The organism is Nocardia brasiliensis NBRC 14402, assembly GCF_000308475.2.
In the GTDB taxonomy this organism is placed as follows: Bacteria; Actinomycetota; Actinomycetes; order Mycobacteriales; family Mycobacteriaceae; genus Nocardia; species Nocardia brasiliensis.
The window spans coordinates 1-45,610 of the sequence record NZ_BAFT02000074.1 but is presented as its reverse complement, the minus strand read 5'-3'; the positions used below and the strand labels follow the sequence as shown (position 1 = coordinate 45,610).

The 45,610-nt window shown below is 67.3% G+C and carries 48 protein-coding genes and 1 pseudogene; 27 read left to right on the top strand and 22 right to left on the bottom strand.

Features of this window, described 5'->3' with window-relative positions; genetic code table 11:
* Positions 1-812: 812 nt before the first annotated feature.
* The 7 genes from TY25_RS42895 (at position 813) to TY25_RS42885 (ending at position 5,143) form a co-directional block, all read left to right on the top strand.
* Positions 813-1,067: a hypothetical protein gene (locus TY25_RS42895; protein ID WP_146153948.1), complete on the top strand. Its 255-nt coding sequence runs from the start codon at positions 813-815 to the stop codon at positions 1,065-1,067.
* The gene (locus tag TY25_RS42890; RefSeq protein ID WP_146153949.1) at positions 1,064-2,092 is read left to right on the top strand and encodes a hypothetical protein; all 1,029 of its coding nucleotides are present in this window, start codon (positions 1,064-1,066) and stop codon (positions 2,090-2,092) included. The genes TY25_RS42895 and TY25_RS42890 overlap by 4 nt, the downstream gene beginning before the upstream one ends.
* A 66-nt stretch (positions 2,093-2,158) precedes the next feature.
* A complete protein-coding gene (locus tag TY25_RS41965) occupies positions 2,159-2,647 on the top strand; it encodes a colicin D domain-containing protein (protein ID WP_052383226.1) in 489 nt (162 codons plus the stop codon).
* On the top strand, positions 2,648-2,977 hold the full coding sequence (locus TY25_RS27110; RefSeq protein ID WP_042260657.1) for a colicin immunity domain-containing protein: 330 nt from the start codon (positions 2,648-2,650) through the stop codon (positions 2,975-2,977).
* A gap of 697 nt (positions 2,978-3,674) precedes the next feature.
* Positions 3,675-3,833, top strand: a complete 159-nt coding sequence (locus TY25_RS41960; protein ID WP_174484642.1) for a hypothetical protein — start codon at positions 3,675-3,677, stop codon at positions 3,831-3,833.
* A 228-nt stretch (positions 3,834-4,061) separates the two neighbouring features.
* Positions 4,062-4,637 carry an NUDIX domain-containing protein gene (locus tag TY25_RS41275; protein ID WP_042260653.1) on the top strand — a complete coding sequence of 192 codons (576 nt, stop codon included), beginning with the start codon at positions 4,062-4,064 and terminating at the stop codon, positions 4,635-4,637.
* The gene (locus TY25_RS42885) at positions 4,631-5,143 is read left to right on the top strand and encodes an AAA family ATPase (protein ID WP_042260651.1); all 513 of its coding nucleotides are present in this window, start codon (positions 4,631-4,633) and stop codon (positions 5,141-5,143) included. The genes TY25_RS41275 and TY25_RS42885 overlap by 7 nt, the downstream gene beginning before the upstream one ends.
* A 298-nt stretch (positions 5,144-5,441) precedes the next feature.
* On the opposite strand, the gene TY25_RS27090 is transcribed toward TY25_RS42885, so the two are convergent.
* The 3 genes from TY25_RS27090 to TY25_RS43695 form a co-directional block, all read right to left on the bottom strand.
* Positions 5,442-6,605 (bottom strand): IS30 family transposase, encoded by a 1,164-nt coding sequence (locus TY25_RS27090; protein WP_042260649.1) that lies wholly within the window; start codon positions 6,603-6,605, stop codon positions 5,442-5,444.
* A 1,729-nt stretch (positions 6,606-8,334) separates the two neighbouring features.
* Positions 8,335-9,579, bottom strand: a complete 1,245-nt coding sequence (locus TY25_RS27080; RefSeq protein ID WP_042260645.1) for a cytochrome P450 family protein — start codon at positions 9,577-9,579, stop codon at positions 8,335-8,337.
* A gap of 22 nt (positions 9,580-9,601) precedes the next feature.
* Entirely contained in the window at positions 9,602-10,453 is an 852-nt protein-coding gene (locus TY25_RS43695; protein ID WP_042260643.1) for a hypothetical protein, read from the bottom strand.
* Between TY25_RS43695 and TY25_RS44705 the strand changes: the two genes are divergently transcribed.
* Entirely contained in the window at positions 10,346-10,753 is a 408-nt protein-coding gene (locus TY25_RS44705) for a zinc-binding dehydrogenase (RefSeq protein ID WP_226887480.1), read from the top strand. The genes TY25_RS43695 and TY25_RS44705 overlap by 108 nt on opposite strands.
* A 127-nt stretch (positions 10,754-10,880) precedes the next feature.
* Here TY25_RS44705 and TY25_RS27065 read toward each other — a convergent pair whose 3' ends face one another.
* Positions 10,881-11,468, bottom strand: a complete 588-nt coding sequence (locus TY25_RS27065; protein ID WP_042260637.1) for a TetR/AcrR family transcriptional regulator — start codon at positions 11,466-11,468, stop codon at positions 10,881-10,883.
* Between the two features lie 169 nt (positions 11,469-11,637).
* On the opposite strand from TY25_RS27065, the gene TY25_RS27060 reads away from it, so the two are divergent.
* Both TY25_RS27060 and TY25_RS44700 read left to right on the top strand, forming a co-directional pair.
* Positions 11,638-12,804 (top strand): EstA family serine hydrolase, encoded by a 1,167-nt coding sequence (locus tag TY25_RS27060; protein WP_042260636.1) that lies wholly within the window; start codon positions 11,638-11,640, stop codon positions 12,802-12,804.
* A gap of 14 nt (positions 12,805-12,818) precedes the next feature.
* Positions 12,819-13,022: pseudogene (locus tag TY25_RS44700) on the top strand (DUF4158 domain-containing protein); the annotation flags it as partial.
* A gap of 32 nt (positions 13,023-13,054) precedes the next feature.
* Here TY25_RS44700 and TY25_RS27055 read toward each other — a convergent pair.
* Positions 13,055-14,305: an FAD-dependent monooxygenase gene (locus tag TY25_RS27055; protein ID WP_042260634.1), complete on the bottom strand. Its 1,251-nt coding sequence runs from the start codon at positions 14,303-14,305 to the stop codon at positions 13,055-13,057.
* Between the two features lie 51 nt (positions 14,306-14,356).
* Here TY25_RS27055 and TY25_RS27050 point away from each other — a divergent pair, with 51 nt between their 5' ends.
* Entirely contained in the window at positions 14,357-14,959 is a 603-nt protein-coding gene (locus TY25_RS27050) for a TetR/AcrR family transcriptional regulator C-terminal domain-containing protein (protein WP_042260632.1), read from the top strand.
* A gap of 396 nt (positions 14,960-15,355) precedes the next feature.
* On the opposite strand, the gene TY25_RS27045 is transcribed toward TY25_RS27050, so the two are convergent.
* The 6 genes from TY25_RS27045 to TY25_RS27025 form a co-directional block, all read right to left on the bottom strand.
* Positions 15,356-15,880: a metallophosphoesterase family protein gene (locus TY25_RS27045; protein WP_042260631.1), complete on the bottom strand. Its 525-nt coding sequence runs from the start codon at positions 15,878-15,880 to the stop codon at positions 15,356-15,358.
* Between the two features lie 158 nt (positions 15,881-16,038).
* Complete coding sequence (locus tag TY25_RS27040) at positions 16,039-16,488, bottom strand: aldo-keto reductase family protein (protein ID WP_042260629.1); 450 nt, start codon at positions 16,486-16,488, stop codon at positions 16,039-16,041.
* An 86-nt stretch (positions 16,489-16,574) separates the two neighbouring features.
* The gene (locus tag TY25_RS27035) at positions 16,575-17,783 is read right to left on the bottom strand and encodes an FAD-dependent monooxygenase (protein ID WP_042260626.1); all 1,209 of its coding nucleotides are present in this window, start codon (positions 17,781-17,783) and stop codon (positions 16,575-16,577) included.
* 76 nt (positions 17,784-17,859) lie between these two features.
* Positions 17,860-18,078: a hypothetical protein gene (locus tag TY25_RS27030; protein ID WP_088606785.1), complete on the bottom strand. Its 219-nt coding sequence runs from the start codon at positions 18,076-18,078 to the stop codon at positions 17,860-17,862.
* A gap of 145 nt (positions 18,079-18,223) precedes the next feature.
* Positions 18,224-18,370 carry a hypothetical protein gene (locus TY25_RS41935; RefSeq protein WP_174484641.1) on the bottom strand — a complete coding sequence of 49 codons (147 nt, stop codon included), beginning with the start codon at positions 18,368-18,370 and terminating at the stop codon, positions 18,224-18,226.
* A gap of 7 nt (positions 18,371-18,377) precedes the next feature.
* The gene (locus TY25_RS27025; protein ID WP_042260622.1) at positions 18,378-18,968 is read right to left on the bottom strand and encodes a TetR/AcrR family transcriptional regulator; all 591 of its coding nucleotides are present in this window, start codon (positions 18,966-18,968) and stop codon (positions 18,378-18,380) included.
* A 309-nt stretch (positions 18,969-19,277) separates the two neighbouring features.
* On the opposite strand from TY25_RS27025, the gene TY25_RS27020 reads away from it, so the two are divergent.
* The 3 genes from TY25_RS27020 to TY25_RS43690 all read left to right on the top strand — a co-directional run bounded on the left by TY25_RS27020 (position 19,278) and on the right by TY25_RS43690 (position 22,125).
* Positions 19,278-20,162 (top strand): Sco1979 family transcriptional regulator, encoded by an 885-nt coding sequence (locus TY25_RS27020; RefSeq protein ID WP_042260619.1) that lies wholly within the window; start codon positions 19,278-19,280, stop codon positions 20,160-20,162.
* 123 nt (positions 20,163-20,285) lie between these two features.
* Positions 20,286-21,569 (top strand): epoxide hydrolase family protein, encoded by a 1,284-nt coding sequence (locus TY25_RS27015; RefSeq protein ID WP_042260617.1) that lies wholly within the window; start codon positions 20,286-20,288, stop codon positions 21,567-21,569.
* Positions 21,570-21,963: 394 nt separating this feature from the next.
* Positions 21,964-22,125, top strand: a complete 162-nt coding sequence (locus tag TY25_RS43690) for a hypothetical protein (RefSeq protein WP_201773712.1) — start codon at positions 21,964-21,966, stop codon at positions 22,123-22,125.
* A gap of 96 nt (positions 22,126-22,221) precedes the next feature.
* Here TY25_RS43690 and TY25_RS27010 read toward each other — a convergent pair whose 3' ends face one another.
* From TY25_RS27010 to TY25_RS27000, 3 genes are all read right to left on the bottom strand, one after another.
* A complete protein-coding gene (locus TY25_RS27010; RefSeq protein WP_081869137.1) occupies positions 22,222-22,710 on the bottom strand; it encodes a TspO/MBR family protein in 489 nt (162 codons plus the stop codon).
* Positions 22,694-23,569, bottom strand: coding sequence for a class I SAM-dependent methyltransferase (locus TY25_RS27005; RefSeq protein ID WP_042260615.1), 876 nt, complete (start codon positions 23,567-23,569; stop codon positions 22,694-22,696). The genes TY25_RS27010 and TY25_RS27005 overlap by 17 nt, the downstream gene beginning before the upstream one ends.
* 101 nt (positions 23,570-23,670) lie before the next feature.
* Complete coding sequence (locus tag TY25_RS27000) at positions 23,671-24,171, bottom strand: DUF6764 family protein (RefSeq protein WP_042260613.1); 501 nt, start codon at positions 24,169-24,171, stop codon at positions 23,671-23,673.
* 220 nt (positions 24,172-24,391) lie between these two features.
* Here TY25_RS27000 and TY25_RS26995 point away from each other — a divergent pair, with 220 nt between their 5' ends.
* The 11 genes from TY25_RS26995 (at position 24,392) to TY25_RS26945 (ending at position 36,051) form a co-directional block, all read left to right on the top strand.
* Positions 24,392-25,264: a MerR family transcriptional regulator gene (locus TY25_RS26995; protein WP_042260611.1), complete on the top strand. Its 873-nt coding sequence runs from the start codon at positions 24,392-24,394 to the stop codon at positions 25,262-25,264.
* 463 nt (positions 25,265-25,727) lie between these two features.
* Positions 25,728-27,050, top strand: coding sequence for a glycosyltransferase (locus tag TY25_RS26990; protein ID WP_042260609.1), 1,323 nt, complete (start codon positions 25,728-25,730; stop codon positions 27,048-27,050).
* Entirely contained in the window at positions 27,047-28,159 is a 1,113-nt protein-coding gene (locus TY25_RS26985) for a polyprenyl synthetase family protein (protein ID WP_042260607.1), read from the top strand. The genes TY25_RS26990 and TY25_RS26985 overlap by 4 nt, the downstream gene beginning before the upstream one ends.
* Before the next feature lie 13 nt (positions 28,160-28,172).
* The gene (gene crtI / locus TY25_RS26980) at positions 28,173-29,690 is read left to right on the top strand and encodes a phytoene desaturase family protein (protein WP_042260667.1); all 1,518 of its coding nucleotides are present in this window, start codon (positions 28,173-28,175) and stop codon (positions 29,688-29,690) included.
* A complete protein-coding gene (locus TY25_RS26975; protein ID WP_042260605.1) occupies positions 29,687-30,673 on the top strand; it encodes a phytoene/squalene synthase family protein in 987 nt (328 codons plus the stop codon). The genes crtI and TY25_RS26975 overlap by 4 nt, the downstream gene beginning before the upstream one ends.
* Positions 30,674-30,682: 9 nt before the next feature.
* Positions 30,683-31,021 carry a lycopene cyclase domain-containing protein gene (locus TY25_RS26970; RefSeq protein ID WP_042260603.1) on the top strand — a complete coding sequence of 113 codons (339 nt, stop codon included), beginning with the start codon at positions 30,683-30,685 and terminating at the stop codon, positions 31,019-31,021.
* Positions 31,018-31,350: a lycopene cyclase domain-containing protein gene (locus TY25_RS26965; RefSeq protein WP_042260600.1), complete on the top strand. Its 333-nt coding sequence runs from the start codon at positions 31,018-31,020 to the stop codon at positions 31,348-31,350. The genes TY25_RS26970 and TY25_RS26965 overlap by 4 nt, the downstream gene beginning before the upstream one ends.
* Complete coding sequence (locus TY25_RS26960) at positions 31,347-32,933, top strand: FAD-dependent oxidoreductase (protein WP_042260597.1); 1,587 nt, start codon at positions 31,347-31,349, stop codon at positions 32,931-32,933. Before TY25_RS26965 ends, TY25_RS26960 begins: the two co-directional genes overlap by 4 nt.
* Positions 32,930-33,910 (top strand): DUF5914 domain-containing protein, encoded by a 981-nt coding sequence (locus TY25_RS26955; protein WP_042260596.1) that lies wholly within the window; start codon positions 32,930-32,932, stop codon positions 33,908-33,910. The genes TY25_RS26960 and TY25_RS26955 overlap by 4 nt, the downstream gene beginning before the upstream one ends.
* 65 nt (positions 33,911-33,975) lie before the next feature.
* Positions 33,976-34,485 carry a MarR family winged helix-turn-helix transcriptional regulator gene (locus TY25_RS26950; RefSeq protein ID WP_042260593.1) on the top strand — a complete coding sequence of 170 codons (510 nt, stop codon included), beginning with the start codon at positions 33,976-33,978 and terminating at the stop codon, positions 34,483-34,485.
* 138 nt (positions 34,486-34,623) lie between these two features.
* Positions 34,624-36,051, top strand: coding sequence for an MFS transporter (locus TY25_RS26945; protein WP_042260591.1), 1,428 nt, complete (start codon positions 34,624-34,626; stop codon positions 36,049-36,051).
* Between the two features lie 78 nt (positions 36,052-36,129).
* On the opposite strand, the gene TY25_RS26940 is transcribed toward TY25_RS26945, so the two are convergent.
* Positions 36,130-36,396 carry a carboxymuconolactone decarboxylase family protein gene (locus TY25_RS26940; protein ID WP_081869136.1) on the bottom strand — a complete coding sequence of 89 codons (267 nt, stop codon included), beginning with the start codon at positions 36,394-36,396 and terminating at the stop codon, positions 36,130-36,132.
* A gap of 202 nt (positions 36,397-36,598) precedes the next feature.
* Complete coding sequence (locus tag TY25_RS26935) at positions 36,599-37,333, bottom strand: AraC family transcriptional regulator (protein WP_042260589.1); 735 nt, start codon at positions 37,331-37,333, stop codon at positions 36,599-36,601.
* Positions 37,334-37,467: 134 nt separating this feature from the next.
* On the opposite strand from TY25_RS26935, the gene TY25_RS26930 reads away from it, so the two are divergent.
* Positions 37,468-38,685: an MFS transporter gene (locus tag TY25_RS26930; RefSeq protein ID WP_042260588.1), complete on the top strand. Its 1,218-nt coding sequence runs from the start codon at positions 37,468-37,470 to the stop codon at positions 38,683-38,685.
* 496 nt (positions 38,686-39,181) lie between these two features.
* On the opposite strand, the gene TY25_RS26920 is transcribed toward TY25_RS26930, so the two are convergent.
* Both TY25_RS26920 and TY25_RS26915 read right to left on the bottom strand, forming a co-directional pair.
* On the bottom strand, positions 39,182-39,943 hold the full coding sequence (locus TY25_RS26920) for an SDR family NAD(P)-dependent oxidoreductase (RefSeq protein ID WP_172595795.1): 762 nt from the start codon (positions 39,941-39,943) through the stop codon (positions 39,182-39,184).
* Positions 39,940-40,413 carry a VOC family protein gene (locus tag TY25_RS26915; RefSeq protein WP_042260584.1) on the bottom strand — a complete coding sequence of 158 codons (474 nt, stop codon included), beginning with the start codon at positions 40,411-40,413 and terminating at the stop codon, positions 39,940-39,942. Before TY25_RS26915 ends, TY25_RS26920 begins: the two co-directional genes overlap by 4 nt.
* A gap of 22 nt (positions 40,414-40,435) precedes the next feature.
* Here TY25_RS26915 and TY25_RS26910 point away from each other — a divergent pair, with 22 nt between their 5' ends.
* Positions 40,436-41,107 carry a GntR family transcriptional regulator gene (locus TY25_RS26910; RefSeq protein ID WP_042260582.1) on the top strand — a complete coding sequence of 224 codons (672 nt, stop codon included), beginning with the start codon at positions 40,436-40,438 and terminating at the stop codon, positions 41,105-41,107.
* 617 nt (positions 41,108-41,724) lie between these two features.
* Here TY25_RS26910 and TY25_RS26905 read toward each other — a convergent pair.
* The 4 genes from TY25_RS26905 to TY25_RS26895 form a co-directional block, all read right to left on the bottom strand.
* Entirely contained in the window at positions 41,725-42,519 is a 795-nt protein-coding gene (locus TY25_RS26905) for an IclR family transcriptional regulator (protein WP_052383220.1), read from the bottom strand.
* Between the two features lie 264 nt (positions 42,520-42,783).
* Positions 42,784-42,981, bottom strand: coding sequence for a hypothetical protein (locus tag TY25_RS42880; RefSeq protein WP_146153950.1), 198 nt, complete (start codon positions 42,979-42,981; stop codon positions 42,784-42,786).
* 369 nt (positions 42,982-43,350) lie between these two features.
* Positions 43,351-44,352 carry a mevalonate kinase gene (gene mvk / locus TY25_RS26900; RefSeq protein ID WP_042260580.1) on the bottom strand — a complete coding sequence of 334 codons (1,002 nt, stop codon included), beginning with the start codon at positions 44,350-44,352 and terminating at the stop codon, positions 43,351-43,353.
* 401 nt (positions 44,353-44,753) lie between these two features.
* Entirely contained in the window at positions 44,754-45,467 is a 714-nt protein-coding gene (locus TY25_RS26895) for a DUF899 family protein (protein ID WP_042260578.1), read from the bottom strand.
* Positions 45,468-45,610 lie beyond the last annotated feature (143 nt).

Below are 45,610 nucleotides of genomic sequence, written 5' to 3'. Positions count from 1 at the left end.
TCCGCCCGAGCCTTCAACTCGTCGGGATACTTCTTCGGTGCTGCCACTGATGAACTTCTAGTGATGGGAGGCCGTCACATGCGGTCATCCTCAGGATCTGTCACGCCGGAGTCGCGTTGCGGCGGATGGTCACGACGGGAGCGTGACGCAGTTCACACATTGCCCACGATCGAGCGGTGTCGTGCTGGCTGTCAGGCCGAGTCGGATGAACGCCGGGTGAATCACTGATCACAGACAGCGTGAACACCCACGGAAAGATTGCTAGAAATTCGCCATTCGGGTGTGATGCATGCGAGAACATGTCACATGACGGGCTGGATCGCGGCTGTGTGGCAGCGGCACTAGGGGGAATGTGTGACTAGGAAGGTCGTAGGGCTGTCTCGTTGCGTGGCGGATAGTGGTTTGCTAGCGGGCAACGTCGTGCGGGCGGTGACGGTGTCTGCGGCGAGTCCGGTCGCTGACGAAGCTGGGGAGGTCGACGCGGCGGGCTGGGATTGGGTCGGGTCCACCGTGATCGCGAGGATGTCACGATCCTCAGCCGGGGCACCTTTATCGCTCACACGATTGTCAGCGTCCTCGGGTGCCGAGGGCAGCCAACCTGATCGCCGCCGCCGGGCTCGGCACCAAACCTTGCGCTGGAGAACGAGTTTCGATCGTGTGGAAAGTTGGCATCAGCGTGGGCGCGGTTTCGCCGCGCTCGTCCGTGAGCACGCCCGCATCGGGATCCGCTAGCCGAGGACTCGGTTACCGATCCGCGGAAACACATCCGCCTCTGACCATCCACCCTGCCAAAAAGGCTAAGGAGAGCTTGCATGTCATTCGACACCGACAGCCCCGCACACCGTCGTGAGCGCGCAAAATCGGCGCAATGGGCACCGGTCGCGCTCCTCGGCGGGTTGGGCATGCTCGTCGCCGCGTTCGCCACGCTCGACCGTGTCCCTGGCTGGGGCGAGGACTACGGCGCTGTGCTGATCTATCTCGCCTTCTTCCTGTGGATGTCGATCGCCGGACGCCTCACCTGGTGGGCCATCGACACCCTGGCCGACCGGATCAGGAAGCGCCGATGACCCCACGTACGGGCTGCGGCCTGGTGATGGCGGCTGCGGCCGCATTCGGAATTGCCGCCGCACTGTTCGGTGCCGCGACAGCGTCTGCGCAACCGGATATCCCGTGCGATCAGTGGCAGCAGATGCACCCAGGGTGGCCTTGTATCCCGGTGCCCAAGCCGCCGCCAGGACCCCCGCCCGCGGCGCCGAGCACGCCCCCGGCGCTGACCACGCCGGCGTTGCCGGGACAACCACCAGGCCCCAGCGCGGGGACCGGCGGGAAAGCGGGCGCGCTCACCCCGCCGCCGATCCCGCCGGGCAACGGCACCCCGATCGTCCCGGTCCCAGGTGAGGCTCCCGCACCCCAACCACAGCACACACCGAACCCGCAACCCCTGTCCCCGGCCACCGCCGAGGCGCACGCGGCGGACCCGGCCGAGTTGGCGCCACCGCCCGTGCAGGGTGCGGAAAATGACCTCCTGTCTCAACTCGAGCGCGCGGCCCGGCTCCACGAGCAAGGAGTTCTGTCCGATCAGCAGTTCGCCGAGCTCAAACAACAACTGCTCGGTGCCACCAGCACCCCGCCGTCGCCTCCATCACCGCCACCGGCGCGGACCGAATCCGCCCCACCGGCGACCTCGAGCACCGGCGGAAGCGACCCGCGAATCCCGGCGCTGCTTGTCCTCGGCCTGGCCGGGTTCGTCTCCGGCGGTCTGCGACGGCGGCAGGTGCGCGATGGCCCTGCCCCGGCCCAAGCCCCCGGCACAGGCGACGGTTCGGGCACGAGCTATGAACTCAACGACGGCACCATCGTCGAGTTCGACCCCAGCGGCCGCTTCCTCACCCCGAGCTGGGTAGAAGGCGGCACGGACACCGCCACCTCAGTCCACATCTTCCCGAAACCCGAAGTTACAGCAGACAATCCATCGCTGCGCGAGCGCGGACTCCCCGCCACGATCGAGGGCGGGATCACCCTGCCCAGCAGCCCCAACGACACGATGTATCTCTCCCGCGTGCCGGGTCCGGAAGGAGACGACCACAACTGATATATCGCCTACACCTTCCTCGACCCACGCCTGGACGACCCCGCCTCGAGCACCAAACCCGGCTGGGTGCCCTACGCGCTCATCGTCGAAGACCAGTACGGCTACCACCAAGTCACCGACCCACCCGCCAAAGGAAGCGGCGCCGCCGCAGCCATGGCCGCCGGCCTGGCCATGTGGGGATTCCAACGCCAACCACCAGGGCAAGGATCACGCGGCCCCGGCGGAACCATCAAATACACCGACCCGGTACCGTTCAAGGCCGAACCCAGACAGCTGCAGAAAAAGTACAAACACGCAGGCGATTTCGGCGTGAACACGCCGTGGGGCAAAGCAGGCGAGGCAGAGTACAAAGACGCGCTGCAGAAACATATCGACAACCCCGACACCAAACATATCCAAGGCACATATCGAGGAGACCCCGCGATCCTGAACTACAATCCGAACACCGGCCTCGTGGTGGTGCAATCACCGACCGGCGGATTCGTCACCGGATGGAAAGTCAACTCAGAACAAGCAGAAAACATTCTTCAACGCGGCTCACTCGGAGGCGGTTAGATGACCCACCAGAACCATGCCGAGCTACAGGGCTTAGCCCTCTACGAGGACATCCTCCGCCGTTTCATTTCCGGTGAAATCGACGCACCGACGTTCGAATCGGAATACCTCACCGCATTCAAGTCCGAAAAGACACGATTCGGGCCACCCGTATTCGACCTGCTGGACGCGCTGTTCGCTGACGTCGATGACTACGTCGCCGACGCACAGCTACGCGCCGAAGCCGGCGGTCTCGACGATGAACAACTACGCCAGCGCGCGAGTGCCACCTACCGCCGACTGTTCACGGACCCAAACTGCGGAGCAGTGATACCCGATCGGCGGCCGTAAGAACCTGCAAGGACCAACCTGAAAGATGCTGCGCGACAGCAACGTAGCCGCAGACACTGAGACTGCCGCGCGGCAGTCGGCCCTTGCCGCCACAGGTGCCCTTACTGATGGGACCGGATCGCCGTCGCAGGCGGGGCTCGTGCGGTTAGGGCATGATCTACAGCACAGCGGGGAACCGGAGTGTGGTGGTCTGCGTCCAACTCGCTGACGGAGATCCCATGGCGACGGTAGGGGCATCGGTAGATACCGGCGATCGGGTGGGCTTGCCGAGATGGCGCCGGACCGGCGGTGGCTCGGCGAGGTGAGAGGCGATCGACGTGGTCTCGACACGGTCGACTTCAGGGTTCCTCTCGCGTCTACTGCAGGTGGCCTGAGGGAAAGCAATGCCGCGTCGGCTGCGTCCCCGGTGCCCAAGGTTGAGAGCGATCCGATGTGAAAGCTCGCGTGAGTTCGCCGAATTCCCGGTGTGGTCGGGAGGCGCGGTGGCTGCAGAACTGCAGGTCCGGATCGACCGGCTCCACGAGGCCGCGCGTTTTGCCCGCTGACCCGGCCGCAGCGCTCCGGGCCGAGGGGAGCTCGATGACACGATCGGCAAGGAACTGCTCGCCGATGGGTGGCAAGACCGTGCGGTGAGGGTCGACCTCGCCCAACCAGTCCTCGACCATGCGACCGAACGCGGCCATCGCCTGATCTGCATTTGAGTTGGTCGAGCACGGCGGCCACTGCGCAGCAGCTCGCGCACGAGAAGTGGATGGCCGGGGTGGGCGAGAATCTCGACGAGCTGCGCGAGGTCGCACGCAAGGCACACACCAACTACACGACCGCGATCGAGACCAACACCCGGACGTGGCCGTGAGATGGCCCGCCGACCGTGGTGGTGGATCCGGACGGATTCACCCACGCCGCCAGCGAATACAAGCGGGTCCACAACACTCTCGTCTTTCATATTACCGCGCTGAGCAACCACCTGGCCAAGAGTGGGGGGCGGCGCGGACTTCGATCGGTTTCGGGCCGAGGATGATGAGGACCGCTATTGATGCTGGTGGGCTGGAATTGTCGGACCCGAGGTCTATGGTGTGCGGCCATGGAGCCAGCTACAGCGGCCGTCGCCCAGATCGTCACGGGTATTTCCCCGTGCGACAGCCTTGAACGGCAACATCAGCGCGAGACGCTGGCATGGCTCACGGCGACCGATGACATCGTCCGACGCCGCAATCCCGCGACCCCACCACGACATCTTGTGGTTTACGCGGTTCCTGTCGACCCCGTTGCCCGGGTGGTTCTGCTTGGCAGACATCGTCTTTCGCAATTGTGGCTACCGCCGGGCGGTTACGTGGAACCCGGAGAACAGCCGCTGGCGGCGGCGCGACGTGAAGCGCGGGAGGAAATGGGCGTCGATGCCGAGTTCAGCGTTGCCGGTACCGATCCGCTGCTGCTGAGCCTCACCCCGATCGGCGACGTCGAGGACGGGCACGAACATGTCACCTTGTGGTATTTGATCAGTGGCGTCCGGTCTCAGGACCCGTGGCTGGATCCGCGTGAGTTCGACGGCGGGCGGTGGTGGGATATCGACCGTTTCGCCATACCGGAATCCGATCCGAGTTTCGCGCGGTTCGTGCCCAAACCCGAAGCGGCACTGGCATTGCGAGTCCCATGGTGAGCGTCCTGGTCACCATCCGAGGCAACTCGGCCTCGGGCAAGTCAACCGTCGCCGCTGGTGTTCAGCGTCGCTTCGGCCGTGGCGAGTGCGTGCTCGTTGCACAAGATGTGGTGCGCCGAGGGATGCTGCGGGAATCCGACGAGCCCGGCGCCTTCAATATCACGCTGATCGAACAGATCGCCCGGACATGCCTGGCAAGCGAGCGGGTAGTCCTTGTCGAAGGCATTCTTGATGCGCTTCGGTACGGACCGATGCTGCAACGGCTGAGCGTCAGCGCGCCCCAAGCCTTGCATTACGGTTTCGATCTCAGTTTCGAAGAGACCTTGACTCGCCATGCCGGGCGCCCGCAGGCAGCGACGATCCCGGAGCAGATGATGGCGAAGTGGTATCACGGCTGGCAACCGCTGCCCGGTATCGAGGAGCTCCGCATCGACGCCCGCTGGACGGTCGAGGAGATAGTCGACCGAATCCACGGCGATATCCTCACCGCACCGTCGCGCCGATAATGCGTTGTCATCTCCACCGTGAATGTGCAGGATCGGGTGGATGGTCGTGTGCAGGGTCGGTGAGGACCGATGGCAGCTTGCGCGTACGGTTCGCCTTGAGGCTTTAGTCGAATCCCGTTCCGGCGTATTCGGTTCCGCCTTCGAGTCGCCTCGGCGTTGACGAAGGATCAATGGCTGGATGGATGCAACGCCTCGGCGCCACCTCGAACAACCCCACCTGAACAACCACACCGCGTCATTGAGAGGAAGCACCGACGGCGCCAGCTGAACACGCTGAAATCGGTGCGGGCTTAGGCGGTCAACGCAACACCTCTTCGAGTGCTTCTGATGGTGTGCGGAATCCGAGGGTTTGTCGAGGGCGCCCGTTGAGTTCATCGGCAATCGCATCGAAGTCGGCCTGACCGTAGGTGCGTAGGTCCAGATGTCGGGGAAGGTATTGGCGGAGAAGTCCGTTGGTGTTCTCATTACTGCCGCGCTGCCAGGGACTTTTCGGATCGCAGAAGTAGACCGAGACACCGGTGGCGATGGTGAAGGCGGCGTGTTCGGCCATTTCGTAGCCCTGGTCCCAGGTCAAGGTCCGCCGCAACGCATCGGGCAGGGTGAGGATCCGGGCAGCTAGGGCTTCGGCGACCAGATCAGCTCGTTTGCCGTCGGGCAGAGCGACGAGCAGCAGGAACCGGGTGGACCGTTCCACCAGGGTGGCGACCGGAGACATGCCGCGCCCGAACAGCAGATCACCTTCCCAATGCCCGGGAACAGCTCGATCGGCGGCCTCGGCGGGGCGTTCGGCGATGGTGAGCACGCCGCGGCGCTGACCGCGCCCGTCGGGCTCGCGCTTGACCTTGGGTCGCCGCATGGCCCGGTGGGTGCGTAGATAGCGGGTCAGCTCGTGGCGCAGCTCGCCGCGCGCTTGGATGAACAAGGCCCGGTAGATCGTCTCGTGCGACACATAACCCATGCTGGACTGCGGATTTCGGCGCAGCCAGCCCGCGATCTGCTGCGGCGACCACGCCAGAGCGAGTTTCTCGGCCACCACCGCGGCCAATGCCGGATCGCGAGACAATTTGGTCGGTTTCGGTCGTGTGGCCCGAGCCCACGCCGCCTGATCCGCGGGCAAGGCCCGATAGGCGAAACGACCACCACGCCCGGCGACCTCCCGCGAGATCGTCGAGGGCGCTCGCCCCAGCCTGCGGGCGATACCGCGCAGCGAGTCCCCTGCCGCCAATCCACGCGAGATCTCTTCTCGCTCAGCCAAACTCAGGCGCAACATGCTGCGGCGGCGAGGTATCGGCTGGACTCCGCCACAGCGTTTGAGTAGGTCACGCACCGTCGAGGGGTGCCGGCGCATCTCCCGGGCCAGGACCTTGATCGCTTGTCCGGACCGCCACCGCCGCCACACCTCCTCGACCTGAGCCTCGGTCAACGGGGTTCTGTTCTCCGACAGTGGTCTACTCGAGGCCATCGCACATCACATCCGTTCCTCACCAGGAGATTCCAGTGTGTTGCGCTGACCCATTGAGACCAAGGGCATGATCGGGCGCTGCGCCGCAGCGGATCTCGCGCGGCCAGTTGACCCGTAAGCGGCGGATGCGGACGTTCCGTGGGGCGGCCGGACCGGCGCTGTCGAGGAGATGACCTATCCGGCACGTCCTCGACAGCTCGTATTCGAACTGGCACGCCGTGCTCGCGGGCACTGCACGCACCAGGACGACATTCGGTACCGGCCGCCGCATGGATGGGGCGTCACTGAGCTGCTTGCGGTCTGGCCACCGAGCCGAGGCTCACTGACGCATGCTCGGTGTTGTAGCTGAGAACCAGAGCTCTCTGTGCCGATCTAGCTGACCTCGCGAGCGTCGCCGGCTTCCGCACGCCACAACTGCTCGAGCTCGACCTTCAAGCGCTCCACAGCAGCCGCCGCGCTGTATGTGTCCGTACAGCTGACGCCGGGGAACTGGACTGCCGAAGCTTCGTATACGCCCTCACGTGGCAGCCATCGAATACGGAAAATGGCCTGTGCCAGGTCTTGGTTGGTGGCATCCACGGCGCGACCTCACCTCGGGAGGGATAAACATCTACCGTCGACTGTGCCACCCTCGCCGTCGCGGCAACCCCGCACAAAGTCAGCCACTCGAAGGCCTTTCGACCTCACCCGCTGCACGGCGTGGTGGTCATCGCGGAGTCGACGGGACGTCTCCGGCGAGGTGTCCCGTCAACCAGCGGGCTAAGCGGGTGGAGCTGCTACCAGATCGTGTGGACGATCCCGTCGACTCATTTCGCTGCGGCGCGCGCCGCAGCGGCGAAACAACAGGCAGCAGCCGAGTTTCACCAGCGAGCACGCGAGGCGCGGGAATTCCAGAACGCCTCACTCATCGATCTGGCGGGGAGCTGAGCACCCGGCAGACTGGCGTTCCCGCACCTCGGAGTAGCGGCGATGGCCAGCACCGACGAGGCCCTGGCCCGGCATCAGCGTCGATCAGTGGCGCAGGGTGTGGCTGGGGCTGTGTCGGTCATCATGGTGCGTCGATGTTGCCAGGTGCGATCCCCTCTCCGAACCAGGTCTGCAGTGTGGTGAGGCTGCGGTTCCAGCGGCGCGGCGGTGTCGAGCGCGCTTCGCGCTAGCGCTGAGATGTCGGCTGTCGCTCGCGGAGATAACGCACGTTCGCTCGTATTTCGATCGAAGTGAGCTGCGTTGGGCGGGACTCTTCGGCTCCTATCAGTGCAGCTTTGTGCGGATCTGTCTTGCGAGGTCCGGTTTCCTGCGGCGATGAATCGCTGCCGCTGGCCGATCGCTGTCCGGATGTCGGTCCTCGAGGTGAGGTCGTAGTCGAGGGTGAGCGGCGATCTCTGGAGGTCGGTGACGGTGAATCCGGCGGTGACATGGCATAGACCGGTGGAGCTGAAGTCGACGCCGATACGTCCAGGGGTTTGCCGTCTTCGGATTCGACCGTCTGGAGTTTCTGTCAGGCGGGGTTGCCGAGGCTTCCGCAGGGCGGCCTGTCAGAGCCGGAGAAAGGAGTTAGCGCCGGCCCGTCGGCGCCAACCCGGCATCGTCCCCCACCAACCGAAAACATTACTATGCGCGTACCTTTCAGCTTTCTCGCCCGCAAACCGACCAGCGGAGAATCGAATTGGCCGGTCGCCCAGGCCGACTGTGCACCGTGCCAAGTCGCCGATTCCCAGGCGGGAAGAGATCAGATGTGCAGGACCGCTGACCGGGGGAAGGTGACCGGGAGGGCGTTGAGGGCGCGGTAGAAGGGGCCGGTTCGCCAGGTCGGCGGGCCGAACTCCGGATCGAGGCGCATGTCCGGAAGTGCGTCCAGCAGTTGGTCGATCGCGTCCTGCGCGATGAGATATGCCGCGGATTGGGCGGGGCACGCGTGCGGGCCGACACCCCAGGCCAGGTGCGCGCGATTGCCGATCTGGTCCGTGGTCCGGATCGCCGGATCGTTGTTGCAGCCTGCCATGCTGATCACCACCGGTTGATGGGCGGGTAGCCAGACACCATCGATGAGGATGGGCTGGCGCGGATAGCTGACCAGCAGGTTGGCCAGCGGGGGATCGTCGAAGAGCACGCCGTCCAATGCCCCACGGACCGAAAGGCTGCCACCGACCACGCCGCTGCCGACTCGATCGTCGGTGATGATCGTCAGCAGCGTATTCGCGATCAGGTGCAGCAAGATCTCTATGCACGTGCCGTAGATCTGGCCCACCTGGTTCACCAGTTCGAATTCGTCGAGTCCGGCGGGGTGACGCATTATTACCGTGGTCATGTCATTGCCCGGCTCGACCCGTTTGAGCGCGACCAGTTCGCGCAACGCTTCGAACACGATCTGGTTGCCGGCCTCCACATCCATGCCGTCGCCGACCGTGGTGGTGCCCGCCATCAGCCGATGTCCGATCTCCGGCGGGCACCCGAGCAGCGAGTTGATCACTTGACACACCAGGGGATACACGTACTGGCTGAGCAGGTTCGCGGAGCCGGTGGTGCAGAAGGTGTTGATCAACGGAATGGCCATTTGTTCCACGAGATCGTGCAGGGCATAGAGATCTATCGCATCGATGCCCGCGGTGGTGGCCTGACGATAACGTTCGAACTCCGGCCCGGCACTGCGGCTCGCAGTCGGCCGCCATCCGAGCTGCAACAGAACCGGGCAGTCACCGGGTATGTGTTGCTGCCACAGGCGGGGGTCCGCGGGAAAACGGCTGGGATCGTTGAGGATTCGTAACGCGGTGTGGTAGCCGATCACCAGGGTGGCCGGCACCTGCGGTGCCAGCAGCACCGGCACCAGTGGTCCGTATCGGTCCCGCATGTCGCGGTAGCAGCGATGCGGATCGGCGGCGAATTCCGGTGAGTACAGGGGAATTCGGGGACCGTCGGCAGCGGTCGGCGAGCTGTGCACGAGCGGGCCGGGCTCGCTCGACGGGGGGACGTTCAAGGACGAGACTCCAGACGTGAGTTCATGATTCGACGCGACTCTCAGTGGAAGGAGCTGAGCGGCGGGCGGAGAAGACCGCGTCGTCCCAGCCTGCGAAGTCCTGCCAGGTCCGGATGTAGTCGGCAGAGAAGATCGGCGCGGGCAGGACGGGAGTATCGAACGCGGTGACGAGGGCCGGCAGGTGCGCGGCCACTAACGCGTGGTGCTGGTGTAATTCGGCGGACAGTTTCGCCGTCCGGTGCGGCGACATGCGCAGATGCTCGGTGTACCAGGCACCGCGCGCGTAGATCCGCTCCAGCGCATAGACCGCGGCCACCGACGTCGCCGCGGTCGCCGCGGCCGGATCGGCTACTGCGGCCGCCGCGTCGAGCAGCGCTGTCGCCGCCAGTCGTTCCGCTGTCGCCGTGGCGAGTTCGATGGCCGCCGAGTCGGGACCGGGAGCGATACCGGCGGATGCGTAGCTGCCGTCGTGCATACTTATCGCGATCTTCTGTTCGCGTTCGACGAGAAGGGCTGCGTACCAGGGTAATTGGGTAGACGTGTCGGGTAGTCGCAAACCGACGAGGTCCGTGCCTGCCTTGCCCGCGGTGATCAGCAGGATCTGGTTCTCTCCCTCAGCGGTGATGATCGCCTCGAGGTTGCCGATCCAGTCGGGAATGTGATTGACCCGCAACGATCCCTGTGCGGCGGTGCGCTGCCTGCACATCAGCAGCACCCGGTGCGCGGTGTCGGACAGCAGCGGTTTGGCCAGCATCGACCACAGCGCCTGTGCCGCGGGCGTGACGGTGGGGTCGGCGCGCATGTCCCGAATTCGGCGCCCCAGCACGCTGGCCGCGTACACCGCGCAGACGGCCGAGACGGGGTCGCGGCGCACTGCGTCACGGTCGCCAGCACCAGATCTCTGGACACCCTGCGCCCGGGTGGCCTGATCATCGCCGTTCCCTCGGGTGTCTCACCTGACCTGCGGGAACGTGCCGCCGCGCGCGGCATGCGGGCCAAGCCATTCCTCGTCGAACCCGATGGGCACGCGTTGGCCCAGATCGCCGCACTGATCGATGATGGCGAGGTGCACGTCGAGGTGGAAGAAGTTCTCCCGCTCGACCAGGCCGCCGAGGCGCACCGGCGCATCGAGCAGGGTCGTACTCGCGGAAAACTCGTCCTGCACGTCGCCTGAAACCAGAGATACGGTGAGTCGCCCCGGCCGGTCGCCTACGGCATCAGCCGAAAGGGTCGCGTTGCGCGATGAGGTATAGGCCAAGCGCGATCAGGGCGATGCCGGCGATGCGTTCTGCCGCTTCAGATCAAGAGGCCGGTTGTACGGCACCGGGCTCGCGGGCGGGCAGGCCACGTAACAGCGTGTCGAGGAACAGGTCGAATCTCGGTGCGTCGGCGCCGAGGTGGAGGGGATTCTCGGTTGCCGCCAGCCAGCTGACGACACAGGTGACGAAGATCTGCCAGCTGTGCTCGGCCATCTCGGCGGTGACCCCGGACTGGCGGAGAACGGCCCCGACCGCACCCCTGAGCCGGTCGATGGAGTGCGCGTTGTGTTGATGTGGCCGGGACAGGTGTGTGGCATAGCCGGGCAGGGCGAGGAATTCGTCGTGCATCGCCCATGCGAGGCGGGTGAGCCAGGCTCGCCATTCCGGGTCCCCGACATCGGCACGCAGCAGGATTCGCTCGACGACGACCTCGCTCAGGAGATCGAAGAGCTCGTCACGGTTCTTGATCCACCGGTAGAGCGCGCTGTGGCTGACGCCGAGGCTCGCCGCGAGTTCGCGCATGGTCAGCGTGTCAACGTTGTCGGCCAGCGACACTGCTTCGACGATCTTGTCCCGGCTGATCTGGGCGGGACGTCCCGGACGTCGGCGCTCGGCCACTTCGTCGGTCATGGCATGACGATAGCGAGAACGCGCCGCCGATCTCGTCGTCGTGCGCCGCCCGGGGGGTGACGAATCTGACAGCGGCGCCTCCAACAGCAATTAGTGACCTGTGGTCACTAATTGGCTAGGCTGAGTCGTGTCCGACAGATCGGTCATCACCGAGGCAGCGGGAGAGACGATGAGAGAAGCAATCGAGGACACGGCCGGCATCCGGGGCGAGGTCGCGCCGGGATTCGAGGCCGTGCGCGAGCAGTTCGCCGCACTGCTTGCCGCAGAGGGCAGCGGACTGGACGCCCAAGTGGCGGCCTACCACCGCGGGGAAAAGGTCGTCGACCTGTGGGCCGGGCCGGATACGAACGCCGACTCGATCATGGGGATCTACTCGGCGAGTAAGGGGGTCACCCACCTAGTGGTGGCGCTGCTGGTCCAGGACGGCGTCATCGACCTGGACCAGAAGGTAAGTCACTACTGGCCGCAGTTCGCGGTCGAAGGCAAGCAGGACCTCCTGGTGCGCGAACTGCTCGCCCACCAGGCCGGTCTGGTCGGCGCCACCAACGGGTTCATGATGGAGGAACTCGCCGATGACCAGCTCGTCGCCGAGCGACTCGGCGCGCAGCGCCCGCTCTGGCGACCGGGCCGGACAGCCGGATACCACGCGCTGGTGATGGCTGCGCTGAGCGGAGAACTTGTGCGCCGCGCCACCGGCCGCACCGTCCAAGAACACTTCACCGAACGGCTCCGAGCGCCGCTGAAGCTCGACCTGCATTTGGGCCTGCCCGCGGGGCAGGACCATCGGTTCCTCAGCGCGCAACCGATGACGGCGACTCCGGAACGTCTGCGCGAGCTGGCCGCGACCGCGACCGCCCCCGACAGTCTCAGCGGTATCGCCTTCAACCGCCACCATCCGCGCAACCGCGAGGTGTGGGAACTGCCTAACCTTCCGGTCGTCCGCTCCCGCGGGACGGCCTCGTTCGGGGGCATCGGCACCGCCCGCAGCCTGGCCAAGCTGTACTCGGCGCTGGTGTCGCCGGTCGAGGGCGTCGACCCGCTGCTCGAACCCGCCACTACGTCGGCGTTCGGCCAGATCCAGTCCAACGGCTTCGATTTGGTCCTGCGGCAGCCCAAGGCGTGGGCGGTCGGATTCCACGCGTCGTCGGAGATCTACCCGGTTCTCGGCGCCGGCGCGTTCGGCCACAGCGGAGCCGGTGGGCAACAGGCGTTGGTCGACCCGCGCCACGAGCTGTCCTACGCCTTCCTGCGCCGACGCTTCCTGTTCCCAGCCCAGGCCGACGTCGACCATCTGCGACTGCTGAGCGCGCTGGTCACCGCCGCGCGAAGGGCCTGATCCCGCGCGCAGCGGCGGTGGCCCGGCTCGCCGAACAGCTTCGGGTGGGTCCGGTCGTGATCGGCTCGTACGGCAAGCGCGTCAAGACCCGTACCGAGCATGTGCGGCTGGCCGCCTAGTAACCGGGATGGCGGGCGGCCGCGTCGTCGGAGTCGAAGGAGCTGTACGAGTTCCTGCCGACGCGGGCGATGGAGCACGATTCCCCGGCGGTCCTCTTCGAATGGCGTCGATCAGGGGCACGAAACGCGCGTTATGCGAGATGCCCATCCGGGCGCACGAGCCCTGCGGGGGTCTCGACGTGCTGCCCGGTCCGCAGCCGTTCGAACAGCGTGGAACCGTCGGGGAGCGAGAGGTTGGGTACGCGCCTGCCGGTGGCGTAGGCGACGTCGAGGCCCGACAACCGTTCGGCGAGTCGGCGGGACATGTCCGGAACAGTTGCGATCATGCCGCTCAGCAGGGCGCGCAGGGCGCGGCCGTCCGGCGAGTACGCCGACATCAGCGCGGTCTGGGCCTTGGTGTGTTCGAGCAGCGTCGCGCCGACGGGATGGCGTTCGGTGTGATAGGTGTCCAGCAGCGTCTGCTCCGCGCGGCCCGTGACGACGGCTGCGAGCTTCCAGCCCAGGTTGTGCGCGTCCTGGAGGCCGACGTTCATGCCGACGCCGCCGGCGGGGAAATGCATGTGCGCGGCGTCGCCTGCGAGCAGCACGGAGCCGAGGCGATAGGCGTCGGCCTGACGGCTTGCATTGCCGAAACGCGACAGCCACACCGGATCCCGCATGCCGTAGTCGGTGCCCGCGATCCGCCGGACCGTCGTGCGCAACTCGTCGAAGGTGAGGTCGCCCGGCCATTCCGAACGATTGCTCGCCGGATCGCCGCCGACGAGCCGGTGGATCCCGCCGGGCAGCGGCATCATCATCAACCCGCCGTCGGCGCCGCTGATGCTGGTGACGCCGTGCGGCGGTGGATCGTCGAGAACGACGTCGCCGAGCCATCCCCAGGTGGTGGTGTCGCCACCGGGGAAGCCGATGCCCGCGGCGGCCCGGACGGTGCTGCGGGCGCCGTCGCAGCCCGCCACGTAGCGAGCCGCGACGACCTCCCCGGTGGACAGCTCGACGCCCTCGTCGGTCAGCCCGGTCACCCGGCAGCCGCGGCGAATGGTCACGCCCAGGTGCCGCGCCCGTTCTTCGAGCAGTTCCTCGGTGCGGGCCTGTACGACGGCCAGGGTGAACGGAAACGGGGTGTCCAGCACCGAGAAGTCCAGCCGGTCGGGGAGCCCGCCGAAATGCCCATTCGGTATGCGGAAGCCCTCGGCCAGAAACGTTTCCGCGATGCCGCGGCAGTCGAAGATCTCGATCGTGCGCGGATGGATCGTCAGCGCCTTCGAGTTCGGGTTCCGGGTGTGTCGTGTCTCGAGCACGGTGACGGCGGCGCCCCCGAGGCGCAGTTCGGCGGCGAGCCACAGGCCGGTCGGCCCAGCTCCCACTACGACTACATCGCTCATGATTCCTCCTTGGTCACTGACCAATAGCCTCACATTCAGTAGACTAGGTCGGTGACCAAGAGTCAAGCGGACGTTGTGCGGACTGCCCTGGAGATTCTCGACGAGCACGGTGTCGACGCAGTGTCGCTGCGCGCGATCGCCGGGCGGCTCGGCGTGCGGATGAACACGGTCCTGTGGCACGCCAAGAGCAAGGCGCGGCTCGAGGAGCTGATGGCCGACGCGATCGTCGCCGGAGTCTCACTCGACCGCCTGCCCGAGGATTGGCGCGAGCGCGCGACCGAGGTCGCCCGCCGCTATCGCCGCGCCCTGCTGGCGCATCGCGACGGCGCCGTCGTCGTCACCGGCACCTACGCCGCGGAACCGGCCACCTTGGACGTCACCGAGGCCCTCGTCGCCGCCCTCCTCGACGGCGGGCTGCCGTCCCGGGAGGCAGCCTGGACCTGCTGGGGCATAATCTATTTCACGCTCGGGCTGTGTCAGGAGGAGCAGGCGTTTCCGAACCGATCCGTCCAGGACCTCGATGTCGGGGAACGCCCCGCGCTGCAACGCGTCGTCGCGGCGATGGCCGACGACGCCTTCGACGAGCGCTTCGAATTCGGCGTCGCCCGACTCCTCGGCGCCGCCGCCACACGACGTAGCCATCGACCTACCTGAACTTGTCGGCGGCGTTGCCAGTACGTAAGTGGGTGCCCTGCTCACGGCCCGCCGCGAGGGCCGGCGTGCGGACGATACCGGCGGTGCTCTCGACACCCATACCGTACGACCTTCGGGCCGGTATGGATCCGTCACTCACCGGCCATACCATGACTCCATGGCGAGGAGAGCCGAGCGGGGTCGGCATCTATCTGAAGCCGGGCGAACGCAAGTGGCTCACCGTCACCCGTGGAGCCGGGGGAGAACGAAAAGGTCGGTGACATATACGCTTTCGATATCATCACGACCGAGGAGTCGAACGACAAGGTGTACGGGGCGGCCCGGATGTACGTGGTGGTGACCGCGTAGTCGAATCGACTGGGGCGCGGGCGGCGGGGCCATCTCGCTCCCGCCGCCTCATCCGTCGTTGACTCGACGATCTGAGCTGTTCGCGATCGGGTGCAGGACAACCGAATCCAGTCGGCCGACGTGGATGCGTGCGGTCAGATAGGTGTGCTGCGGTTGTCTGCGCCGGTCCGTCGGTGAGCCGGGGTTGAGCAGCCGGCATCCGGTCGCGGTGACGCTGTCCCATGGAATGTGGCTGTGTCCGAACACCAGTAGGTCGGTGTCCGGGAAGTCCCGCGCGCAGCGCTGCTCGCGCCCCTTCGCCGGCCCGGTCTCGTGCACGACCGCCAGCCGCACCCCGGCCAGCTCGGCACGGGCGATCAGGGGCAGCCGGGCCTGCAGCTGCGCGCCGTCGTTGTTGCCGTATACGCCGATCAGGCGCCGGCAGCGCGCCTCGAGTCGATCCAGCAAAGCGACCTCGGTCCAGTCGCCCGCGTGCACGACCACGTCGGCTGCGGCCACCTCACGCCAGATGACATCCGGCAGATCACGTGCGCGCTTGGGGACGTGCGTGTCGGAGATGATGAGCAGCCGCATGGTGTCCGGTGTATCACTCGGAAACGTTCCGGACGGGGTATCCGTCGATCACGGCGCGGCGGCCTCGAGCGGGACAACGTCGAAGTACTCCTCGATAGTCGAAGCGCCGGTGGGTGTGCCCAAAATGCCGAGCACGCGAAGACATACGGGCGGTGGAGTCACCGTCCGATCGACCTGCAGCCGTGAGGGCGGCGATCTGCTCGTCGGTCAGGCGCCGCGACGTTCTCCTCGAGGGTGCGCGATCGAGGAGGTACCGGGATAGGGAAGAGCATGTCGGAGCGGGCCAGCAGCCAGGCCGGCGCGGCCTGCGTGGGCGGCGATCCGGTGTGCTTCGCGATCTCGGCGACGACGCCGCCGGGCTGAGCGAGCGCACCGCTCATCACCGGCCGCCAGGGCATGAACGGGATGCGGTAGCGATCGTCGGCCCGGCCATGGCGACCTCGTAGAGTTCGGTGCGCGCGTGGTCGTTCGCCGCGGCGAACGACCTGCACCGCCAACGCCACCTCGAATGTCCCGATGCCGTCGAAGCTGAGGGCCGCGACGCGGTGCGCGGCCTCCGGTGATGGCATAACCTCTTCCCGCATGGGTTCGGTGCCGTGGTCGAACATCTGCCGCTAGTGGTCGTCGACGAGGCGTCGAGTGCCTGACCCGGCATCGATCAGCCGGTAGGAGTCGGCGGTCCGGACTGCGCGTATCAGCTGTTTGCTCTCGGCACGGTCGCTGGCGCACCTTCCTGCGCGCCCAGCGTGGATTCAGGTGTCCAGGAGTAGATTTCGCTCATCGAGCGTAGATACCCCGAGTGCGGCGCCGACCACACGAGACCGTTGCGGAGCGCGACCTGCACCGGATTGCGCCACTGCGCGACCCGCCCCCAGGCGGCCGAGGCGCGCGCCAATCGCTGCGTCCGTTCGCGCCGGGCCAGGTCGTAGCCGACCACCAGGGCTTGCGCCGTGGGCAGCCGGGCGGCGAGTTGACCGAGCGTCGCGGCGTCCTCCAGCGCCTGCGCCACGCCCTGTCCGAAATCGGGCGCGTGCGCCGCGTCGCCGAGCAGGACGACTCGTTTGCGCGCATAAGTGGGCAACGGAGCCTCCAGGGAATAGATGCCCTGTCGCAGGAGCGATTCCGGTGGCGTGGCCGCGAGCAACCGGGGGATGGGATCGTGCCAGTCGCGGAAAAGTCGCGCGACCGTGTCGATGCTCGTCTCGGCGTAGGCGTGCGGCGGGGCCGACAGCGTGGCGTACCAGGACGCCTGCCCGCCGGTGAGCGCCATGAAGCCGAATCGCTGTCCGCGGCCCCAACTCTCGATCAACGCACGGCTCGCGTCGATACCGGCCGCAGCGTCGGCGGGTACTACGCCCTGCCAGGTGAGATACCCCGCGTAGGCCATTCCTGCGTGGTGGGGGAACAGGCGTGCCCGGGTCGGACTGTAGCGGCCGTCCGCCGCGACAACGAGTTCCGCGCTACGCGAGCCGGTTTCGCCGTCCGGGCGCAGGAACGTCACGGTACCGGTACTGGGATCTACTGCCGTCACCTGATGTCCGGTGCACAACTCGGTCTGCCGCAGCGCCTCGGCGAGCCAGGCGTGCACGTCGGCTTGGTGCAGCGCGTATGCCGAGACGCCGAATCGGCGGCGCACCTCGCGCACGTCTCCCTGCATCAGCCACCGCCCGGATGCCGTCCGGATCCCTGTGATTCCCTGCGCTGCGTCCAGCGTCCGAAGCCGGTCGGACAAACCTAGTCCGTGCAGTGCTCGAACCGCGTTGGGCGTCAGCATCACTCCCGCACCGACCGTACCGAACTCGTCGGCTTGTTCCAGCAGGGTTACCCGCCGACCGGCGCGTGCCAAGCCGAGCGCCGCGCCCAATCCGCCGATGCCGCCGCCGATTACGATTGCGGTGTTCATGCTGCCCTCTCCCGTGCTCTCGCGATGCGTTGATACTGGGCGAATTCGGTGCTGCCTCGGGCTCGGCGAAACAAGGTCAGAGGTGAACACCGCCGAAGGAATGAGCCGGTAGCACCGGCGCTTCGGCTGCGCGATCGATGAGGTCCTGGACCAGCCGCGTGCTGTCGGCGAGCGACCGGCCCGCCAGGTCGGGCACCGTCACATCGACGCCGCCGCCGCGGTGCAGCCGCTGGGCGACCTCGTGGTAGGGGGCCGGTTGCAGCCAGGCACCGTGCCGGATGATCAAGGGGCGCATGCTCTTCGTTCTACTTGTGGCAGCGTAATTTCTCCGTCAGTTTCAGGTCTGTCGGCGGCGTGCCGCCGCACCCGCTGTCGCCGTGGCGAAATCCGTGCAAGCCTGGCCGACCGACGCGGCGGACGCCGCGCGGCAGAACAGATCCTCAGAATGCCTTGCGCCGCAAGCCGAAAGGCGTGAGCACGCTCAGGGTGACCAGGCTGAAGATGGCTCGTCCGCCACGTCGGCTGCCGCGCACCCAGATCGGCAGGCCGATCGTGCCGCGGCGCTGTCCCGAGTCCAGATGGAGCACACCTTTGTCACCGGTCGGCGAACAGCTCCTGGAGGTGCTGATCGATGGCGGCGAGGACCTGCTGTGGGGTGACGACACCGAGTTCGAGCAGCGGGGTGAAACCGGTGAGGGCGAGCAGGCGATCGGTTTCGAGGACCGAATCGCGGTCGCCGGCGATCGCACCGTCGGTGATCGCGCGCCGGACGAGCTGTTCCACGAGATCACGCCCCTGGAGCAAGCCCGCGCGAGCGCGGGCGTGAACGGCTGGGTCGTGCAGTGCTACCAGCACGTATGCCGCGTGCAAGCGGCTGGTCGCCCGGGCGTCGGGGTGCAGCGGAAGCATCTCGGTCAGCAGCACGCGCAGCGCCGCACGTGGGTGTGGGTCCGCACCGAGGGCCTGTCGCACGCGCAGCCCGGTCTGCTCGCCGGCGAAGTCCACGGCGAAACTCAGCATGGCCTCGCGAGAGGCGAAATAGTGCTGCAACTGCCCCAGCGACATATCCGCCGCCTGGGCGACCTCGCGCATGCTCAGCCGGAAGACGCCGCGCTCATCCACCACACGCCACAGCGCGCGGGCGATCAGCGCCCGGCGTTCGTCGTGATCCACCTGCTTCGGCATGCCTACCCCTTTTCAATACAGCTGACATAATACGGCTGACTCCGAGTGCAGCGCGTCAGGAGGCGACGGCATGCCCGAGGCGCGGTGGGCATCGACGGCTCTATCGAGCGCGAGCAGGCCTTCGACGCGGTAGCTGACCGCTATTCGCCGAGATGAACTGACTCGCGTCGAGATTTGGGCGGGTGGAAACGACCGAGCCGTGGCTACGGGTGGGCGGTCCACCCACGCGTTATCATCAGCGCTGGCGCGGTGCGGCCCGGGCGGGCTGAGCGGCGCCGGCGCTGGTGGACTTCCAACATCGGAGAACCCATGACCGCAGAACCGGCCCGGATCGTCGTCGACCCCCGAGTCGCAGAATTAGGGCCGACGGCGTTGCGGATCGCGGTCGGTGGCCAACTCCGCAAGCTGCGTGAGCAATGTGGCGTCACACCGCAAGAGGCGGGCGACCACATTCGTGGCTCGTATGCCAAGATCAGCCGGCTCGAGTTGGGGCGCACCGGGTTCAAAGAACGTGACATCGCGGATCTGCTGGATCTCTACGGGGTGACCGACTCCGAGCAGCGAAAGATGTTCATCGATCTGGCCCGCAAGGCCAACGAGCCGGGCTGGTGGCATCGATACAACGACCTGTTGCCGCAATGGTTCGAGACCTACGTCGGTCTCGAGGGCGCGGCACAGATGATCAGAACCTATGAGGGCCAACTGGTTCCGGGTCTGTTGCAGACCGGGAACTACGCTGCCGCCGTTGTCGAGATGGGCGAGGACAGCAACGAGGCGGCGCGTCGCGTGGAGTTGCGGACCAACCGGCAGCGGATTCTGGATGCCCCTGGCGGACCGTTTCTTTGGGCGGTGCTCGATGAGGCGGTGCTGCACCGGCCGGTCGGCGGTAGGGCGGTCCAGCGGGAACAGATCGAGCATCTCGTCAATATGTCGGCCAAGCCCAACGTGACGATCCAGGTGCTGTCCTACGGCTCCGGAGGCAGCGCGGCCGCGGGAAGTTCGTTCACCATCTTGCGCTTCGCCGAACAGGAACTGACCGACATCATCTACTTGGAGCAGCTGACCACCGCGCTGTATCTGGATCGTCCGGAGGATGTTCGGCTCTACCGCGGGGTCATGGACCGCCTCTCGATTCAGGCGGAATCACCGGAACGTTCCCGGGCGCTGATGATCGCCGCCGCCGCGGCGCTGTGAGTCGAGCCTGGGTGGCTTCGGGCCGGTTCGCCGCGTAGGTCGTCGATTCCGGAGGTGGTGAACGTCGCCGAAATTTTTCGCTTAGGAACAGCTCTGTCCTAAGCGCTCAATACCGTCGACGTCATGACAAACATCCCGGACAGCATCCGCCCCTTCCGCATCGAATTTCCGCAGGCCGAGCTCGATGACCTGCACGCGCGGCTCGCCAACACCCGCTGGCCCGGCGAGGTGCCCGGCGTGGGCTGGAGTCGAGGCGTGCCGGTCGGGTACCTGCGAGAGCTTGCCGCCTATTGGCGCACCGAATTCGATTGGCGGGCAGAGGAAGCGATGCTCAACGAACTCCCGCAGTTCATTACCACGGTCGACGGGCAGAACGTCCACTTCCTGCACGTCCGCTCGCCGGAGCCGGATGCGACGCCGTTGCTGCTGCTGCACGGATGGCCGGGCGGGTTCACCGACTTTCTCGACGTGATCGGCCCGCTGTCGAATCCCGTTGCGCACGGCGGGGATCCGGCCGACGCCTTCCATCTGGTCATCCCGTCGCTGCCCGGTTTCGGGTTCTCTACGCCGCTGGCCGGTCCGGGCATGAGCACCGACAGGATGGCAACGGTTTTCGGCCGGTTGATGACTCGGCTCGGGTACGACCGCTACGGGGTACACGGTTATGACACCGGCGCTTTCGTCGCCCCGCACCTGGGCAGGCAGTACCCGGAGCATGTGGTCGGCATTCACGTCGGCGCGATGATCACGTTCCCGATCGGGGCCGACGGCGAGATGGACGGGCTGAGCGAGGTCGAACAGCAACGCTGGGACCGGATGCTGAACTTCAACGATGCCTATCTGCAATGCAATTCGAAGCGGCCGCAGACGGTGGCCTACGGGTTGCACGATTCTCCGGTGGGCCAGCTCGCCTGGATCGTGGAGAAGTTCAAGGAGCTGACCATGCCCGAAGACGGTCTGCCCGAGGACAGCATCGGCCGTGATCGCATCCTCCTCGACATCTCGCTGTATTGGCTGACCGGCACCGCGGGTTCGGCGGCGCAGGTCTACTACGAGGATGTCGTCGCGAACGTATGGAGCGGTGCGGACTGGTCCGCCGACACCGCGGGGGACTGGGGTGACGGCGCGGGCGCGGGACAAACGAGCGTGGACAGCAGCGCCCCGGACAAGCACGACTGGGACACTGGGCAATCCGACGGTGCCGCGGACTGGCCAACCGCCGTGCGCAGCACCGTGCCGACCGCCGTGCTGGTCTCCGCCCACGACGTCACCATCCGCCGCTGGGCCGAACGCGACCACCACATCGTCCGCTGGACCGAACTAGACCACGGCGGCCACTTCCTGTCCATGGAAGCCCCTGACTCGCTGATCACGGACCTGCGCACCTTCTTCGCGAAACTCGACTGACAGCGCCGCCCGCCACCACATGGCTGGACGGCGGCGATCTCCGCTCCCTACGCTGAGTCCATGGTGCGAACAACGCCGCCCAGGCCGGTCGACGTGGAAGCCGTATTCCCCGAGCTCGCCGAGCATCGACGGGAGGCGGTGCGTCCTGCATCCACGCTCCGGTCGGCCGGGCTCGCGGGACAGTTCGCTGGGGCGGCCCGCTGCTGTGGCCGCGAGGAGAACCTTGGCCCCGATGCTTCGACACACACGGAGACTCGCCGAACCGCACAGCCTGGTACGCGAGTAAGCGGGCCGCACCGAACGGTGAACCACTCGTGGCGGTGCTGCAACTATTCGCCAACGACGTTCCCGAACTGCCATTCCCAACCGAAACCGATGTCCTACAAGAGCTTTGGTGCCCCAGCTGCACCCGCCCAACCCAGTCCTGATCCACCGCGATCTCGCACACCTCATCAACCCGCACGGACTCAACCTCGGCGATGCGGGCGGCATCTACATCTTCGACTGCCGTACTTGCCCCTACTATCCGTACACCTACCGCTACGACTGCTCATAAACCAGCTCGCTCAGGATGATGATCGCCGGTTCGAAGAGCGAGGCGAAACCGAAGCGGCGCAACGGGATCTCCAGCTCGCGCCGATCGGCGGGCGAATCAGCGGTTGCGGCGCCAGATGCCGGCCGAGAGCACGGTGGCGAAGGCGCACCAGGCGGGGTATAGGGCCGATGCGCGGCCGACGGGGTGGGTTGCGCAGACTCGTCGGCTGAGGTCGGCGCTGCTGGCGGTGAGCGCGGCGGCGACCGCAGTGGCGGCGCCGAGGCGGTGGGCGCGGAAGAACACCCAGCTCCAGCTCGCGTTCAATACCAGGTTCACCGCCAAAGCGGTTCGGAGTGAGCGCTTCTCGGACTCGGCGGCGTTGTCGAGCGCGTAGGCGCTGGTTACGGCGATATCGCCGTAGAGCAGCGTCCAGGCGATGGGGAACACGGCCGACGGTGGTTGGTAGCCGGGCTTGTTCACCCGCCGATACCAGGTCGATCCCGGTCCTGCCGCCGCCGAGCCGGCCAGCGCGGTCGCCGCGACTGCCGCGCCCGTGCGTAGCAGCGTGGCGGGCGCGGGTGGGCGAAAACTATTCGTGGTGTTCATCTTTTGTCCTCTCGACTGGTGCTGTGACAGTGTGGTGACCTGGGTGTGCGGCTCGAAGGACATGCCCGCCGACCTGATCTGTTGCGGTGCTGTCCGGTGCGAAGCGGGCGATCATGTCCTGCCAGCCGAGGTCCTCGATATCACCGAAGCCGAATTCGGTCAGCTTGGCGGCGATCTCGTCTGCTGTGAACAGCGACAACCATGGCTCGCCGATGGCCGCCATGACTCCGGCGAGAACTTCGACCATGGCCCGGTTGTCCGGGGGCAGAGCCGATATCGGCTCGCTGTAGTCGATGATCAACTGACTCGGCGCGGGCAGTTCGGCGATGAAACCCAGGGTGGTGTCGATCGCTGCGGCGGTGAGGTATTGAACCACGCCCAGCCAGAGGAAGAAGGTCGGCGCGGCGGGATCGAATCCGGATTCGCGCAGCCGGGTCGAGAGCGAGTCGGTCTCGAAATCCACCGCTACGAAACGCAACGAGGCGGGAACCGTGATCCGGGCATCGGTGAGGCGGTCTCGTTTCCAGGCCTGGGTTTCGGGGTGATCGACCTCGAAGACCGTCATGCTCGGATAGGTGTTGCGCACTCCGAAGGTGTCCAGACCGGCGCCCAGAACCACGACCTGACGCACGTCGTGCGCGCGGGCGGCGAGTTCGTCTTCGGCGAAGCGGTGCCGCATCGCAAGGAAAAGCCTTGCCTCCCAAGGTACTTCCCGATCCTCGGCCGATAGTGCGGCGGCCGCCTCGGCGATCGGGACAGCCAGCGGATCGTGAAAGATCACTGGTTCATCGGCGCTCTGGTGCACCGCGCGCCCGCGGGCAGCGCCCAACGCGGTCCGGCTCGGCTGGCCCACTCGCATAAAAGAACTCCTTGATCTCTGGACTTGTCGTCGAAGGGGTGGACCGGCCGTCGACGCGAGGCCACCGGTGCGACCTCGCGTCGACAATGAACTGCGCCGGATCACCGGGTGGACAGACACCCCTGCAACGTTTGGAAGTCGCCGGCGAACGCGAGTCCGCCGCCGCAGGTGGGTCCGGTCTGCCCGGTCAGTTCGACGGTGGCACCCGGCCCGGCGATGGCGAGCGACAGTCCCGGGCGCACTCCGGCGGCGTTGACGGTGGCGCCGGGGCCGATGGCAATGGCGGCCGGACCTGCCAGGGATTGCGATCGTGCGGTGGCGGTGCCGCCGTTCTGCGCCAGCGCCAGCGCCAGGCTCGCGGGACCGGCGTCGGCGTACGCGGCGCCGTCGAAGCCGAACGCCGCAGCGGCGCTGCCCTCGACGCTGGTCGCCCCGCACTGCGCTCCGTCGAGCGCACCGACGACCCGGCTGGCACCGGGCGCGCGGCAATCCACCGCGGGTGCGGCCGCGGCTTGTGGTGCGGCGATCCAGGCCGCACCCACGGTCGAGAGGCCGAGCCCGAGCAGGCTTGCGGTCAATCGGCGAGAAGTGTTGTGGAACATGGGTTCTCCCTAATTCTGTCGATCTTTGCCACAAGGTGGCCATCCACCAGCCGGTTGCCCTACGCCAACAATCTCAAACACTTAATAGTTAAGCAAATGAACTATGTTGATCAGGGTACCTTGCATCAATAGTGCATCGTTAGTTGGTATCGTGCAGCAAAGAACCGATCTGAGGAGACGCGATGGTGCCTGGCCGCCCGCTTGCGCTCGGTGATGGTTCGTGAACGGCATCGAGGGCACGGAAAAAGGTGGCTCCCGGGCGCCCGCCGTCGAATACACCGTGGGGCAGGCGGCGCGGATGGTCGGGATCCCCGTCGCGACGTTGCGCAGCTGGACGCAGCGCTATGGGCTCGGTCCGTCCCTGCATCGGCCGGGCAGGCACCGGCACTATTCGCAGACCGATCTCGCCGTGATCACGCGAATGGTGGGGTTGGTGCGGGCCGGGGCGAGTCCGGGTAACGCCGCCCGGGCGGCGCGCGCGGTCGCCGTTCCGGTTCCGGCGCTCGGCGATACGGCGCCCGCGCTGGCGGCCGCGGAACGCCTGGACCCTACGGAACTGCTGGCGGCGATCATCGGTCACTTCGTCGGCTACGGCGTCGTCGCGACGTGGAATCGGTTGTGCCGACCGGCTTTTGCCGAGATCGAACGGCGGCAGGCCGACGGTGACCGATTGATCGACGTCGAACACATGTTGTCCTGGGCGGTGGCCACCAGTCTGCACCGGGTGGTGCCGCTGCTGCGGCCGGTGGCCGGTGTGCCGGTGGTCGTGCTCGCGTGCGTCGCGGGCGAGACGCACTCGCTGCCGCTGGAAGTGCTGCGTGCGGCGTTGGCCGAGCGTGGTATCCCCGCGGTGCTGCTGGGTGCGTCGGTGCCGGCGGGTGCGCTCGCCGACGCGATGGCGAAGCAGGGGCCGGGCAGTGTCGCGGTGTTGTGGTCGCATACGCGCGCGACGGCGAGTCCGGAGCCGGTGCGGACTGTGCGCGACACTGCGCCGCGCATCGTCGTCGCGGGGCCCGGATGGTGTGCGGACGACCTGCCCGAGGGGGTGATTCAGGTCGACTCGCTGGAGGGGGCGATCGACCTTCTCGGCTGAATTGTCAGGGAAGGGCTTGGCAAATGATTAAGTTTCTGAAAGAGTCTGACGGGCCGTGCCGGGTGCGCGGCGTCCCGTCGCGACGGACGGCTCGATGGCGAGCCGGGCCTGTCGGCGCTGCAGTGTTGTGCTGCAGGGGGTTTGAGGTAAATGCCCGAAAGTTCAGGAACCGGACAATGCTGCCGCCAGGATGCATCGTTTTCGCATCGTTTAGCGTAGGATGTGTCTGAACCGCCCGAGAGGAGCTTGCGTGGGTTCGTACCCGTACGGTCTTCCCGATCGGCGCCATGCCAGTCGGCACAGAGGTGTCGATCGGTGCCGAGGCGGTAAACGCGAGGCAGCGACCCTGCTCCGGCGGCGTCGAAGCCTTGCTGGGGCGGGCGGCAGCGTCGCCGCCCGCCGTCCGGAGCGCAGGGCACGACATGGCCGGCGCCTACCTGGCGACCAGCGAAGGAACAGTTGCATGGCTCGATATCTGATCGCGGCGTCACCGATTCCCGGACATGTGACACCCATGCTGGCGGTGGCGGCCGAGTTGCGTCGGCGTGGTCACGACGTGCGGTTCCTGACCGGTGCGGCCTTCGTGGACGCGGTCCGGGCGAGTGGCGTGGCGGCGACGTCCCTGCCGCACGAAGCCGAGGTGGCACGCGTGACGGCCGTTCGCGGCCGCACGCCGAACCTGGTGCGGCGCTGGCGAACCGGCACGATCGAGATGCGAACCGGCTTCCTGTCGCCACTGCGCGCCCAGTATCGCGCGCTGCACGCCATGCTGGAGCGGGCCGAATTCGATGCGGTGCTGGTCGATGTCATGTTCACCGGCGCGATACCGCTCGTGCTCGGTGCCGCGGCGCGTCCGCCGGTACTCGCCTGCGGCGTCGTGCCGCTGATGCTGTCGAGCGCGGACTGCGCGCCGTTCGGCACCGGTTGGCAGCCCCGCGCGGGGCGCGACTACACCGCGATGAACCGCGTTGTGCAGCGCCTGCTCTTGCGCGGGGCGCAGACCCGCCTCGACGCGGTGCTGGGTGACCTCGGCGTGGGTCCCGCGCCGCGTTTTCTGCTGGACTGGCCGGTACTGGCCGACCGGGTCCTGCAGTTCACCGTGCCCGGGTTCGAATACCCGCGTGCCGACCTGCCCGGCTCGGTGGTCTTCACCGGACCGATCCCGCCCGGCACCGCCCCGGATCCGGCGTTGCCGGTGTGGTGGGACGCGTTGCGTACCGGGCGCACAGTGGTGCACGTGACCCAAGGAACTTGGGACAACCGCGATTTCGGCCAATTGATCCGGCCGACGCTGACGGCGTTGCGCGACCGTCGAGACCTGCTGGTGGTCGCGTGTACCGGTGGTGCGCCCATGCCCGCGGGCCCGGTTCCGGCGAATGCGTACGTCACCGACTTCATTCCCTACGAACACTTGATGCCCCACGTGGATGTGATGATCACCAACGGCGGGTACGGCGGCGTGCAGCAGGCGTTGCGGCACGGGGTGCCGCTGATCGTCGCGGGCGACACCTCCGACAAGCCCGAAATCGCCGCCCGTGTCGCCTATTCCGGCGTCGGCGTCGATCTGGGCACCGCTCGTCCCCGGCCTGCCGCGCTCGCGGCGGCCGTCGATCACGTCGCGGCTGCTCCGCACATCCGTGCGGCGGCCCGGCGGATGGCCACCGAGATCGCCGAATACGCCCCGTTCGAGTCGATCGCCACGGCGTTGGCGCAGGTGTCGTCTGTTCATGCCAGGCAACGAGCCGATCCCGGCGTCGCGGCTACCCGAAACGGAGAACCCCAGTGAGCACAGTGTATTTCGATCCGGTCGGGCCGTCGAGCACGGTGGCCGGGTGGGAGCGCGGGCGCGATTTCGCCCGCTGGCAGCAGGAACTTCGGGATCGAGTGCTCGGCGAACTCGAAGACTTCTTGCGGCAGGCTCGAATCGAGGAGCTGGCGATCACGGGTGTCGACGAGGTGTTGCGGCAGTACGTGCTCGGCGGCAAGTGCCTGCGGTCCACCTTCATGTACCTGGGCTGGCTGTGCGGGGAGGAGCCGGATCCGGCCGCCGTGCGGGCGGCCGCCAGCCTGGAGTTGTTGCACGCCTTCGCTTTGCTGCAAGACGATGTGATGGACGAGGGGATGCTGCGCCGTGGCGAAGCAGCCGCCCATCTGCGACTGGCCGAGCGACATCACACGAACGGCCGATCCGGTTCGGCGGCCCGGTTCGGCGCGTCGGCGGCGACACTGCTCGGCGACATGTGCCTGGTGTGGGCCGAACAGATGCTGCGCGACAGCGGGATCGCGCCCGATGCGCTGGCGCGATTGTGGTCGCTGTACGACCGGATGCGGATCGAACTGGCGGTGGGGCAGTTCGCCGACCTGTCCAACGACAGCCGGGAAATGCCCAGCCTGGACGCGGTGCTGGCCATCGCGCGCGCGAAATCGGGCAACTACACCGTGCGCCGGCCGCTGGAACTCGGTGCGGCACTGGCCGATTGCCCGGCGGCGACGAGAACCGTGCTGGGCCACTACGGGACCCTCATCGGCGAGGCCTTCCAGCTGCGCGATGATCTGCTCGGCATTTTCGGGTCCGCCGCGGTCACCGGGAAGCCGGAAGACAGTGACCTGGGCCAGCACAAAGCGACCAGCGTGGTGGTCACCGCGTTCGAGGTGGCCGACAGTGCTACGCGAATCGAGCTGGCGGAGTTGACCGATCAGCCGGTGCTCGACACCGTGGCGATCGCGCGCTGCCGGGAGCTGATCGCGGCGAGCGGGGCGCCGGAGTACATCGAGTCGATGATCGCCGACCGGGTGACCGATGCCACCGCGATGCTCGGCGCCGCCGCGCTGGCCTCGGATCGGCGTGCGGCACTGGAACATATGGCGCTGCTGTGCACTGCGCGGCAGCTGTGACGAGGGAGAGATGATGCGCACCGTAAAAGGCCGCACCGATCATGTCGTGGTCGTCGGCGCGGGTCTGGCGGGTTTGTCGACCGCCATGCACCTGGCCGGCCGAGGGCGTTCGGTCACCGTGGTCGAGCGGGACGCCACGCCGGGCGGCCGGATGGGTCGGCTCGATATCGACGGCTATCGCATCGACACCGGCCCGACCGTACTCACGATGCCCGACCTGCTCGATGACGTTTTCGCGGCGGTCGGGGAGAAGACCGCGGACCGGGTGGAGCTGATCCCGGTGACTCCCGCCTATCAGGCGCGCTTCGCCGACGGCCGCACGCTCGACGTGCACAGCGACGCCGAGGAGATGACGCGGCGGGTCGACGCGTTCGCCGGTCCCGGGCAAGCCGCGGGATACCGCAGGCTGCGTGACTGGCTGGCCGAACTGTATGCGGCGGAGTTCGATCGCTTCATCGGGTCGAACTTCGAATCGCCGCTGTCGCTGGTTTCGCCCGCTCTGGCCCGGCTGGTCGCGCTGGGCGGATTCCGCGGCTGGGACCGCAAGGTCGCCGAGTTCATCAGCGATCCGCAATTGCGGCGGGTCTTCACCTTTCAGTCGCTGTACGCCGGCGTCGCGCCCCAGCGCGCGCTGGCGGCGTACGCCGTGATCGCCCACATGGACACCATGGCGGGGGTGTACTTTCCGCGCGGGGGCATGCGTGCGGTGCCCGACGCGTTGGCGGCGGCGGCCACCGATGCCGGTGTGCGGTTCCGTTATGGCGCGTCGGTGACGGAGCTGGTCCGGTCCGGCGGTCGAGTACACGCCGTGCGTACCGATCAGGGTGACGAAATAGCCTGTGACGCAGTGGTCCTGACCACCGAACTGCACCGTAGCCACGCTCTGCTCGGTCATCGTTCGCGCCGTCCGATCGCCGTGCGCGCCGCCCCCTCGGCGGTGATCCTGCACCTCGGTTGTGACCGCGGCAGCGAGATCGCGCACCATTCACTGCTGTTCGGTGCCGCGTGGGAAAGCGTCTTCCGCGACATCACCGCTGACGGGCGGGTCATGTCCGACCCCTCGCTGCTGCTCACGCGCCCCACCGCCGCGGATCCCGCGTTGGCCCCGCCGGGGCGCGACCTGTTCTATCTGCTCGCACCCGCGCCGAATCTGTCCCGCGGCGAAATAGATTGGGACCGAACAGGTCCGGAATACGCCGAGCAGATCCTCGCCATCGCGCGCCAGCGGCTGGGACCCGATGCGCTGCGCGGCGCCGAGGTGCTGCAGGTGGTGACGCCCGCGGACTGGGCCCGTCAGGACATGCTCGACGGCAGCCCCTTCGCCTTGGCGCACACCTTCGCGCAAACGGGTCCGTTCCGCCCCGCCAACATGATCCGCGGTATCGAGAACGTGGTGCTGGCCGGCGGTTCCACCGTTCCGGGGGTCGGGATACCGCCGGTGCTGATCTCCGGCCGCCTCGCCGCGGATCGAGTGACCGGCTCATGGAGCGAGGCCGGGCGGGCGGTCTTCGCGGATCGGCAGGCCCGATGACGCGCACCGAACTCGACGCCGCCGGGATCAGCGATCCGGCGCTACGCCGGTCCTACCGAGAATGCCGGGCGCTCAACGCCGAACACGGCAAAACCTTCTTCCTCGCGACGCGGTTGCTCGCGCCGGATCAGCGACCCGCGGTGCACGCCCTCTACGGGTTCGCACGGCGTGCGGACGATATCCTCGACGGTTTCGATCCGCTGCTCACCGTGCCCGAGCGCGCTAGCCGATTGGGCCTGCTGGCCAAGCAATTCGAGTCCGGCGACGCCGACGGCGACCCGGTGCTCGCCGCGGTGCTGCACACCGCCGAACGCTATCGAATCCCCGGACATCTCTTCGACGCGTTCCTGACCTCGATGCGAATGGACCTGTCGGTCACCGACTATGCGAACCGGTCCGAACTCGACGACTATGTCTACGGTTCGGCCGAAGTGATCGGACTGCAGCTGCTGCCGGTGCTCGGGACCGCGACATCGGTGGCCCAGGCCGCACCGTACGCGGCAGCCCTGGGTAAAGCGTTCCAGCTCACCAACTTTCTGCGCGATATCGACGAGGATTTGGCGCGCGACCGCGTGTACCTGCCCGCCGACGAGCTCGCCGCGCACGGCGTCGATCGCGAACTGCTGCTGTGGTGCAGCAGGAACCGCAAGACCGAGCCGCGGGTCCGTGCCGCGTTGGCCGCACAACACGAGATCACCCGTGGTATCTACGATTACGCTCGCGCCGGCATCGAGTCGCTGGCACCGCGTTCCCAGCCCTGCGTGGCGACGGCGCTGACGCTCTACGCGCGCATTCTCGACCGGATCGAACAGCGCGACTTCGAAGTCTTCGGCCATCGGGCCAGGGTCGGCACCGGGACGCGGCTGCGCGTCGGCGTATCCGGTGCTGTCGAAGCCTGGTGGGTCCGGCGGCGCAGTGACGCGCGACCTGCGCCGGTTTCGGCGCCCGCACCGGTGCGCGGCACCGCCCACGAGGATCGTTGAGGAGGGCGCGTGGACCGATGGCACTATCTCCTCGTGCTGCTGGCGTGCGTGCTGCTGACGGTCCCGCTGGAATTCGTCGGCCAGGGCGTGTATCGCAGGCCTCGACTGCTGCTCGGCACCCTCGTGCCCGTCGCCGCGTTCGTCATCTGGGATCTCGTCGCGATCGCCGCGGGCGTATGGAGTTTCAACTCGCGGTACCTGATCGGCGTCCTGCTGCCGGGCGGGCTACCGCTGGAGGAACTGCTGTTCTTCGTGGTGGTACCGCTATGCGGGCTACTGACCTTCGTAGCGGTCGAGCGGCTGCTGCGCACCGCCGCGACGTTGCGCCGGAAGCGGGCCGAGCGGTGAACTTCGGTGGCATCGGCTACACGCTGCCCGCCGTCGCGGCGGTCGCCGTGGTGTGCGTGCTGGAGTGGAAATGGCTGCGCACCGGGCTGTTTCGCCGCCCGGCCTACTGGCTGTCGATGGTGATCGTGCTCGGCTTCCAGATCCCGGTCGACGGCTGGCTGACCAAACTGCATGCCCCCATCGTCAGCTACGACCCGAATCATATTCTCGGACTTCGTTTTCCGCTGGACATCCCGGTAGAAGACTTTCTTTTCGGGTTCGCGCTGGTGACCGCGGTGCTGCTCGGCTGGGAGCGGACGCGGCAGCGACAGGAGGAACCTCGACGATGACCACCGTCACCGAAATCGGGCGCGATGCGCGCCGGGTGCGTTACCCGGCAGCGCCGGGCCTGGCCGATCTCGGCCGAGGGGGCATACGGCCCAGAGCGGTCGTCGTGGGCGCGGGTATCGCGGGGTTGGCCGCCGCGACCGGCTTGGCCGAGCGCGGAGTCGACGTCGAGGTCGTCGAGCGGGAGCACTATCTGGGTGGGCGGGTGGGCGGCTGGGCACACCGGCTCCCCGACGGCACCCCGGTCGCCATGAATCGCGGCTTCCACGCCTTCTTCGCGCAGTACTACAACTTGCGAAAGTTGTTGTCGCGCAGTGATCCGCAGCTCGGCAGGTTGCGCAGGCTGGACGATTACCCGCTGATCGACGGCCACGGCCGCGTGGACAGCTTTCGCGGCCTGCCCAGGACGCCACCATGGAACGCGCTCGCCTTTGCGTTGCGCAGTCCCACGTTCCGGCTACGGGATCTGATCCGGCTCGATGCGCGCGCGGCGGCGCCGCTGGCCGCGGTCTCGGTGCCGGGTATCTACGAGTTGCTCGACCACCTGGACGCGGAAACCTTCCTGCGCGAGATCAACTTCCCGGAAGCGGCCCGGCACTTGGCCTTCGAGGTGTTCTCGCGCAGCTTCTTCGTCGAACCCCGGCACATGTCGGCCGCGGAACTGGCGACGATGTTCCACATCTATTTCCTCGGTTCCAGCGAGGGGCTGGTATTCGACGTCGCGGCGGACAATTTCGACGCGAGCCTGTGGACGCCGCTGCGGGAGTACCTCACCGCATCCGATGTACGGGGACGCCCGGGAAACGTCCGGTTCCATACGGGCGTAGCGGTGGACCGGATCGAAACCACCGGCGGCGGTTTCCTCGTCACCGACGACGCGGGCGCGGCGATCTCGGCCGACGCGGTGGTGCTGGCTGCCGATATCGCCGGGCTGCGTCGCATCGTGGCCGCGTCGCCGACGCTCGGCACCGCCGAATGGCGCTCTGACATAGCGGATTTGGCAACAGCGCCGAGCTTCGCCGTCTATCGCCTGTGGCTGGACCGTCCGGTGCGCGCGGATCGGCCCGGATTCCTGGGGACCGGTGGGATGGATCCGCTGGACAACATCAGCGTCGTGGACACCTACGAACGCCAGGCGTCCGACTGGGCCCGCGAACACGGTGGCAGCGTCATCGAATTGCACGCCTATGCGGTAGCGGACGGGCCGCCGCCGGACGGGCAGGCCGAGCAGGTGCGCCGCCGACTGCTCGATCGGCTGCACGAGATCTATCCCGAGACCGCCGACGCACAGATTGTCGGTGAAACCATGTTGTGGCGCCAGGACTGCCCTCGATTCGCCCCCGGCGACTTCGCACGCAGGCCCGGAGTGCGGACACCGCAACCCGGACTCGTGCTGGCCGGTGACGGCATCCGTGTCGACCTACCGGTCGCGCTGATGGAACGGGCCGCGACCACCGGCTGGCTCGCGGCGAACGCGCTGCTGAGCCGGTGGGGCGGTGCGGGGCACCGGTTGCAGACGGTACCGGGCCAGGGGCGCTCGGCGGTATTGCGTTCGCTGGCTGCCCGCGGAAGGACTGATCGATGAACAAGATTCCGCTGCAACGGTTCTCCCCGGAGAAGTGGTCACGGCAACGTCCCACCTACGGCGACGCCGATCCGGCGCTGATCGCGGCGGCGCTGCGCTGGTCCCAGGGGCGGCCGTCGGGCAATTGGTACGTCATCGCCGGGAGCCGGGAGATCCGCGAGGATCGGCCGTTCGCCACCACGGTCGCCGGTGTAGAGGTCGTCGCGTGGCGCGATCGCAGCGGCAGCCTGCACGTCGGTCCCGGGGCGTGCCCACACCTGGGGGCCGATCTCGCGACCGCGCAGATCGAAGACGCCGCGCTGATCTGCCGGTGGCACGGACTGCGAGTCGGCGCGCAGGGCTCCTCGCGATGGTGCCCGTATCCCGGTCACGACGACGGGGTGCTCGCCTGGGTGCGCCTGGACGCGCTCGGCGGCGAAGAACCCACCGCCACACCGATTCTCGGCGATCGACCGGCCGATGCGACCGTGCACGCCGTGACCCGCCTGGTCGGCAACTGCGAACCCCGCGACATCATCGCCAACCGACTCGACCCGTGGCACGGATCATGGTTCCACCCGTACTCTTTCGCCCGTTTGGAGGTGACGCAGACACCGCCACGCCACGGCATCACCGACGACAATCATCGGTTCCTGCTGACGGTGACCTTCCGGGTGACCCGCCGTCTCGGCGTGCCGGTCGAGGCGGAATTCACCTGTCCGGACCCGCGCACCATCGTCATGCGCATCATTTCCGGCGAAGGGACCGGCAGCGTGGTCGAAACCCATGCCACCCCACTGGGTCCGGGCCCGGACGGCCGCGCCCGGACCTCCGTGGTCGAGGCGGTGATCGCCTATTCCGAGCGTCCGGGCTTCCGGCACGCCAGACCGGTGCTGCCGCTGTTGCGTCCGATGATGCGGTATGCGGCCGAACGGCTGTGGCGGGATGACCTGATCTATGCCGAGCGCCGCTATCACCTGCGCAACCGGCCGCGGTGAGGCCGGAAACCACGGGGACCCGGCCCCTCAAGTGGACGGGCGTACCACGTTAAGCTACCCGGACCATGGACAACGACGAGCCGACGAGAGACCCACGCCCGGGGGGAGCGCGCGCGGAGCTGGAGCAGGCGATCGCCCTCGACATCCGGGCGCTGACCGCGGTCTCCGAGGAGATCGGCCATGTATTCGCTCGGTCGAACGATCTGCGGCCCAATGATTTTCGAGCCTTGCTGCTCATTGCCGTCGCGGACATGGAGGGCAAGCCGCTCACCGCGGGACAACTCGGCGGCATGCTCGGCGTCACCTCGGCGGCCGTGACGTACCTGGTCGAACGAATGATCGCGTCCGGGCACATTCGAAGGGAAACCGACGCCGCCGACCGCCGCAAGGTGATCCTGCGCTACGACGAGCACGGGATGCGGGTCGCGCGCGAGTTCTTCACACCGGTGAGCAATCACATCAGCTCCGCCTTGACCGGCATGACGGATACGGAATTGACCGCCGCGCACAAAGTGCTGCACTCCGTGATCGAGGCGATGCGCCACTACTACAGCGCTCTGGCGCCGGAGCGTTGAGTTCGGATTCCGGGATCCAGCTCTGCGGAGCGTCGCTCGGGGATCGGTCCGCCGTCGTCTTAGCCTGAGATGGTGCCGCGATGGTCATGGCGGGAGTAGCGCGGCCGCGGATCGCGAACTCGAGGAGGTTATGTCCTTGTGGCTGTGCTGACCCCGCGCGAACGTCCTAGGCGTTGGTCGCTGGACGACATCGTCGTCACCGATCCGCCGATCATCCGCCGGGCGATCGGCGCGGCGAGCATCGGCAATATCACCGAGTGGTACGACTTCGGCGTCTACGCCTATTTCGAACCCACGATCAAAGAGGTGTTCTTCGCCGATCTCGGCGACACCGCCGGTACGATCGCCACCTTCGGCCTGTTCGCGGTGGCGTTCCTCGTCCGCCCGTTGGGCGGTATGTTCTTCGGTCCGCTGGCCGACCGTATCGGCCGTAATCGGGTGCTGGCGACCACGATGATCCTGATGGCGCTCGGCACCTTCGCCATCGGCTGCATCCCGGACCAGAATTCGATCGGTTTCTGGGCGCCCATGCTGCTGCTGTGCGCGCGGCTGTTGCAAGGCTTCTCCACGGGCGGTGAATACGGCAATGCGATGACCTTCATCGCCGAATACGCGCCGGACCGGCGACGCGGATTTCTCGGCAGCTGGCTGGAATTCGGCACTTTCACCGGATATCTGCTCGGCGCGCTGATCGTCACGCTCGCCGATGCGACACTGAGCCACGAGCAGTTGCTCTCGTGGGGCTGGCGGCTGCCGTTCTTCCTCGCGCTGCCGCTCGGCATCGTCGGCGTCTACCTGCGCATGCGTTTGGCCGACACCCCCGCTTTCGCCGCATTGGAGAAAGAGTCCGAGCAGCGCGAGAAGGCGAACAAGACCGGCGACGAGGCCAAGATTCTGGCCGAGCTGTGGCCGTACGTCCTGGTCTGCATGGGTCTGGTCGTGGTCTGGAATGTCCCCAATTACATGCTGACCTCCTACATGCCGACCTATGTCACCGCCACGGTGCCCGACGCTACCGGCGGTGGGGTGTCCTCATCGGTCTCGCAGTGGCTGCAGATCGCCGTGATGGCCGTCGCGTTGCTGACCATTCCGGTGATCGGTTTCCTCTCCGATCGGGTCGGCCGTAAACCGATTATCTGGACCGGTATCGCAGCCTTGGTCGTGCTGTCGTTCCCGATGGTGCTACTGGTCCGCACGAACAATGCGTTCACCGTTTTCGTGGGTTTGCTGATGATGGGGCTGACGCTCATCTGCTTCAGCGCGACGATGCCCTCGACCCTGCCCTCGCTGTTTCCCACGAAGGTGCGCGGCGCAGGCCTGTCGGTCGCATTCAACGTCGCGGTCTCCCTGTTCGCGGGCACCACCTCGGTGGTCGTCGGCGCGCTCGTCGGCCTGACCGGCGATTTGAACTGGCCCGCCTACTACCTGATCATCGCGGGCATAGTAGGCGCCGCATCCGTGTACTTCCTCCAAGAACCCAATGGCAGACACATGTGGGGTTCGGCCCCCGCCGCTCGATCCGAAGAGGAAGCAGCCGAATTCGTCGGTTCGCAAGCACCGACGTAGCGTGTGTGACCCGCGCGATGTCTTGCAGAAGATGAGGAAATCGCCGGGGCAAGGAGGGTGCCGTTCCCATGATCACCTCTACGATGCCGACAGTAGTTCGTGTTCGGCGAGGACTTTCTTGATGGTGAACATGAACTCCATTGCGCGGGGAAAGCCGCAGTAGACGGCCGAATGGAGAGCGGTTTCGAGTAGTTCTTCCGAGGTAAGCCCCGCCGTGAGAGCCGCCTTGGCGTGCACCGTGAGTTCGCGCTCGCACCCGCCCAGCGCGGCCAGCATGCCGAGTGTGACCAGTTGCCGGGAGCGATTTCGGGTGGTTTCGTCCGGGTTCGACACAGGATCGACCATCGAATGTCCTTTCAGGGGCTGATAAACCGACGCAGGAGGGCAATACGCACGGCAGGCGTGCCTGTCGCCCGAAATTAGCGAATTTCCGCGACGGCGCACACCACCGAACGGATGAACGGCGACAGCCACTCGGCTGCCGCCCACCATCCTCCGGGCGGTCCGCACTCGACGGCGAGAGCAGCGCGGCAGCGAGATCGGCTGTCTAGTCGGAGCTTTCGTCGATCGCGGCGGCGCGGTAGGCGCCCGGAGTCTGTCCCATGGTGCGACTGAACGTGTCGACGAAGGCGCTGGGCGTGGCCCAGCCGCAGCGGTGCGCCGTCTGCGTGACGGAAGCGCCGGCGGTGAGTTCGAGCATGGCCTGGAAGACCCGGGTGGTGGTGCGCCACTGCGGGTAGGTGGTGCCGAACTCGCCGCGGAACAGGCGCGCGAGGTGGCGTTCACTCGTGCCCACTTGCCGGGCCAGCCAGGTCATGGTGCGGGGCCGGCTCAGATCGTCGACGACGAGTTGGCAGGCGCGAGCCAGGCGCGGGTCCTGCGGTTGCGGCAGAGCCAGTGGCGTGACGTGGGCGCGGCGGAGACGGTCGCGGATGACGGCGCGCAATCGGGTCGATTCATCGTGGGGGAGTTCGGGTTCCGTGGCGGCGATGAGTAATTCGCGCAGCAGTGCGGACACCGCGAGGACGGTCGGTGAGTCGTCGGGGAACAGTGTGTCGTGGGCGGGAAACTCGAGCAGATGCACGTCGGCGCGTCCGTAGACGCGATGCTCGTGCCACGTGCCCGCGGGTGTCCACACGGCGCGGTGGGCACCGGCGACCCAGGTGCCGTGCTCGGTGCGCACCGCGAAAATGCCGCTGCTGACATACATCAGCTGATGTACGTCGTGCCGGTGCCGAGCGATGACCTCGCCCGCCGGAAAGTTCTGTCGGATTTGCGACACAACTGGACAGTTTATCGGAAGATCGAACCTCCGCCGCCGCGCATCGTAGAGACATGCGAGCGACGAGATCACTGGGAAAGCCATCGCCGAGTCCCCGCCCCGCGGTGGCACCGCCCCGTGACCGGCTGCGACGCATGGTGGCCGACACCAGGCCGCTGGCGCACGCGGGCTTCCGGCGCATCTTCCTCGGGCAGTCGACCGCCGTCGTCGGGATGATGGTCACCTCGGTGACCGTTGCGGTGCAACTGTTTTCGCTGACCGGGTCGTCATTGGTGGTGGGGCTGGCCGGGTTGGTCGGGCTGGTGCCGACGATCGTGTTCGGCCTCTACGGTGGCGCTGTCGCCGACGCCATCGATCGCCGCAAGCTGTATCTGTTCTCGTCGTCGCTGACCTGGGCGATCACGCTCGCGCTGCTGGCGCAGAGCGTACTGGGGATCCGTTCTCCCGCACTGATTCTGGTGCTGGTCGCGGTGCAGGCCGGTGGTTTCGCGGTGTCGGCGGCGGTACGCGGCGCACTCATACCGATGTTGGTGCCCGCCGAACAACTACCGGCCGCCAACGCGCTGAACTACACCGCGGGCACGCTCGGGCAAGTTCTCGGACCGCTGCTCGCGGGCGTATTGCTCGCGCTGCCACACGGATTCGCGCTCGCCTATGGCGCCGATGCCGTGCTGTTCACCGCCGCGCTGTACGCCGCCGCGCGGTTGCCACCGTTGCCCGCGGCCGCGGTGGCCGCCCGTCCCGGCCTGCGTTCGGTGTTCGAAGGCCTGCGTTTCCTGGCCACGAACCCGGTGCTGTCGACCTCGTTCGCGCTGGATACCGCCGCGATGGTGTTGGCGATGCCGACGGCACTGTTCCCCCAGGCCGCGGCCGAACGATGGCACGGCGGCGCGGGCGTGGGGGTGTTGTACTCCGCGATCGCCGTCGGTGCGTTGCTGGCGGGTGTGTTCGGGGGATGGATCGGCCGCGTGCGCCGCCAGGGGGTGGCGTTGGGCGTCGCGGTGGTGGTGTGGGCCGCGGCCATCGCCGCCGCCGGGGCGGTCCGGAGTTTGTGGGCCGTTGTGGGATTGCTGGTCTTGGCGGGGGCGGCGGACCTGGTCAGCGCCGTCTACCGGGAGACGATGTTGCAGACCCAGGTGCCCGATGGAATGCGCGGACGTTTACAAGGTGTGTTCACCGTGGTCGTCGCGGGTGGTCCCCGTCTCGGTGACCTCAGAGCCGGTGCGATGGCGGCTGCCACGACGCTCACGATCGCCTGGTCCGGCGGGGCACTCGTCTGCATTGCCGTGGCAGTGATGGTGGCCATGAGCGTGCGATCGTTCTGGCGCTACGACAGCGCGGCGCGTACGTGATCGGCCTTGCGGCGACTGTGGATCCGGGCATTCGTACGGATATCCCAGTTGACGGGCTCGTATTCATGGATCCGTACGGGCCGTCAACCGTCCCGGCCGGCGCCGTGGTCTCGCGCGGGCCCGTGGCGCGCTGGCTCTGGGAGCTCGAGGCCCGATCGCCGGTGGCGTCGACCTCGTCCCGGGCGGCGATGGCCGCGAGGAGACCGCGGTGCAGCCGGGCGCGCGCGGCCGTCTCCGGGACCCAGGGCATGGCGCCGATCTGTTCGGTGACTGCGACGCTGAGCGTGTCGTACAGCTCGGTGAGCAGGGTGTTTTCGCCTGCGCGCATGCCCCACGCCCAGCTGCTCGACGAGATCGTGTTCAGGGGGTATCCGCATGCCGACCGGCCAGGTGCCGAGGCGATCAGCTCGCGCAGCGTGTCCACAGATTGCGCGGACAAACTCGCGACGCGGCGTGGGGCGCGAAGTCCACTGGCCGCGTCGCTCGCGCAAGGTGTTCAGGTGCGCAGGTAGGACGCGCCGTTGAGATCGAGGATCGTGCCCGAGGCCCAGGCGGCGTCGGGGGAGGCGAGGTAGAGCACGGCGGCGGCGATTTCGCCCGGTGTACCGACCCGGCCGAAGGGGCTCTGCGCGCGGACCTCGTCACCGGCGTCGCTCGCGAGTTTCGCTTCTTGCCGTTCGGTGCTGATGAATCCGGGTGCCACGGAGGTCACCGCGATGCCATGGGGTGCGAGTGCGACCGCCATGGACTGTCCGAAGGCGTGCAGCGCGGCCTTGCTCGCCGCGTATGCGGGAAATTCGGGTTCGCCCCGGAACGCGCCGCGGGAGCCGATGTTGATGATGCGGCCGGGCTCACCGCGGTCGATCAGATGCCGGGCCACCCCATACGTCAGGTGCACCGCGCCGAGCAGGTTGACCTCGAGCATCTGTTGCCAAATACGTTGCCATTGCCCGAAATCGACCTCGGCGACCGCGTGCCGGGTGGTGGCCGAGGTGGCGACGGCGGCATTGTTGACCAGGATGTCGATTCCGCCCAGCGCGTCCACGGCCGTTTCGACCACCTGCCGAGCGGTCTCCGGATCACCGAGGTCACCGGTGATCGTGGTGTGCCCCGCGCCGGGCAACAGCCGCAGAGTTTGCGCCGCGGCGTCGGCGTCCTTGCCGTAGTGCACCGCCACGCGATCGCCGTTTTCGGCGAACGCCACTGCCACTGCCCGGCCGATCCCGCGGGACGCCCCGGTCACCAACACTCGTCTCATCGGGCGAACACCTGCGTCTCGTCGGCGAACGCCTTGAACTCCAATGCATTACCGGCTGGATCCCGGAAGAACATCGTCCACTGTTCCGCTGGGCGATCGGGGAATCGCAGGTATGGCTCGATCAGGAATTCCACACCGGCCGTGCGTAGCCGCTCGGCCAGGGCGTGGAAGTCGTTCGCGGGCAGCAGTAGTCCGAAATGGGGCACCGGCACATGGTGTCCGTCGACTTCGCTAAGTCCCTGCGCGGTGATCTCGCCCGTCACCAGATGGGTCACCAACTGGTGGCCGTGCAGGTTCCAGTCGATCCAGTGGTCGCTGCTGCGCCCTTGTTCGAGTCCGAGGATGTCTCCGTAGAAGCGGCGGGCGGCGTCCAGGTCATCGACCGGGATTGCCAAATGCATGGCGGGGCGGGTTGGCATGGTCAGCACTCCTTCTTCCTGCAATCCGGCTTTCAGCTTGCTCCGCGCCATGTCCTAATGTCAACATTAGGACATGAACTTACCGTTGCCCAGGGCGGCACGTCGCGGGCTCGCGAACGAAGCCGCCGACGTCATCCGCGACGCGATCTTCGCCGGAGACATCGCCCCCGGTGCGCCGCTTCGCGAGGTCGAACTCGCCGCCGCGCTCGGTGTCAGCCGCGGATCGGTTCGCGAAGGCCTGGCCCTGCTGCAGCGGGAGGGCTTGATCCGCAGCGGTTGGCATCGCGGCACCGCCGTCATCGAGGTCACGCCACAGGACATCGAAGAGGTTTACGCGGTCCGCGGTGCGCTCGACCGGCTGGCCGCGATCAGCGCCCAGGCCACCGCGAGTCCGCAGCAGTTGGCGCCGCTGGACGACCTGGTCGCGGCGATGGCGGGCGAGATCGCCGGTGCGGCATCTGGGCCGCGACTGCTCGCTCTCGACATCGCCTTCCACGACCAGATCTATGACGCCGCAGGCAACCAACGGCTCAGCCAAGCGTGGCAGGCCGTGCGATCTCAGGTCTACCTGTTCCAGATGCACCGTGTCGCAGCGGGATACGAGCACTATCGGGACCGGGTGATCGATGAGCATCGCGAGCTGGCGGAGTTGCTGCGGTCCGGTGATCGCGACACGCTGGCGCGCTGCGCCGAGGAGCACGTCGACTCGGCCCGGCGCAGTCTGCTCGCCCACCTCTCGGCCTGAGTGCGCCGCGAATCGTTCCCGCAGCCGGTGCCGGCCATGGGTGCCGCGCAAGGTTTCGTACGGCGCGTGCGTGTTGCTCGGCAGACACGCGCGCGGGGCGACGAAATGTGCGCGGCGGGCACTACGTTCAGTCGGGACCCGTGCCCTGCGCCGATAGCGTCCCGGATGACTTGGCCGGCCCGGCGGTACCGGTTCCGTTCTGCCGATCCTCGGTACGACCGACATCGAGATGGGCGGTGTCCATGTCGATTCGGCCGCACACGCACGCGCAAGGTGCTGGCGGTCGACCTCGGCGATCCGGTGTCGGACGGCCCCCTGATCGACCAGGTGTAGCAGGACCGTTGAAATCGGCCTCCCTCGACTGCAAAAGCACATCAGTCGGGCAGGTGTGACCCCACGAAACGCGACTGAAGCTCGCGGCGACCGGGGCGGCTCGACAGTCCGTAGCTTTGTCCCGCGGGGGTGGGTCGCGGATTACCAGGATCGGAATGCTGTAGTTGGTAGATGTCGCTGCTGATAATCGACGCTGTTTGGTGGCAGTTACGCTTGGTCCAGCACCGGCCTCGCCGATCAGTGGTGCGGCCACGAGACAACGCGGAACGTCCATCGCGGACCGGTCACCGATACCGATGCGCGCGCGTGATGGGTTCCGTCCGCGCGCTGTGCGTGCCGGTGCGCAGCGCTACCGAGACCGCGAACGCCGTCCGGCGGATCAAAGCGCACGCGCTGTCGATGTCGAACCGCGCGACGGTATCCCCGATCGCGATCGCCGCGACGGGACGCCGCCGCCGATCCATCACCGGGGTGGCCACGCAGCGCACCCCACGGGTGAATTCCTCGTCGCTGGTAGCGATTCCGCTGCTGCGCACGCGGGTGAGATGCGATTTCAGCTCCGCGCCCTCGGTTATCGTGCGCGGCGTCATCCGGTCGAGGCACTTGGCCCGCAGGAGGTCGGCGGGCTGATCGAGGGCGAACGCCAGCAGGACCTTGCCGATCGCGGTGCAGTGGACCGGCGCGAAGGTCTGACCGAACGACGGCGTCCGCGCCGCCGCGTGCCCGTAGATCCGCTCCGTGTACCGCACCTGGGAGCCGGCCAGGACGCCCAATGACACCGTCGCCCCGGTGCGTACATGCAAGTCGACCAGGAATGGAACGGCCGCCGCGCGCAACAGATCTCGGTTCTCCGGCGGCGGCACGGCGATACGCATCAGTCGTTGCCCGACAACGTAACCCGGCCCCTGCTGCTCGATCAGCCCGTTGGCGCACAGCACTCTGATCAGTCGCCACACCGTGGTCTTGGGCAACTCGGCCCGGCGCGCGAGGTCGGCGGGGCTGACCGGTTCGACCTGATCGCCGAGCAGATCCAGCAGTCGGGCGGATCGAGCGACCAGGCCCTCCGGCTGCTCAGGCATCGCACCGGAGTTCGCGCGGCCGCGCCGGGGGAGTTCCCCGCTCGGTTGCCGCCTCCGGCAAGTGGACAGGGTTTTCGCTCTCGCGCACGAGCGGGCGTGGATACCGCGGCATGATGGACATCGATCACTCCCTTGTGGCAACTACTTCCGAGCCCGCCGAGCCCGAACCTACTCAGGAAGATCCGCGCCGTAACCCCCTGCTCGGAGTTTGCACGCCCTGGGTGCAGAACGCCGTTCCCCCAATCGACCGATCCCAGCCGGAAACTACTGATTTGCCCACTTCGTCGCCGCCTGCTGAAGTTTGTCCAGCTTGCCCCGGTAACGCCCGGCGGTCCGCGCGTCGAGGAGGTCGGTCGCGCGCTTGATCGTGCCCTCATCGGCGCGGATCGCCGACTTGGCGGTCGCGCTGTTCACCTTGCCGCCCTTGGTCATTGCGAGAATTGTCGCCAGCGTCGATGCCATGCTCGGTCCTTTCGATCGGGAGGGCCGTCGCTCGGCCCTGCGATCTCCAAGATATATGCGAAAGTGTGCATATATCGACGCCTGCTGGCAATTTCTCAGTGAATGCACAGATCACCACAGGCCCGACGACGCACACGCGTAGAGCACGTCACGGTCTGGTCGGTTGATCACCAGGTAATGGTGGCGGAGGGCTCTTGGCTGATGCCGCAACCATTACCTGGTGATCGTTCGTCCAACTGCGATCCGGCTACGTCCCGGCGACCGGTGTGGCGAGGACGGGCCGCAGTGGCGATCACTTCGCGGAGGTGCCGGACAACCTGGCGATCGCTCGGCCGACGTCGGGGCGGGGAAGTGCTGCGGTGCGGGCGTTCATGCGCGGCGTCCGAGCGGGATCGTCCAGGTGCGTACGGCGCCGGCCCGTTGCAGCGCCGTCTTGACGGTGACGGCTTGCTCGTCGTTCTCGACGAGCGCGATCATGCAGCCGCCCAGGCCGCCGCCGGTCAGTTTCGCGCCCGCCGCGCCGGCCTCGATCGCGGCGGCGACCAGCCGATCGAGTGCGCCGCAGCTGACCCCGATTTCGCACAGCATGGCGTGGAAAGCGGTGCAGTGCTTGCCCAACTCGGCTACCCGTCCGGCGGCGAGATCCTCGGCCGCCATCCGGGTCAGCGCCGCTGCGTTGACCAAATGTGTTCGTGCCTGGTTGATCTCGCTGGCGAGCTGGGTGCGGACCTGGGTGACCGCGGCCTTGGTGCTGCCCGTGATCCCGGTATCGGCGACCACGATGCGGGCCCGCGTCGACCCCGAAAGCGGTTGCACCCAGCCCGATTCGAACCAGACCGGTCCCTCTGCCATACAGGCGACCGCGTCGATGCCGCTCGCGCTGCCGTGGGCCAGGTCTTCGCCGTGTTGTACCGCGCGGTGCAGGATCTCCGGTGTCAGTACGCAATCGAGATGATCGGCGAGCGCCCGCACAGCCGCGACGGCGCATGCGGCGCCGGCGCCGAGGCCCCGGCCGGGCGGTATCGCGGACCGCAGGACGAGGTCGACGCCACGCTCCGTGTAACCCACCAACCGCATGAACGCGTGTGCGGCCACTTCGACGCTGTCTCCCGACCGGCCGTCGGAACGCGGGTCGACGTGTACGAGGTGGCTGCGCGAGCGTTGTGCGTCGAGCACGGCGTCCGCGGCCGGGGAGCCGGCCGCCGCGCGACCGTACGCGGTGGCGTGCGCGCGGAGTTCGGGCATCGGTACCGCGATGGCCGGCATGCCGTACACCACCATGTGCTCACCGAGCAGAATGATCTTGCCGTGCGCGCTCCCCGCGCCTGCTCGGTATTCCTGTGCGGTGCGGTACAGGTTGTCGGAAATCACGCTCGAGCTCCCAACTCTGCGGCGGGTGAAGGTCTTTCGATTGCACCGGTGTGCGGCCCCCGCCTGCCACCCGCCGTTCCGCGGAACGGAACAAAGATCGACAACCGTCCTGTCGCACCCTGCAGACGACCGGCGGCGGTGCGGGTTCGTCCGCGAGCTCCAAGAGCTGCGCCGCCAACTGGCCGACCGCATGGTCGCCGGCAATCCTGCTGCGGGCGAGACCTTCTCGACGTTGACGGCGACTCTGACCGGCAAGGTCTCGGCGACCGACGCGGTAGCTGCCGACGAGGAGCCTGCTCCTCGCCCATGGTCGGCCTTCGATACGCAGGCATCGGGCGAGCCGGCCGCGATGGTGACCGGCGGCGGCGTGCGCGCGCCGTCAGGAGTTCGTATTCAGCCGCTCAGGCCTGGCGCGCACGTCCGGCGTAGTCGTTTTCGGCGTACCACTCGCCGCGCCCGGCGGGGAGCAGGTCCAGGATGTTCCAGACGGGGGAGAGGAGGTCGATGCCGCGTTGGGCGTCGTCGAGGAAGTTGGCGGGCAGGGTGTAAAAGTGGCGCACCGTGTCGCCCTCGGTGGTGAAGACGCTGATCATCGGGCGTTGGTCGCCGTCGGGCCGTTCGGCGTTCAGGTCGGCGTTGAAGGTGGTGTCGTGGCTGGAGAGAATGCGCAGGCCGTCCCAGCCGCGGCGCAGCGCCCAGCCGCGCAGTTTCGGCAGCGGGGCCTTGGCGACGACGGCGAAGCTGGTGCGCTGGCCCAGATGATGGGCGACGCCTTGGAAGCCGTCGACCCACATCGAGCACATCGGGCAGGCCGCATCGTCGTCCGGATGGAACATCAGGTGGTAGACGACGAGGGTGTCGTGCTCGCCGAACAGTTCCCGCAGTCTCGTGGTCCGGATGGGTCCGGGCCTGCCGAGGTCGGCCGGGCCCTCGGCGAAGGCGTAGTCGTCGAGGGTGCGTCCGGGCGGCATCGCCCGGCGGGCGGCGGCCACCGCCTCGATCTGATCGCGTAGCGTGCGTTCGGCTTTCGCCAGTTCGATACGGGCCGTGACGTATTCGTCGCTCGCGCCCTTGGGCCACATCGGTTCCATCGCCGCGGCATCCACTTCGCCCATGACGGGGGATCTCCTCTGGTTTCGGATAGTGAACGTGCCCTCGCGTCAAGGTACACGAAGCTACCGCGAACTAGGACTTGCCTCCGCCCCGCAGGCAGTTACTATATATTTATATACCTACCTGGCATGGTGGTGAGGAGTGC

What these genes read in the sequence shown, in the direction of transcription:
- TY25_RS42895 (WP_146153948.1), top strand. Translation starts at nt 813, where the DNA reads ATGTCATTCGACACCGACAGCCCCGCACACCGTCGTGAGCGCGCAAAA.
- TY25_RS42890 (WP_146153949.1), top strand. Translation starts at nt 1,064, where the DNA reads ATGACCCCACGTACGGGCTGCGGCCTGGTGATGGCGGCTGCGGCCGCA.
- TY25_RS27110 (WP_042260657.1), top strand. Translation starts at nt 2,648, where the DNA reads ATGACCCACCAGAACCATGCCGAGCTACAGGGCTTAGCCCTCTACGAG.
- TY25_RS41275 (WP_042260653.1), top strand. Translation starts at nt 4,062, where the DNA reads ATGGAGCCAGCTACAGCGGCCGTCGCCCAGATCGTCACGGGTATTTCC.
- TY25_RS42885 (WP_042260651.1), top strand. Translation starts at nt 4,631, where the DNA reads ATGGTGAGCGTCCTGGTCACCATCCGAGGCAACTCGGCCTCGGGCAAG.
- TY25_RS27090 (WP_042260649.1), bottom strand. Translation starts at nt 6,605, where the DNA reads ATGGCCTCGAGTAGACCACTGTCGGAGAACAGAACCCCGTTGACCGAG.
- TY25_RS27065 (WP_042260637.1), bottom strand. Translation starts at nt 11,468, where the DNA reads ATGACCGACGAAGTGGCCGAGCGCCGACGTCCGGGACGTCCCGCCCAG.
- TY25_RS27060 (WP_042260636.1), top strand. Translation starts at nt 11,638, where the DNA reads ATGAGAGAAGCAATCGAGGACACGGCCGGCATCCGGGGCGAGGTCGCG.
- TY25_RS27055 (WP_042260634.1), bottom strand. Translation starts at nt 14,305, where the DNA reads ATGAGCGATGTAGTCGTAGTGGGAGCTGGGCCGACCGGCCTGTGGCTC.
- TY25_RS27045 (WP_042260631.1), bottom strand. Translation starts at nt 15,880, where the DNA reads ATGCGGCTGCTCATCATCTCCGACACGCACGTCCCCAAGCGCGCACGT.
- TY25_RS27040 (WP_042260629.1), bottom strand. Translation starts at nt 16,488, where the DNA reads ATGTTCGACCACGGCACCGAACCCATGCGGGAAGAGGTTATGCCATCA.
- TY25_RS27035 (WP_042260626.1), bottom strand. Translation starts at nt 17,783, where the DNA reads ATGAACACCGCAATCGTAATCGGCGGCGGCATCGGCGGATTGGGCGCG.
- TY25_RS27030 (WP_088606785.1), bottom strand. Translation starts at nt 18,078, where the DNA reads ATGCGCCCCTTGATCATCCGGCACGGTGCCTGGCTGCAACCGGCCCCC.
- TY25_RS27025 (WP_042260622.1), bottom strand. Translation starts at nt 18,968, where the DNA reads ATGCCGAAGCAGGTGGATCACGACGAACGCCGGGCGCTGATCGCCCGC.
- TY25_RS27020 (WP_042260619.1), top strand. Translation starts at nt 19,278, where the DNA reads ATGACCGCAGAACCGGCCCGGATCGTCGTCGACCCCCGAGTCGCAGAA.
- TY25_RS27015 (WP_042260617.1), top strand. Translation starts at nt 20,286, where the DNA reads ATGACAAACATCCCGGACAGCATCCGCCCCTTCCGCATCGAATTTCCG.
- TY25_RS27010 (WP_081869137.1), bottom strand. Translation starts at nt 22,710, where the DNA reads ATGAACACCACGAATAGTTTTCGCCCACCCGCGCCCGCCACGCTGCTA.
- TY25_RS27005 (WP_042260615.1), bottom strand. Translation starts at nt 23,569, where the DNA reads ATGCGAGTGGGCCAGCCGAGCCGGACCGCGTTGGGCGCTGCCCGCGGG.
- TY25_RS27000 (WP_042260613.1), bottom strand. Translation starts at nt 24,171, where the DNA reads ATGTTCCACAACACTTCTCGCCGATTGACCGCAAGCCTGCTCGGGCTC.
- TY25_RS26990 (WP_042260609.1), top strand. Translation starts at nt 25,728, where the DNA reads ATGGCTCGATATCTGATCGCGGCGTCACCGATTCCCGGACATGTGACA.
- crtI (WP_042260667.1), top strand. Translation starts at nt 28,173, where the DNA reads ATGCGCACCGTAAAAGGCCGCACCGATCATGTCGTGGTCGTCGGCGCG.
- TY25_RS26975 (WP_042260605.1), top strand. Translation starts at nt 29,687, where the DNA reads ATGACGCGCACCGAACTCGACGCCGCCGGGATCAGCGATCCGGCGCTA.
- TY25_RS26960 (WP_042260597.1), top strand. Translation starts at nt 31,347, where the DNA reads ATGACCACCGTCACCGAAATCGGGCGCGATGCGCGCCGGGTGCGTTAC.
- TY25_RS26955 (WP_042260596.1), top strand. Translation starts at nt 32,930, where the DNA reads ATGAACAAGATTCCGCTGCAACGGTTCTCCCCGGAGAAGTGGTCACGG.
- TY25_RS26950 (WP_042260593.1), top strand. Translation starts at nt 33,976, where the DNA reads ATGGACAACGACGAGCCGACGAGAGACCCACGCCCGGGGGGAGCGCGC.
- TY25_RS26940 (WP_081869136.1), bottom strand. Translation starts at nt 36,396, where the DNA reads ATGGTCGATCCTGTGTCGAACCCGGACGAAACCACCCGAAATCGCTCC.
- TY25_RS26930 (WP_042260588.1), top strand. Translation starts at nt 37,468, where the DNA reads ATGGTGGCCGACACCAGGCCGCTGGCGCACGCGGGCTTCCGGCGCATC.
- TY25_RS26920 (WP_172595795.1), bottom strand. Translation starts at nt 39,943, where the DNA reads ATGAGACGAGTGTTGGTGACCGGGGCGTCCCGCGGGATCGGCCGGGCA.
- TY25_RS26915 (WP_042260584.1), bottom strand. Translation starts at nt 40,413, where the DNA reads ATGGCGCGGAGCAAGCTGAAAGCCGGATTGCAGGAAGAAGGAGTGCTG.
- TY25_RS26910 (WP_042260582.1), top strand. Translation starts at nt 40,436, where the DNA reads ATGAACTTACCGTTGCCCAGGGCGGCACGTCGCGGGCTCGCGAACGAA.
- TY25_RS26905 (WP_052383220.1), bottom strand. Translation starts at nt 42,519, where the DNA reads ATGCCTGAGCAGCCGGAGGGCCTGGTCGCTCGATCCGCCCGACTGCTG.
- TY25_RS42880 (WP_146153950.1), bottom strand. Translation starts at nt 42,981, where the DNA reads ATGGCATCGACGCTGGCGACAATTCTCGCAATGACCAAGGGCGGCAAG.
- TY25_RS26895 (WP_042260578.1), bottom strand. Translation starts at nt 45,467, where the DNA reads ATGGGCGAAGTGGATGCCGCGGCGATGGAACCGATGTGGCCCAAGGGC.